Origin of the sequence: Streptomyces sp. P3 (genome assembly GCF_003032475.1) — a bacterium.
GTDB lineage: Bacteria > Actinomycetota > Actinomycetes > Streptomycetales > Streptomycetaceae > Streptomyces.
In genome coordinates this window covers 6,646,734-6,704,404 of the sequence record NZ_CP028369.1, presented here as the reverse complement: position 1 = coordinate 6,704,404, position 57,671 = coordinate 6,646,734, and the positions used below count along the sequence as shown (strand labels likewise).

42 protein-coding genes and 2 pseudogenes (2 of these 44 cut by a window edge) are annotated in these 57,671 nt (G+C 69.4%); 12 read left to right on the top strand and 32 right to left on the bottom strand.

Annotated elements, in window-relative coordinates:
• A protein-coding gene (locus C6376_RS29395) for an HRDC domain-containing protein (protein ID WP_107446174.1) crosses the window boundary here: on the top strand, positions 1 to 432 show its final stretch. The gene continues 855 nt to the left of window position 1, outside the view; only the last 432 of its 1,287 coding nucleotides appear in the window; the start codon falls outside the window, past its left edge; the stop codon is at positions 430 to 432.
• A gap of 85 nt (positions 433 to 517) precedes the next feature.
• Here the strand turns inward: C6376_RS29395 and C6376_RS29390 are convergent, their stop codons facing one another.
• From C6376_RS29390 to C6376_RS29380, 3 genes are read right to left on the bottom strand one after another with little or no spacing between them, the layout of a single operon-like run.
• Complete coding sequence (locus C6376_RS29390; protein WP_107446173.1) at positions 518 to 1,348, bottom strand: carbohydrate ABC transporter permease; 831 nt, start codon at positions 1,346 to 1,348, stop codon at positions 518 to 520.
• Positions 1,345 to 2,319: a carbohydrate ABC transporter permease gene (locus tag C6376_RS29385; RefSeq protein WP_107446172.1), complete on the bottom strand. Its 975-nt coding sequence runs from the start codon at positions 2,317 to 2,319 to the stop codon at positions 1,345 to 1,347. Before C6376_RS29385 ends, C6376_RS29390 begins: the two co-directional genes overlap by 4 nt.
• Entirely contained in the window at positions 2,316 to 3,638 is a 1,323-nt protein-coding gene (locus C6376_RS29380; protein WP_107449265.1) for an ABC transporter substrate-binding protein, read from the bottom strand. Before C6376_RS29380 ends, C6376_RS29385 begins: the two co-directional genes overlap by 4 nt.
• A gap of 169 nt (positions 3,639 to 3,807) precedes the next feature.
• Here C6376_RS29380 and C6376_RS29375 point away from each other — a divergent pair, with 169 nt between their 5' ends.
• The 4 genes from C6376_RS29375 to C6376_RS29360 all read left to right on the top strand — a co-directional run bounded on the left by C6376_RS29375 (position 3,808) and on the right by C6376_RS29360 (position 10,775).
• Positions 3,808 to 6,234, top strand: a complete 2,427-nt coding sequence (locus tag C6376_RS29375) for a glycoside hydrolase family 2 protein (protein ID WP_107446171.1) — start codon at positions 3,808 to 3,810, stop codon at positions 6,232 to 6,234.
• On the top strand, positions 6,231 to 7,268 hold the full coding sequence (locus C6376_RS29370; RefSeq protein WP_107446170.1) for a LacI family DNA-binding transcriptional regulator: 1,038 nt from the start codon (positions 6,231 to 6,233) through the stop codon (positions 7,266 to 7,268). The genes C6376_RS29375 and C6376_RS29370 overlap by 4 nt, the downstream gene beginning before the upstream one ends.
• Positions 7,269 to 7,425: 157 nt before the next feature.
• Positions 7,426 to 8,646, top strand: coding sequence for an acetyl-CoA C-acyltransferase (locus C6376_RS29365; RefSeq protein WP_107446169.1), 1,221 nt, complete (start codon positions 7,426 to 7,428; stop codon positions 8,644 to 8,646).
• Positions 8,643 to 10,775 carry a 3-hydroxyacyl-CoA dehydrogenase NAD-binding domain-containing protein gene (locus tag C6376_RS29360; RefSeq protein ID WP_107446168.1) on the top strand — a complete coding sequence of 711 codons (2,133 nt, stop codon included), beginning with the start codon at positions 8,643 to 8,645 and terminating at the stop codon, positions 10,773 to 10,775. The genes C6376_RS29365 and C6376_RS29360 overlap by 4 nt, the downstream gene beginning before the upstream one ends.
• Positions 10,776 to 11,087: 312 nt before the next feature.
• On the opposite strand, the pseudogene C6376_RS45585 reads toward C6376_RS29360, so the two are convergent.
• Positions 11,088 to 11,306 (bottom strand): annotated as a pseudogene (locus C6376_RS45585) (DUF3291 domain-containing protein); the annotation flags it as partial.
• Between the two features lie 268 nt (positions 11,307 to 11,574).
• A pseudogene (locus C6376_RS45580) lies at positions 11,575 to 11,883 on the bottom strand (hypothetical protein); the annotation flags it as partial.
• A 171-nt stretch (positions 11,884 to 12,054) separates the two neighbouring features.
• Here C6376_RS45580 and C6376_RS29345 point away from each other — a divergent pair.
• The gene (locus C6376_RS29345) at positions 12,055 to 12,471 is read left to right on the top strand and encodes an NTP pyrophosphohydrolase (protein WP_107446167.1); all 417 of its coding nucleotides are present in this window, start codon (positions 12,055 to 12,057) and stop codon (positions 12,469 to 12,471) included.
• A gap of 385 nt (positions 12,472 to 12,856) precedes the next feature.
• Here C6376_RS29345 and C6376_RS29340 read toward each other — a convergent pair whose 3' ends face one another.
• The 6 genes from C6376_RS29340 to C6376_RS29315 all read right to left on the bottom strand — a co-directional run bounded on the left by C6376_RS29340 (position 12,857) and on the right by C6376_RS29315 (position 21,546).
• The gene (locus tag C6376_RS29340; RefSeq protein ID WP_107446166.1) at positions 12,857 to 14,377 is read right to left on the bottom strand and encodes an amino acid permease; all 1,521 of its coding nucleotides are present in this window, start codon (positions 14,375 to 14,377) and stop codon (positions 12,857 to 12,859) included.
• A 157-nt stretch (positions 14,378 to 14,534) separates the two neighbouring features.
• Positions 14,535 to 16,454 (bottom strand): 1-deoxy-D-xylulose-5-phosphate synthase, encoded by a 1,920-nt coding sequence (gene dxs, locus C6376_RS29335; RefSeq protein ID WP_107446165.1) that lies wholly within the window; start codon positions 16,452 to 16,454, stop codon positions 14,535 to 14,537.
• A 194-nt stretch (positions 16,455 to 16,648) separates the two neighbouring features.
• Positions 16,649 to 18,022, bottom strand: coding sequence for a sugar ABC transporter permease (locus C6376_RS29330; protein ID WP_107446164.1), 1,374 nt, complete (start codon positions 18,020 to 18,022; stop codon positions 16,649 to 16,651).
• A complete protein-coding gene (locus C6376_RS29325; protein WP_107446163.1) occupies positions 18,019 to 18,810 on the bottom strand; it encodes an ATP-binding cassette domain-containing protein in 792 nt (263 codons plus the stop codon). Before C6376_RS29325 ends, C6376_RS29330 begins: the two co-directional genes overlap by 4 nt.
• 313 nt (positions 18,811 to 19,123) lie before the next feature.
• Positions 19,124 to 20,212, bottom strand: a complete 1,089-nt coding sequence (locus tag C6376_RS29320; protein WP_107446162.1) for a sugar ABC transporter substrate-binding protein — start codon at positions 20,210 to 20,212, stop codon at positions 19,124 to 19,126.
• A 134-nt stretch (positions 20,213 to 20,346) separates the two neighbouring features.
• Positions 20,347 to 21,546, bottom strand: a complete 1,200-nt coding sequence (locus C6376_RS29315; RefSeq protein ID WP_107446161.1) for an ROK family transcriptional regulator — start codon at positions 21,544 to 21,546, stop codon at positions 20,347 to 20,349.
• Positions 21,547 to 22,243: 697 nt separating this feature from the next.
• On the opposite strand from C6376_RS29315, the gene C6376_RS29310 reads away from it, so the two are divergent.
• Together C6376_RS29310 and C6376_RS29305 are read left to right on the top strand one after the other, a co-directional pair.
• On the top strand, positions 22,244 to 22,768 hold the full coding sequence (locus C6376_RS29310; RefSeq protein WP_107446160.1) for a hypothetical protein: 525 nt from the start codon (positions 22,244 to 22,246) through the stop codon (positions 22,766 to 22,768).
• 80 nt (positions 22,769 to 22,848) lie between these two features.
• Complete coding sequence (locus tag C6376_RS29305) at positions 22,849 to 24,909, top strand: alpha-glucuronidase (RefSeq protein ID WP_107446159.1); 2,061 nt, start codon at positions 22,849 to 22,851, stop codon at positions 24,907 to 24,909.
• Here C6376_RS29305 and C6376_RS29300 read toward each other — a convergent pair.
• The 6 genes from C6376_RS29300 to C6376_RS29270 are packed head-to-tail and all read right to left on the bottom strand — an operon-like array spanning position 24,903 to position 32,932.
• Positions 24,903 to 26,948: a beta-galactosidase gene (locus C6376_RS29300; protein ID WP_107446158.1), complete on the bottom strand. Its 2,046-nt coding sequence runs from the start codon at positions 26,946 to 26,948 to the stop codon at positions 24,903 to 24,905. The two genes, C6376_RS29305 and C6376_RS29300, sit on opposite strands and share 7 nt — an antisense overlap.
• Positions 26,945 to 27,700 (bottom strand): hypothetical protein, encoded by a 756-nt coding sequence (locus C6376_RS29295; RefSeq protein ID WP_254076118.1) that lies wholly within the window; start codon positions 27,698 to 27,700, stop codon positions 26,945 to 26,947. Before C6376_RS29295 ends, C6376_RS29300 begins: the two co-directional genes overlap by 4 nt.
• Positions 27,697 to 29,346, bottom strand: coding sequence for a xylan 1,4-beta-xylosidase (locus tag C6376_RS29285; RefSeq protein WP_254076117.1), 1,650 nt, complete (start codon positions 29,344 to 29,346; stop codon positions 27,697 to 27,699). Before C6376_RS29285 ends, C6376_RS29295 begins: the two co-directional genes overlap by 4 nt.
• Positions 29,343 to 30,998: an extracellular solute-binding protein gene (locus tag C6376_RS29280; protein ID WP_107446157.1), complete on the bottom strand. Its 1,656-nt coding sequence runs from the start codon at positions 30,996 to 30,998 to the stop codon at positions 29,343 to 29,345. Before C6376_RS29280 ends, C6376_RS29285 begins: the two co-directional genes overlap by 4 nt.
• Before the next feature lie 33 nt (positions 30,999 to 31,031).
• Positions 31,032 to 31,904, bottom strand: coding sequence for a carbohydrate ABC transporter permease (locus C6376_RS29275; protein WP_107449263.1), 873 nt, complete (start codon positions 31,902 to 31,904; stop codon positions 31,032 to 31,034).
• 38 nt (positions 31,905 to 31,942) lie between these two features.
• Entirely contained in the window at positions 31,943 to 32,932 is a 990-nt protein-coding gene (locus C6376_RS29270) for a sugar ABC transporter permease (RefSeq protein ID WP_107446156.1), read from the bottom strand.
• Positions 32,933 to 33,211: 279 nt separating this feature from the next.
• On the opposite strand from C6376_RS29270, the gene C6376_RS29265 reads away from it, so the two are divergent.
• On the top strand, positions 33,212 to 34,204 hold the full coding sequence (locus C6376_RS29265; protein WP_107446155.1) for an acetylxylan esterase: 993 nt from the start codon (positions 33,212 to 33,214) through the stop codon (positions 34,202 to 34,204).
• 827 nt (positions 34,205 to 35,031) lie between these two features.
• On the opposite strand, the gene C6376_RS29260 is transcribed toward C6376_RS29265, so the two are convergent.
• The 5 genes from C6376_RS29260 to C6376_RS43975 all read right to left on the bottom strand — a co-directional run bounded on the left by C6376_RS29260 (position 35,032) and on the right by C6376_RS43975 (position 41,734).
• On the bottom strand, positions 35,032 to 36,120 hold the full coding sequence (locus C6376_RS29260) for a lytic polysaccharide monooxygenase (protein WP_254076116.1): 1,089 nt from the start codon (positions 36,118 to 36,120) through the stop codon (positions 35,032 to 35,034).
• Between the two features lie 501 nt (positions 36,121 to 36,621).
• Complete coding sequence (locus tag C6376_RS29255; RefSeq protein WP_107446153.1) at positions 36,622 to 37,482, bottom strand: RNA polymerase sigma-70 factor; 861 nt, start codon at positions 37,480 to 37,482, stop codon at positions 36,622 to 36,624.
• Positions 37,479 to 38,057 carry a carboxymuconolactone decarboxylase family protein gene (locus C6376_RS29250; RefSeq protein WP_107446152.1) on the bottom strand — a complete coding sequence of 193 codons (579 nt, stop codon included), beginning with the start codon at positions 38,055 to 38,057 and terminating at the stop codon, positions 37,479 to 37,481. Before C6376_RS29250 ends, C6376_RS29255 begins: the two co-directional genes overlap by 4 nt.
• A 509-nt stretch (positions 38,058 to 38,566) precedes the next feature.
• Entirely contained in the window at positions 38,567 to 41,284 is a 2,718-nt protein-coding gene (gene acnA / locus C6376_RS29245; protein WP_107446151.1) for an aconitate hydratase AcnA, read from the bottom strand.
• Between the two features lie 171 nt (positions 41,285 to 41,455).
• Positions 41,456 to 41,734: a hypothetical protein gene (locus C6376_RS43975; protein ID WP_159083289.1), complete on the bottom strand. Its 279-nt coding sequence runs from the start codon at positions 41,732 to 41,734 to the stop codon at positions 41,456 to 41,458.
• A gap of 118 nt (positions 41,735 to 41,852) precedes the next feature.
• On the opposite strand from C6376_RS43975, the gene C6376_RS29240 reads away from it, so the two are divergent.
• Both C6376_RS29240 and C6376_RS29235 read left to right on the top strand, forming a co-directional pair.
• A complete protein-coding gene (locus C6376_RS29240; RefSeq protein ID WP_107446150.1) occupies positions 41,853 to 42,053 on the top strand; it encodes a DUF4236 domain-containing protein in 201 nt (66 codons plus the stop codon).
• Between the two features lie 64 nt (positions 42,054 to 42,117).
• Complete coding sequence (locus tag C6376_RS29235) at positions 42,118 to 43,647, top strand: UDP-N-acetylglucosamine 1-carboxyvinyltransferase (RefSeq protein ID WP_107446149.1); 1,530 nt, start codon at positions 42,118 to 42,120, stop codon at positions 43,645 to 43,647.
• 146 nt (positions 43,648 to 43,793) lie between these two features.
• Here C6376_RS29235 and C6376_RS29230 read toward each other — a convergent pair whose 3' ends face one another.
• The 3 genes from C6376_RS29230 to C6376_RS29220 all read right to left on the bottom strand — a co-directional run bounded on the left by C6376_RS29230 (position 43,794) and on the right by C6376_RS29220 (position 46,253).
• On the bottom strand, positions 43,794 to 45,014 hold the full coding sequence (locus tag C6376_RS29230) for a site-specific integrase (RefSeq protein WP_107446148.1): 1,221 nt from the start codon (positions 45,012 to 45,014) through the stop codon (positions 43,794 to 43,796).
• An 80-nt stretch (positions 45,015 to 45,094) separates the two neighbouring features.
• The gene (locus C6376_RS29225; RefSeq protein ID WP_254076115.1) at positions 45,095 to 45,331 is read right to left on the bottom strand and encodes an AlpA family transcriptional regulator; all 237 of its coding nucleotides are present in this window, start codon (positions 45,329 to 45,331) and stop codon (positions 45,095 to 45,097) included.
• Positions 45,332 to 45,626: 295 nt separating this feature from the next.
• Positions 45,627 to 46,253 carry a tyrosine-type recombinase/integrase gene (locus C6376_RS29220; protein ID WP_107446146.1) on the bottom strand — a complete coding sequence of 209 codons (627 nt, stop codon included), beginning with the start codon at positions 46,251 to 46,253 and terminating at the stop codon, positions 45,627 to 45,629.
• Positions 46,254 to 46,914: 661 nt separating this feature from the next.
• Here C6376_RS29220 and C6376_RS29215 point away from each other — a divergent pair.
• A complete protein-coding gene (locus tag C6376_RS29215) occupies positions 46,915 to 48,432 on the top strand; it encodes a hypothetical protein (protein WP_107446145.1) in 1,518 nt (505 codons plus the stop codon).
• A gap of 36 nt (positions 48,433 to 48,468) precedes the next feature.
• Here C6376_RS29215 and C6376_RS29210 read toward each other — a convergent pair whose 3' ends face one another.
• The 7 genes from C6376_RS29210 to C6376_RS29180 all read right to left on the bottom strand — a co-directional run.
• Positions 48,469 to 49,653 carry a hypothetical protein gene (locus C6376_RS29210; protein ID WP_254076114.1) on the bottom strand — a complete coding sequence of 395 codons (1,185 nt, stop codon included), beginning with the start codon at positions 49,651 to 49,653 and terminating at the stop codon, positions 48,469 to 48,471.
• A gap of 1,019 nt (positions 49,654 to 50,672) precedes the next feature.
• Positions 50,673 to 50,840: a hypothetical protein gene (locus C6376_RS44545; protein ID WP_173985755.1), complete on the bottom strand. Its 168-nt coding sequence runs from the start codon at positions 50,838 to 50,840 to the stop codon at positions 50,673 to 50,675.
• 3 nt (positions 50,841 to 50,843) lie between these two features.
• Complete coding sequence (locus C6376_RS29205; RefSeq protein ID WP_107446143.1) at positions 50,844 to 51,638, bottom strand: SDR family NAD(P)-dependent oxidoreductase; 795 nt, start codon at positions 51,636 to 51,638, stop codon at positions 50,844 to 50,846.
• Positions 51,639 to 51,769: 131 nt separating this feature from the next.
• Positions 51,770 to 51,958 carry a hypothetical protein gene (locus C6376_RS29200; protein WP_254076113.1) on the bottom strand — a complete coding sequence of 63 codons (189 nt, stop codon included), beginning with the start codon at positions 51,956 to 51,958 and terminating at the stop codon, positions 51,770 to 51,772.
• Positions 51,959 to 52,011: 53 nt separating this feature from the next.
• Positions 52,012 to 54,438: a glycoside hydrolase family 2 TIM barrel-domain containing protein gene (locus tag C6376_RS29195; RefSeq protein ID WP_107446141.1), complete on the bottom strand. Its 2,427-nt coding sequence runs from the start codon at positions 54,436 to 54,438 to the stop codon at positions 52,012 to 52,014.
• Positions 54,435 to 56,765, bottom strand: coding sequence for a glycoside hydrolase family 3 N-terminal domain-containing protein (locus C6376_RS29190; RefSeq protein WP_107446140.1), 2,331 nt, complete (start codon positions 56,763 to 56,765; stop codon positions 54,435 to 54,437). The genes C6376_RS29195 and C6376_RS29190 overlap by 4 nt, the downstream gene beginning before the upstream one ends.
• Before the next feature lie 279 nt (positions 56,766 to 57,044).
• Positions 57,045 to 57,671, bottom strand: partial view of a carboxylesterase/lipase family protein gene (locus C6376_RS29180; protein ID WP_240553805.1) — the 3' end only. Its footprint extends 945 nt past the window's final position; 627 of the gene's 1,572 nt are visible here — the last part of the coding sequence; its start codon lies beyond the right edge, outside the window; it ends in the stop codon at positions 57,045 to 57,047.

The following is a 57,671-nucleotide window of genomic DNA, read 5'->3' as shown; positions in this document are numbered from 1 at the left end:
GCGCTCGCCCTTCCGGCGAACGCCCACGCGCTGGCCGCGCTGACCGGTTTCGGGCACCGGATGGGGCGGCGGCAGCTCGAGCAGTGGCAGGCGGCGGTCGACCGGGCGAAGGCGCTGAGCGAGTCGCAGCTCCCCCAGCCGGGACAGCCGGTGACGGGGCCGCCGCCGCCGCGCGCCTGGGCCGACAAGGACCCCGCGGCCGCCGCGCGGCTCAGTGCGGCGAGGTCGGCGGTCTCGGCGCTGGCCGAGGAGCTGAACATGCCGCAGGAGAACCTCATCGCGCCGGACGCGGTGCGGCGGGTCTGCTGGGAGCCCCCGGCGGCCGACCCGGAGGCGGTGACTGCGGCGCTGGCCGGGTACGGGGCGCGCCCCTGGCAGGTGGAGCAGGTCGCGCCGGTGCTGGCCGCGGCACTGTCGGACAAGGGCGAGTAGCCGCGGCGGCGCCGTGGGCGGCACGGCGCTCGCGCGGCGGCCGGTACGGCCGTCCTGTCTGCCCGTCATGCCGCCGGTGGGCGGGTCACCTCGTCGCTCCTCTCGTGAAACCGTTGTAGATGTATTTCTGGAGGGCGAGGAAGACGATCAGGGTCGGCAGGATGACGAGCACCGCTCCTGCCGAAATCGTTTCCCAGTGGGCGGCGTAGGGGCCCTTGAAGCGGAACAACGACGTCGAGATCACGCCAAGATCTTGTGACGGCATGTAGAGGAAAGGGATGTAGAAGTCGTTGTAGACGGCGATTCCCTTCACGATCACGACCGTCGCGATCGCCGGTTTCAGCAACGGAAAGATGATCTTGCGGTAGATCGTGAACGCGTTCGCGCCGTCGAGGCGGGCCGCCTCGTCCAGGGAGATCGGGATCGATCGGACGAACTGCAGGAAAATGTAGATCGAAACGATGTCCGTGCCCATGTAGAGCGCGATCGGCGCCCAGCGGGTGTCGAACATGCCCAGGCTGTGGACGATCTGGAAAGTGGCCACCTGAGTGGTCACCCCGGGGACCAGAGCGGCGACCAGGAACAGAGCGATCACCAGTTTCCGGAAACGGAAGGTGAAACGGTCGATCGCATACGCCGTCATCGAACCGATGAGAACGGTTCCACCGACGGAGACCACAAGGATGAAGGCGGTGTTGCCGAACGCCGTGAGCATCCCGCCGTCCCGGAACGCCGTCACGTAGTTGTCGAAGTTGAGCGGGTCGTCCGGGAGGGTGAGCGCTCCGCTGCCGGCCGCCGTCTCGTTCTCGGTCTTCAGGGACGTCAGGAAGACGACGCCCAACGGGAGCAGCACCACCAGCGCCGCACCGATCAGCGACAGGTACACGAGGGTGCGGGCAACGGCTCGGCGCGTCATACGAGGTCCGCCCTGTCGTCGGGGACGAGGCGTCGCTGCACCCAGGTGACCAGCAGGATGATCAGCAACAGCACGACGGCCGCCGCCGAGGCGAGCCCCGTCTTGTTGAACTGGAAGGCCAGCTTCACGGTCTGGATCACGAAGGTCTCGGTGCCGGTCGCCCCGCCGGTCATGATGTACGGGATCTCGAAGGCCGACAGGGAGCCGGAGACGGAGAGGATCACCGTCAGGGTCAGCACCGGCTTGATGCCGGGCAGGATGACATAGCGGAACTGGTGCCACCGGCCCGCGCCGTCCAGCTCGGCCGCCTCGTACAGCTCCCCCGGGATGGACTGGATCGCGCCGAGGAACAGCACGAAGTTCATGCCGAGGTAGCGCCAGACCGAGACGCCGGCGAGCGAGACGTTCGCCGACGCGGGCGTGCCCAGCCAGGCGCGGTCGCTCTGGTGGCCGAAGAGGTTCAGCACCGTGTCGAGGGTCCCGCCGTCCTGGAAGAAGTAGAGGAAGACGAATCCGATGGCCACGCCGTTCACCAGGGACGGGAAGAAGAGCACGCCCTTGAAGAAGTTCCGGAAGCGGATGCTGAAACTCAGGACGGTGGCGAAGTACAGCGCGGCGACTGTCTGGATCACCGAGGCGGCCAGGTAGTAACCGCTCACCCAGAACACCTGGAAGAGGTCCTCGCGGGTGAAGATCTCCGCGTAGTTCTCCGCGCCCGTGTAGTGCAGTTCGGGACTCACGCCGTCCCAGTCGGTGAAGCTGTAGGCGACCATGTTGGCGATCGGCGCGTAGGTGAAGGTGATCAACAGGGTGAGCGGGGCGAGCAGGAACAGCCAGGGGGTCAGCAGCCGCCAGGTGCGCGTCCGGCGCGGCGCCGGCGGCGGGGCGGCGCGCCCCGAGGCCGGCGCCGCGGCCCCGGCGGCGGCCTTCCCGGTGTCCCGCGCCGGGGTGTGGGTGCCCGCGTGCGTCATCGGTCGCCCACGCTCGCCTGCGTCTCGGTCCACTTCCTGCCGAGCCCGGAGAGGAAGTCGTCCAGGCCGCCCTTCTTCGCGCCGCGCGCGAGGTCGACCAGGTCCTGACGGTACTCGGGCTTGAAGATGCCGACCTCGGACCGGTCGTCGATCAGCTTGACCCTCGCGCCCGCGGAGTCGTCCAGCTCGATGAGCTTGACGCCCGCCTCCTGGTAGGGCTTCAGCACCGTGGGCATGGCCGCGTCCTTGAGCGGGGAGATGGCCAGGTTGTCCTTGTCGTAGCCGGACTTGTCGGTGAACCAGTCGATCCAGGCGCGGGCCGCCTCCTTGTGCTTCGAGTGCACGTTGACAGCCTGGTTGTAGTCGGGGCCGACGGTCGCGCAGTACGCCCCGTCCGTCTGCGCGGGAAACGGCATGAAACCGATATCGTCCGGGTTCACTCCGGCCTTCTTCGCGGCGTCCTGGAACTGGACGATCGCCCAGGTGCCGAGCCACTGCGTGGCGATCTCGCCCTTGGCCGTGCGGGGCTTGGACGCCTCCCAGTTGCTGGTGGTCGGGTCCTTCTCGGCGAGGCCCTGCTTGACGATGTCGTACAGGAGTGTGTCGCCGACGCGCAGGTCGGAGCCCTGCGCCCAGGGGTCGCCCTCGGCCAGTTTCGTGGTCGCCTGCGGGTCGCAGTGCACTGCGCCGTCGACGTAGGTCCACATGGTGAGCGGCCACTGCGCGGCGAAGTTGGTGTAGTACGGCACCGCGTCGGTCTTCGCCTTGATCGCCTTGAGGGCGGTGAGGAACCCGGCCGGGGTGGTGGGCCAGGCGGTGACCCCGGCCTCTTTCCAGATGCGCTTGTTGTAGACGAATCCGGGCATCACGCCGACCGGGCTCTGGCCGTAGACCTTGCCGTCGACGGCGGTGAAACCGGTGAAACGGTATTTCTTGCTGCGCTCGGCGGCGGTGCCGAGCGAGGCGAAGAACTTCGGGTAGTCGTTCTTCTTGATGACCGCGGGGATCAGCAGGACGTCGCCGTAGTCGTCCGTGTTCATGCGGATCTTGATTTCGGCCTCGTAGTTGGTGAGGGCCTGGAACTCCACCTTGACCTTGGGATAGGTCTTGTTGAACTCGGCGGCGTACTTCGTCATCGTGCCGTCCTGCACGAGGTCGGTCCGCACGGTGAGAACCGTGATGGATCCGCGGACCTTGGACGGGTCGTCGGGCGCCTTGGCGTCCGCGCCCTTCGTGCTTCCCGAGGTGCCCGTGCACCCGGGGAGCAGCAGGGCGGCCGCGGCGGTCGTGGCGAGGACGTGGAGGGTGCGGCGGTTCATGTGCATCACTTCCGTTCGTGGGACGGATGAGCACGTGCGGGTGAGGCGAGACGGTCGGGTTGGCTGATTCGGCACTCTGGCAGCGCTTTCTCAACCGGTAAAGTCCGATTCCCGCCAACGACGACGAAACCGCGCTCAATGACGAGCTTGACCGGTTTAGGAGTGCGCCATGCTGGAGGCCTCACCACTCGACGACGGATGGCAGTTGCGGCATGAGGGCGGGAAACTGCCGGCCGTGGTGCCGGGCTGTGTGCACACCGATCTGCTGGCCGCCGGGGTGATCCCGGACCCGTTCCTGGGGCGGGCCGAGACCGAGGTCGCCTGGGTGGGGCGGCGGGAGTGGACGTACGAGACGCAGTTGCCGGCCGTGCCGTGCGGGCACGAGCAGACCGACCTGGTCTTCGAGGGGCTCGACACGGTCGCCGAGATCACCCTGAACGGTCAGCTCCTCGGCCGGGTGCGCAACATGCACCGTGCGTACCGCTTCGACGTGACGGGGCTCAGCGGTCCGCTGAGCGTCCGGTTCGTCTCCGCCTACGCCGAGGCGGAGGCCGTCCGCGGAAAGCTGGGCGAGCGGCCCGGAGCCTATCCGGAGCCGTACCAGTACGTGCGCAAGATGGCCTGCTCGTTCGGCTGGGACTGGGGGCCCACGCTGGTGACGGCCGGGATCTGGCGGCCGGTGCGACTGGAGCGCTGGTCGACGGCGCGGCTCGCCCGGGTGCGCCCGCTGGTGACGGTGGAGGGGGGCGTCGGCGTCGTCGAATTGCGGGTGGACGTGGAGCGGACCCGGGTGGAGGCGGGGCTCGTGCTGCAGGCGCGGGTGGGGGGTCTCAGGGCGCGCGCCGAGGTGACGGGCACGCACGGCGTGGTGCGGGTGGAGGTGCCGGACGCCGACCTGTGGTGGCCTCGCGGTTACGGCGAACAGGTCCTGTACGAGGTGGAGTTGACGCTGCATCACGGCAATGCGCCGCTCGACGTCTGGCGGCGGCGGGTCGGCTTTCGCAGCGTCGGCCTGGACACCTCCGCCGACGCGCACGGGAGCGGGTTCACCCTCGTGGTCAACGGGGAGCGGCTCTTCGCGCGAGGGGTGAACTGGATCCCGGACGACGTGTTTCCCTCCCGGGTGACCCGGGAGCGTTACCGGAAACGGTTGCGCCAGGCGGCCGACGCGGGGGTCGACCTGGTCCGGGTGTGGGGCGGCGGCATCTACGAGAGCGAGGACTTCTACGACGTCTGCGACGAGCTGGGCCTGCTGGTCTGGCAGGACTTCCCGTTCGCGTGCGCGGCCTACCCGGAGGAGCAGCCGTTGCGGGGCGAGGTGGAGGCGGAGGCCCGCGAGAACGTCGTACGGCTGATGCCGCATCCCTCGCTCGTGCTGTGGAACGGCAACAACGAGAACCTGTGGGGTTTCCGGGACTGGGGCTGGGAGGAGCGGCTCGCCGGGGACTCCTGGGGCGAGGGCTACTACCTGGGGGTGCTCCCGAGAGTCGTCGGCGAGCTGGATCCGACACGGCCGTACACGGCGGGGAGTCCGTGGTCGGGGTCGTGGGAGCGTCATCCGAACGATCCGGCGCACGGCACGCACCACTCGTGGGAGGTCTGGAACCGGCAGGACTATGCCGAGTACCGCAGTGAAGTGCCGCGGTTCGTGGCCGAGTTCGGCTGGCAGGCGCCGCCGGCCCACGCCACGCTGCGGCGGGCGCTGCCGGGCGAGGAACTGGCGGCGGACTCCCCCGGCATGCTGCATCACCAGAAGGCGGAGGACGGCAACGGCAAGCTGGCGCGCGGACTCGCCCGCCATTTCCCCTCCCCACAGGGCGACTTCGACCGCTGGCACTACCTCACGCAGGTCAACCAGGCGCGGGCGGTGGCGACCGGGATCGAGCACTGGCGGTCGCACTGGCCGGTGTGCGCGGGCACGATCGTCTGGCAGCTCAACGACTGCTGGCCGGTGACGTCCTGGGCCGCGATCGACGGGGACGGGCGGGAGAAGCCGCTCTACCACGAGCTTCGGCGGCTGTACGCGGACCGGTTGCTCTCGTTGCAGGTGCGCGACGGGCGGCTGGTGTCGGCCGCCGTCAACCAGTCGGCCGACCCGTGGACGGGAGCGCTGACGTTGCGGCGGCTGACCGTGGAGGGCGACGTGGTGGGCACGGCGACGCTGGAACTGGCCGTCGGCGCCCGGTCGGTGGGGATCGTGCCGGTGCCGGCGGAGCTGGAGCCGGCCGGGGCGAAGGAGTTCCTGGTGGCGGATGCGGATGGGCTCCCCGCGCCGGGCGCGTCCGGGGGCGCGGGAGTGGTCGCGGGCGGGGGCCGGCTGCGGGCCGTGCACTTCCCGGTGCCCGACCGTGACATCGCCCTGCCGCGGCCCGAGTTCGCGGTGGCCGTGACCGCGGGGGCGGTCACCGTCACGGCGCGCACCCTCGTGCGGGACCTGCTGCTCCAGGCCGACCGGCTGGACCCGGGTGCGCGGGCCGACCGGGGGCTGGTGACGTTGCTGCCCGGGGAGCAGGTGACGATCGGGGTCGCGGGCTGGGAGACTCCGGACGCCGCCGCCGCCCGGGCCGCGCTGTACTGCCAGGAGCCCGCTCGATGACGGCGTCCCCCGCCCCCCGCGTCACCATCAAGGACGTCGCCGCGCGCGCGGGGGTGTCCAAGGGCGCGGTGTCCCTCGCCTTCAACCGCAAGCCGGGGCTGTCGGAGGCGACACGGGACCGGATCTTCACCGCGGCGCGGGAGCTGGGCTGGGAGCCGAACCTGACGGCCCGGTCGCTGTCGAGCTCGCGGGTGGACGTGGTGGGGCTGGCGATCTGCCGGCCGGCCCGGATGCTGGGGCTCGAGCCGTTCTACATGGACTTCGTCTCCGGGGTGGAGAGCGTGCTGACCGAGCACTCCTGCTCACTGCTGCTGCGGCTGGTGCGCAGTGTCGAGGAGGAGGCGGGGCTCCAGGAGTCCTGGTGGCGGGGCCGGCAGATCGGCGGGTCGATCCTGGTGGACTTCCGGGCGGACGATCCGCGGGTGGCGGTGGTCGAGCGGCTCGGGATGCCGGCGGTCGCCGTCGGGCATCCGTCGCTGACCGGGGGGCTGACCTCGGTGTGGACCGACGACGCGACGGCCGTGACGGAGGCGGTGCGCTATCTCGCGGCGCTCGGGCACCGGCGGATCGCCCGGGTGGGGGGCGCGGCCTCGCTCGGGCACACGGTGATGAGGACGGCCGCGTTCGACGCGGCGGCGCGCCGTCTCGGGCTGGCCGGAGCCCGGCAGGTCGCCACGGACTACTCCGGGGAGGCGGGGGCGCGGGCGACCCGGTCGATGCTGACCGCCGCTCCGTCGGACCGCCCTACCGCAATCGTTTACGACAACGACATCATGGCGGTGGCGGGGCTGGCGGTGGCGGCCGAGATGGGGCTCGCCGTGCCGGGTGACGTCTCCCTGCTCGCCTGGGACGACTCACAGCTGTGCCGGCTCACCCATCCGACGCTCTCCGCGATGAGCCATGACGTCCACGGGTTCGGCGCGGAGGCCGCGCGGACGCTGTTCGGGGTGCTGACGGGGTCGGGTCCCAGGTCGCATCCGGTGCCGACTCCGGTGCTGACGCCGAGAGGGTCGACGGCCCCGCCGCGGGCCTGAAGCGGGGTGATCGCGCAGACTCGTCGGGTGTGACGTTCGCCGCTCCTCCCGGCAGGGGTGTGCAGCTACGTTACCCACAAGTAGCATGGGTTCTGAGCGCGTGCTCAGCGCTTGCGTGTCGCAGCAGTGCCATCCCGCACCCTGGAGGAGAGCCATCGTGCCTCGTACCGTCAGGGACGTCGTCTTCGTAGACGGCGTCCGTACCCCGTTCGGCAAGGCGGGCCCGAAGGGCATCTACCACGAGACCCGCGCCGACGACCTCGTCGTCAAGGCGATCCGGGAGCTGCTGCGCCGCAACCCCGGCCTGGACCCCGCGAAGATCGACGAGGTCGCCATCGCGGCGACCACGCAGATCGGCGACCAGGGCCTGACCATCGGCCGCACCGCGGGCATCCTGGCCGGTCTGCCGACCTCGGTCCCCGGTTACTCCATCGACCGCATGTGCGCGGGCGCCCTGACGGCCGTCACGTCGGTCGCCGGCTCGGTCGCCTTCGGCGCGTACGACGTCGCCGTCGCGGGCGGCGTCGAGCACATGGGCCGCCACCCGATGGGCGAGGGTGTGGACCCCAACCCGCGGTTCGTCAGCGAGAAGCTGGTCGACGAGTCCGCCCTCTTCATGGGCATGACCGCGGAGAACCTGCACGACCGCTACCCCCAGATCACCAAGCGGCGCGCCGACGAGTACGCGGTGCGCTCGCAGGAGAAGGCCGCCAAGGCGTACGCCAACGGCAAGATCCAGGCCGATCTGGTGCCGGTCTCGGTGCGCCGCACCAACCCGGAGGCCGGTGAGACGGGCTGGGGCCTGGTCACCGCCGACGAGCCGATGCGCCCGGGGACGACGCTGGAGAACCTTTCCGGTCTCAAGACCCCGTTCCGTGTGCACGGCCGGGTCACCGCCGGAAACGCGGCCGGTCTCAACGACGGCGCAACCGCTTCCCTGATCGCTTCCGAGGACTTCGCGCGCGAGAACGGCCTGCCGGTCAAGATGCGTCTGGTCGCGTACTCCTTCGCGGGCGTCGAGCCGGAGGTCATGGGCTACGGTCCGATCCCGGCCACCGAGAAGGCCCTCGCGCAGGCGGGGCTGTCCATCTCCGACATCGGTCTGTTCGAGATCAACGAGGCCTTCGCCGTCCAGGTGCTGGCCTTCCTCGACCACTACGGCATCGCCGACGACGACGAGCGCGTCAACCAGTACGGCGGCGCGATCGCCTTCGGTCACCCGCTGGCCTCCTCCGGCGTCCGTCTGATGACGCAGCTGGCCCGCCAGTTCGAGGAGCAGCCCGGCGTCCGCTACGGCCTGACCACCATGTGCGTCGGCTTCGGCATGGGCGCGACGGTCATCTGGGAGAACCCGCACTTCGACGGAGGCGCCAAGTGAGCACCACCACCGCTGAGCTTCTGAAGGGCGCGGCAGAGCTGTTCCCGGACGAGGTCGTCACCCAGGCGCACGTACGCCACCTGGACCTGCCGTTCGGCGCGGGGCGGTTCGCCCTGATCACGCTCGACAACGGTTTCGACCACACCAAGCCGACCACGTTCGGCCCGCAGTCGCTGGCCAACCTCGATCTGGCGATCGACCAGGTCGAGAAGGAGGCCGCGGCCGGGGAGATCGTCGGCGCCGGAGTCACCGGCAAGCCGTTCATCTTCGCCGTGGGCGCGGACCTCAAGGGCGTCGAGCTCCTGAAGGACCACACCGACGCGCTCGCCATCGGCAAGGGCGGCCACGAGGTCTTCAAGCGCCTCGCGGGTCTCGCCGTGCCGACGTTCGCCTACTACAACGGCGCGGCGATGGGCGGCGGCGTCGAGGTCGGCCTGCACTGCCGGTACCGCACCGTGTCCGCGGCCCTGCCGGCCTTCTCGCTGCCCGAGGTCTTCCTCGGCCTGGTCCCCGGCTGGGGAGGCTGCACGCTGCTGCCGAACCTGATCGGCGCGGACAAGGCCGTCTCGGTGATCATCGAGAACTCGCTCAACCAGAACAAGCAGCTCAAGGGCGTACAGGTCTACGAACTGGGTATCGCCGACGCCCTGTTCGAGGGCGCCGACTTCCTGGAGCAGTCGCTGATCTGGACGGCGTCCGTCCTCAAGGGCGAGATCGTCGTCGACCGCCCGGTGATCGACCGCGGCGAGGCCTGGGACCAGGCCGTCGCGCGCGGCCGGTTCGTCGCCGACAGCAAGGTGCACGGGGCCGCCCCGGCCGCCTACCGCGCGCTGGACATCATCGCCGCCGCCAAGAACGGCGACCTCCAGCAGGGCTACGACGCCGAGGACGTCGCGCTCGCCGACCTGATCATGGGCGGTGAACTGCGCTCCGGCATCTACGCGTTCAACCTGGTGCAAAAGCGCGGCAAGCGCCCGGCCGGCGCCCCGGACAAGTCCCTGGCCCGTCCGGTCACCAAGGTCGGCGTGGTGGGCGCGGGTCTGATGGCCTCGCAGCTCGCGCTGCTGTTCCTGCGTCGCCTCGAGGTGCCGGTCGTGCTGACCGACATCGACCAGGAGCGCGTCGACAAGGGCGTGGGCTATGTGCACGCCGAGATCGACAAGCTGCTCGGCAAGGGCCGCATCAACCAGGACAAGGCCAACCGCCTCAAGGCGCTGGTCTCCGGCGTCCTGGACAAGGCCGAGGGCTTCTCCGACGCGGACTTCGTCATCGAGGCCGTGTTCGAGGAGATCGGCGTCAAGCAGCAGGTGTTCGCGGAGGTCGAGGCGGTCGCCCCGGCGCACGCGATCTTCGCCACCAACACCTCCTCGCTGTCGGTCTCCGAGATGGCGTCGAAGCTGAAGCACCCCGAGCGGGTCGTGGGCTTCCACTTCTTCAACCCGGTCGCGATCCTGCCGCTGCTGGAGATCGTCCGTGGCGAGCAGACCGACGACGCGTCGCTGGCCACCGCCTTCGCCGTCGCCAAGAAGCTGAAGAAGACGGCGGTTCTGGTGAAGGACGCCCCGGCGTTCGTCGTGAACCGCATTCTGACCCGTTTCATGGGCGAGGTGCAGAACGTCATCGACGAGGGAACCCCCGTCGAGGTCGCGGAGAAGGCGGTGGAACCGCTCGGCCTGCCGATGTCCCCGCTGGTGCTGCTCGAACTGGTCGGCCCCGCGATCGGCCTGCACGTCTCGGAAACGCTGAACCGTGCGTTCCCGGACCGTTTCACGGTCTCGCCCAACCTCGCGGCCGTCGTCAAGGCGGGCAAGCGCGGCTTCTACGTCTACGACAGCGGCAGGCCGGAGCTGGACCCCGAGGTCTCGGCGCTCCTGCAGCAGGGCGACAGCGTCCTGACCGAGGAGCAGGTGCGGGCCCGCGTCCTGGACGCGGTGGCGCAGGAGATCGGGCTCATGCTCGACGAGGGCGTCGTCGCCGAGGCCCAGGACATCGACCTCTGCCTCATCACCGGTGCCGGCTGGCCCTTCCACCTGGGCGGCATCACACCGTACCTGGACCGCGAGGGCGTCTCCGAGCGGGTGAACGGCAAGAAGTTCCTGGCGCCGGGTGTCGCGTCGGTGCCGGCGTAACGGTTGCCGTAAGAGGTGCCGTAACGGTTGCTACGGCCGTAACACCCGTAACGGCTTTCGACCCGTCCCCGGTTTCCGGGGGCAGGGCGAAGTGAAGAGGGCCTCCGCTCATGGCGGAGGCCCTCTTTCGTCCGGCTTTCGTCCGGCTGTCGCCCTGGTCGGCCTGCGGCCCGGAAGCGATCTCCTGCCCGCCGCCGAGGCCGAGCGCGACGGCCGGCTCGGCGGGGTGGAAGGGCTCCGGCTCGGCCCCGCCGGCGCCTCGAGCCGGTGCACCAACCCGAGGCCGACGTGGGGGTGCCTCCCGTTCTCGCGCCAGGAAGGTACGGCGAACTCTCCCCATGCACCCCAGTCCGCCTCGAAGAGCGCGCCCCGGTCACCATCGGCCGCTTCAGCGTGCGCGAGGTATCCGGGGTGCTGACCGAGCTTCCGGTGGACGACCGCACCGATGTCGTAGAACTCGCGCGTGAGAGGTCCGGGATCGGCGAGAGGTGACTTGAGGACGCCGAATGTGTACAGCGCAAGACGGGCCATGCGTCTCTCCCTGGTCGAGGGTGCCCGGTGGACCCTTTCGGTGGCTTACGCATGGGGGCGAGGGTTCGTGGCGCGTGACCGGCTCGTCCCGTCGCGGTGGCTCAGCCTGGAAGAACCCCCCTGTACCACCGTGGGCGACCACCGAGGGCCAGGTGAAGGTAGCCGCCTCGGTGAGGCCCTGTCGAAGTTGCGTCCTCCCTGTCCGGGTGGCCTCTTGCAGGCCTGCATCCGGTGCCCGGTGCCCCTGCGCTCCGGATCGTCGGCCGGCAAAGACGTGCGCGCGTCCCTGGGCGTCCACGGCGACCGCAGGCGTTTTGGTGCGGTCGCCCTTCTCGTCGGGGTGACCGACGGGGGCCCAGTCGAGCGGGGCGAGCAGGGGCCGGAAGTGCGTCGAGTGCACCAGCGCCGCCGCCTCCCGCGCGATGGGCCGCCAGGACGTGAGGTGGGCGTAGCCGTTCGCGCCCTGACCGACGGCGAGGACCCGGTGGAGTCCCTGGTCGCCGCCGACCCCGCGCGGGGCCTCCCAGGGGCCGCCCGGGACATGCTCCGCCCGGCACAGGACGGCGTCGTCCGACATCAGATAGACAGCCAGCCGCCCGTCGCGGCCGCGTATGAGTCAGTCGCCGTTCACCCGATCACTTTATGCCGGGGCCCCGACGACGCCCGTTGGGGGTCTCGTCCGCGGATCACTTCTGCCGTCCCGTCCGCGGGTCCCGTCCACAGGGCCGTCCGTGCGACGCTGGTCCGCATGGACGACAACACCGCGCTGCTCGTGATCGTCGACGCCGCGAACGTCGTCGGGTCGGTCCCCGACGGATGGTGGCGGGACCGGCGGGGCGCGGCGGAGCGGTTGCGCGACCGGCTGGCCGCGGACGGCCTCTCGGGGCACTCCGGACCCGTGGACATCGTCCTCGTCGTGGAGGGCACGGCCCGCGGGGTGGAGCCGGCGCCCGGCGTGCGGGTGGAGGCGGCCCCCGGCAGCGGTGACGACCGCATCGTCGAACTGGTCGCCGAGGCCTCCGGCCGCCACCGTCTGGTCGTCACCGCCGACCGTGAGCTGCGCCGCCGTGTGACGGACCTCGGCGCGGACGTCACGGGCCCGCGGGCGGTACGTGGCGAGACGACGGCAGGCCGGGCGCCGGACGCCGCGCGACGCAGGGCCTGACGGCCTCGCGCGGCCTCAGCCTCTGACCACGGCCTGCTGACCCGCTGACCCGCTGACCGCGAGGGCCGGACGTCAGTCCGGCGTGCGCGTGCGGCGGATGCCCCCGCGGCGCACTCGCCGCACGGCCGGGCCTTCCCCCCCACTCCCCGGACCCGATGCCTCGCCGCCTGGAGCAGGGCCGCCGGCCGTGCGTCCGGCGACCGGGCGGGGCACGCCCATGTGCGGCACCCCTCTTGCGCGACACGCTCTGGCCGTGCGGTGGAACACCGCCGGGCGCCCCGCGCTCGCGCCGGGCCGTCGGCCTGCCCCCTGCGCGGAGGCGGGGGCACAGCCGAGAGCCCGGCCCCGGACGGTCGCCGTGGGGGGCCGGGCTCTCGGTCGCGCGTCACACGGGGCCGGCGCCGCCGGGGCCCGGGGTGGGAGCGGTGGACGCCTCACCTCGTCCGAGGCGGCTGTGGGAGCGGCCGTAGAGGAAGTAGACGACGCATCCGATGACCATCCAGATGCCGAACCGCAGCCAGGTCTCGGCGGGCAGGTTGAGCATCAGCCAGAGCGAGGCGAGCACCGACAGGATCGGGATGAACGGCACCCACGGGGTGCGGAAGGCCCGGTGCAGGTCGGGGCGGGACCTGCGCAGGAGGACAACGCCGATGGCGACGACCACGAAGGCGAACAGGGTGCCGATGTTGACCAGCTCGGCGAGTTCGCTCAGCGGGGTGAAGCCGGCGACGATCGCGATGATCACGCCGAGCAGGATGGTCGGCCGGTGCGGGGTCTTGTAGCGCGGGTGGACGTGGGAGAAGAAGCGGGGCAGCAGTCCGTCCCGGCTCATCGCGAAGAAGACGCGGGTCTGGCCCAGCAGCAGGATCATGCAGACGGTGGTGAGGCCGACGGCGGCGCCGAAGCTGATGAAGCCCGCGAACCAGGGGTGCCCGGTGGCCTTGAAGGCGTCGGCGAGCGGGGCGGTGATGGACAGCCTGGTGTAGTGCTCCATGCCCGTGACGACGATCGACACCAGTACGTACAGGGTGGTGCAGATGATGAGGGAGCCGATGATGCCGCGGGGCATGTCCCGCTGCGGGTGCTTGGTCTCCTCCGCGGCAGTGGCGACCACGTCGAAGCCGATGAAGGCGAAGAACACCACCGAGGCGGCGGTGAAGATGCCCATGACGCCGAAGTTGGAGGGGGCCCAGCCGAACATCAGCTGGATGAGCGGGGAGTTGAGGCCCCCGCCGGCCTCCACGGCCTGCGCCTTGGGAATGAACGGGTCGTAGTTGTCGCCCTTGATGAAGAAGGCGCCGGCGATGATCACGGTCAGCACGACCGTCACCTTGATGGCGACCACGATCGAGGTCACGCGCGCGGAGAGCTTGGTGCCGAGCACGAGGATGGCGGTGAGCACCAGGACGAGCGCGGCGGCGAGGATGTCGAAGCCGAAGCCGTCGGCCCCGTCCCGGCTGCCGAGCGCCGCCGGCAGGTGCCAGCCGGCGTTGTCCAGCAGTGAGGCGATGTAGCCGGACCAGCCGACGGCGACCACCGCGGTGCCGAGCGCGAACTCCAGGACCAGGTCCCAGCCGATGATCCAGGCGGGCAGTTCACCGAGGGAGGCGTAGGAGAAGGTGTACGCGGAGCCCGCCACGGGGACGGTGGAGGCGAACTCGGCGTAGCAGAGCGCGGCGAGCGCGCAGACGACCCCGGCCACCACGAAGGCCAGGGCCACGGCCGGGCCGGCGTTGTTCTTGGCGACCGTGCCGGTGAGGACGAAGATGCCGGTGCCGATGATGACGCCGACGCCGAAGACGGTCAGGTCCAGCGCGGACAAGGATTTCTTGAGCGCGTGTTCTGGCTCCTCGGTATCGAGGATGGACTGCTCGACCTTCTTCGTCCGGAAGAGGGTGCTGCTCACGGGGTACCTCCCACGCTGTGTCGTCCTCGACATGATCGAGAGGGGGCGTAGACCGTATGCCCCGGCGCGGGCCGGTTAACGCGAATGGACCGGTTCCACCACTCTTCACAGTGGTGGAACCGGTCCATTCGGTCGGCTCGGGTCGCCTGCGGCGGCGTCAGTCGCGGGCGGGCTCCACGGACTCGGCCGCCGCGCTGCCGTACCGTCCGTCGAGCTTGGAGACCAGGCCGGTGACCTGCCGCGCGATGTCGGGCGCGGTGAGGCCGATCTCGGCCATGACCTCGGCGCGGGAGGCGTGGTCGAGGAAGCGGGGCGGGATGCCGAAGTCACGCAGCGGGACGTCGACGCCCGCGTCGCGCAGGGACTGGGCGATCGCCGATCCGACGCCGCCGACGCGGGAGTTGTCCTCGACGGTGACGACCACGCGGTGCCGCTCGGCGAGCGGGGCCATGGCCTCGTCGACGGGCTTGACCCAGCGTGGGTCGACGACCGTGGTGGTGATGCCCTGCCGGTCGAGGAGGGTGGCGATCTCCAGGCACATCGGGGCGAGTGCGCCCACGGAGACCAGCAGCACGTCGGGGGTGTCGGTGCCGCTCTCGCGCAGCACGTCCATCCCGCCGACGCGGCCCACGGCGGGCACCGCGGGGCCGACGGCGCCCTTGGAGAAGCGGACGACGGTCGGGGCGTCGTCGACGGCGACGGCCTCGCGCAGCTGGGCGCGGACCTGGTCGGCGTCGCGTGGGGCGGCCAGCCGCAGGCCCGGGACGACCTGGAGGATCGACATGTCCCACATGCCGTTGTGGGAGGCGCCGTCGGTGCCGGTGACGCCCGCCCGGTCCAGTACGAATGTCACACCGCACTTGTGGAGGGCGACGTCCATGAGGACCTGGTCGAAGGCACGATTGAGGAATGTGGCGTACACCGCGAACACCGGATGCACCCCGCCGTGGGCCAGGCCCGCCGCGGACACCGCGCCGTGCTGCTCGGCGATGCCCACGTCGTAGACCCGGTCCGGGAAGGCCTTGGCGAACTTGTCGAGGCCGACCGGCTGGAGCATGGCCGCGGTGATCGCGACGACGTCCGCGCGCTCCTCGCCGAGCCTGACCATCTCGTCGCCGAAGACGGACGTCCAGTCGGCGCCGGAGGTGGCGATCGGCAGGCCGGTGTCGGGGTGGATCTTGCCGACGGCGTGGAAGCGGTCGGCCTCGTCCTGGAGGGCGGGCTGGTAGCCGCGGCCCTTCTCGGTGAGGCAGTGCACGATCACCGGGCCGCCGAAGCGCTTGGCGCGGGCCAGCGCGGATTCCAGCGCCTCGATGTCGTGGCCGTCGATCGGGCCGACGTACTTCAGGCCGAGGTCCTCGAACATGCCCTGCGGGGCGATGAAGTCCTTCAGGCCCTTCTTGGCGCCGTGCAGGGTCTCGTAGAGCGGCTTGCCGACGACGGGCGTGCGCTCGAGGAGGTCCTTCCCGCGGGCGAGGAAACGCTCGTAGCCGTCCGTCGTGCGCAGGGTGGCGAGGTGGTTGGCGAGGCCGCCGATGGTCGGCGCGTAGGACCGTTCGTTGTCGTTGACGACGATGACCAGCGGGCGGTCCCCGTCGGCGATGTTGTTCAGGGCCTCCCAGGCCATGCCTCCGGTGAGCGCGCCGTCTCCGATGACCGCCACGACGTGGCTGTCGCGTTCGAGGATCTGGTTGGCCTTGGCGATGCCGTCGGCCCAGCCGAGCACCGTGGAGGCGTGGCTGTTCTCGATGACGTCGTGCTCGGACTCGGCCTGCGAGGGGTAGCCGGACAGGCCGCCCTTCATCTTCAGCCGGGAGAAGTCCTGTCGGCCGGTGAGCAGCTTGTGCACGTAGGACTGGTGTCCGGTGTCCCACAGGACCTTGTCCTTGGGCGACTCGAAGACCCGGTGCAGGGCGAGGGTGAGCTCGACCACGCCGAGGTTGGGGCCGAGGTGGCCGCCGGTCTTGGAGACGGCGTCCACGAGGAAGGTGCGGATCTCCCCTGCCAGCTGGTCCAGCTCCTCCAGGCTGAGCCGGTCCAGATCGCGCGGTCCCCTGATGCGGGTCAGCAGCGGCACCCGTGCCTCCTTGCAGTAAAAGCTGATCGAGCTGTTGCCGGGCTTGTCGAGTCTAATGTTCCGCCGGGGCGGCCGGAGTCCGGCCCGTGCGTCATAGGTCACCCGAACGGCCGTACCCACGATCCACCGTTCCCATGACACGACCGTGCCCGGCATCTGAACGGATGCCGGGCACAGGGGGTCGTGCGGAAGGCCTAGCCTCGGCCGGCCGCCTTCTGGCTCTTGCGGGACACCGAGTCGATGACGACGGCGCCGAGCAGAACACCACCGGTGATCATGTACTGGATCGAGGTGTTCATGTTCAGCAGGTCGAGACCGGTCTGGATGGACTGGATGACCAGCATGCCCAGGAGGGCGGACCAGACGGTGCCGCGGCCGCCGAAGAGGCTGGTGCCGCCGATGACGGCCGCCGCGATGGCGAGCATCAGGGTGTTGCCGCCACCGGCGTTGAGCGTCGCGGACGCCGTCACGCCGGCGAAGAACATGCCGCCGACCGCCGCGAACCCGCCGGAGATGGCGAACACGGTGATCCGGACCATCGGCACGTTGATGCCCGCCCGGCGGGCGGCCTCGATGCCGCCGCCGACCGCGAACACCTTGCGGCCGTACGTGGTGCGGCGCAGCACGAAGTCCACGATCACCAGCGTGGCCAGGAAGATCACCAGTGCGTTGGAGACACCCTCGGCGTTGTTCAGCACGGCGGCGGTCACGAAGGACGCGACGGCCAGAGCGCCCACACGCAGCAGGATCTCGCTGGTGGCACGGTGCGGGACGCCCGCGGCCCGGCGCCGGCGCTGCTCACCGAAGTTGCCCACCAGGGACAGCACGACGGCGAGGCCTGCCAGCAGGTAGGCGCCGATGATGGCCTGGTCCATGAAGAAGGAGCTCTTGCCCAGCAGATGCACCGGACCGCTGTCCGACGGGATGTTGATGGTGCCGCTGGAGCCCAGCAGCCACAGCATCAGGCCGTTCCAGCCGAGGAAGCCGGCCAGGGTGACGACGAACGCCGGTACGCCGATCTTCGCGAAGAACCAGCCGTGCAGCGCTCCGATGGCGATGCCGGTCAGGATCGTCAGGACCAGCGAGAGCCAGGGGTTCATGCTGTGGTTCACCACGAACACCGCGAACACCGTGGACGCCAGGCCGCTGACGGAGCCGACGGACAGGTCGATCTCGCCGAGCAGCAGCACGAACACCAGGCCGATGGCGAGCATGCCCGTGGCCGACATGAAGTAGCTGATGTCGGAGAGGTTGCCGGCGCTCAGGAAGCGGTCGTTCTTCAGCTGGAAGATCGTCCAGATGACGATCAGGCCGAGGACGACCGGGATCTGGCCGAGTTCGCCGCCCTTGACCTTGCGCTTGAACTCGGTGACGTAGCCCTTGAGGCCCTCCTCGCGGATCAGCAGCCGCGGGTCGACGACGGAGACGGGCGCGGCCGTCGGGTCGTCGGCGGGCGCGACGGTCGTCTGGTCCTCGACGACGCCCCGGGTCTTGTCGAGCTCGGTGCCCGTCTCGGCGTTGCCGGGCTCTGTGGAGTCGCTCTTCACGGTCTTCGACGTGTCGCTCACTTGGCCGCCTCCGCGGTGCGACGCCCCGCACGACGGGTCACGGCGTTGTCCGTGGCACCGGTGATCGCGGCGATGATCTCTTCGTGGCTGGTGTCCTTCACGGGGAAGGAGCCGTTGTTCTTGCCCAGACGCAGGACGGCGACGGTGTCCGCGACCGCCTTGACGTCGGCCATGTTGTGGCTGATGAGGATGACGCCGAGGTTGCGCTCGCGAAGTCGCTCGACCAGGTCGAGGACCTGCGCCGTCTGCTCGACGCCGAGCGCCGCGGTGGGCTCGTCGAGGATGACGACCTTCGGGTCGCCGATCAGCGCACGGGCGATCGCGACGACCTGCCGCTGACCGCCCGAGAGGCTCGCGATCGGGATGCGCACGCTCGGGATGCGGATGGAGAGCGTGGAGAGCAGCTCGCGGGCGTTCTTCTCCATCGACACCTCGTCGATGACGCCGCGGCGCAGCAGCTCCCGTCCGAGGTACAGGTTGCCGACCACGTCGAGGTTGTCGCACAGCGCGAGGTCCTGGTAGACCGTCGCGACGCCGAGTCCCTGGGCGTCGTGCGGCTTGTCGATGCTGACCGGCCGGCCCTCCCACTCGATGACGCCGTCATCGATGGGGTGGACACCCGCGATCGTCTTGACCAGGGTCGACTTCCCTGCGCCGTTGTCGCCCACCAGGGCGACCACTTCTCCGGCGTGGACCTCCAGCTCGACGTCGGTGAGTGCCTGCACCGCACCGAACCGCTTGGAGATTCCGCGCAACGCCAGCACGGGCGTAGCGGACACGTGAACCATCTCCTTCGCCGCCTGACCGGCGGGGATGCCGCGCGCAAAGACAGGCGCGGAGGGATGTGGCCGACGCCGCGGGGCGACGTCGACGCACGAGGTTTACAAGATGAACATGCGTGAATCCGCTGCGCTTGGCAACGGTCCTCTCGCTGGGGCAACGGTTCCGTCCGACACCCGCCCCGGCAGCGGGGTGTGAAGAGGGGCGGGCGTCGGACAGGTCTCACGGGACCGCGGGGCGGTCGGCGGTCCCGAGGGCCGGTTTCGGGGAGCGGCGCGGTGTGCGGCGCGGTCCGGGCGGGGCCCTCGGGGCCGGGAGCCGTTACTGGAGGCCGGCGGCCTTGCAGGCGGCGGCGTACTCGGCGGTGCAGATGTCGGCGACGGTGTAGAGACCGTCCTTGACGACCGTGTCCTTGATGTTGGCCTTGGTGACCGACACCGGGGTCAGCAGCTGCGAGGGAACCTTGTCGCCGGAGCCGCTGGTGAGCGTCTCGGAGGCGGCGCCCTTGATGTCCTTGCCGTTGAGCAGGTCGACCGCGAGCTGGGCGGCGGCCTCGGCCTCCGGCTTGAAGGCCTTGTAGACGGTGGAGGACTGGGTGCCGGCGACGATGCGCTGGATGCCCGCGAGCTCCGCGTCCTGGCCGGTCAGCGGGATGCCGCTGATCTTCGCGCCCTTGAGGGTGTTGGCGATGCCACCGGCCATGCCGTCGTTGGCGGCGTAGACGCCCGCGATGTTCTTGGCGCCCAGCTGGGTGATGGCGGCGGACATCTTCTGGGCGGCGACGGTGTCCTTCCAGAGGCCGGACTGCTCGTAGGCGATGTCGACCTTGCCGTCGAGGACCTTGTGCGCACCCTGCTTGAACTGGCCGGCGTTCGGGTCGGCGTCGTCACCGTTGATCATGACGATCTTGGAGGTGGGGGTCGCCTTCGCGCCGAGGGCGTCGAGGAGGGCCTGGCCCTGCAGCTCGCCGACCTTGACGTTGTCGAAGGAGACGTAGGCGCTGACCGGGCCCTGGGCGAGACGGTCGTACGCGACGACCTTGACGCCCTTGTCGACCGCGGACTGGATCGAGGACTTGATCGCGGCGGAGTCCTGGGCGGAGATCACGATGACCTTCACGCCCTTGGTGACCATGCTGCTGACCTGCTGCGCCTGCTTGGCCGGGTCGGCCGCGGCGTTGGCGTACTCGAGCTTGCAGTCGGAGCAGAGCGCCTTGACCTTGGCGTCGAAGTACGGCTTGTCGAACTTCTCGTACCGCGCGGTGACGCTGTCGGGAAGCAGCAGGCCGATGGACTTGTCGCCCGAGCTGCTGCTGCCGGAGTCGCTGTCCTTGTCGTCGCCGGCCTTGCCGCACGCGGCAATCGACAGCGCCATGGACACGGCGGTGGCGCCGATCACGACTCTACGCATCGTTGCGTTCATTGGGGTGTGCCTCCCTGACAGGGCCGCAGCGCTGCGGCCGAGGTGGCTCGAAGTCAACTCGGCCGCAAGTTCGGCGTCAAGAAGTAAATACTTAACGAGATGGCAACGGCGTTATTCGTTCTCTAAGTGAAGGCAGGCGTGGCTACAGTCAGCGTGCCGTCCAAAAGGGTCGAATCGCCCATCTCGCTCAGTGCGAGAGCAAGCGCTCCGAGCACCTCGGCACGGCCCCCAAGTGCCCCGGGGAGAACGGAGAGTTGACGCGCCGCACTCGGGATCGCGTAGCGGCCGACGGACTCCCTTATCGGACCGAGCACCAGCTCTCCCGCCTCGGCGAGATCACCGCCCAGGACCACCCGGCTCGGGTTCAGCAGATTGCAGAGATTGGCCACTCCACTGCCGACGTGTCGGCCGACGTCGGCGATCACCCGACGGCAGCCCGGATCTCCGTCCCTGGCCAGCCGCACGACGCCTTCCATCGTCAGATCCGTGCCGTGACTGGACTGCAGGAGCGGGAGCACGTAGCGCGCGGCCGCGAAGGTCTCCAGGCAGCCCCGGTTTCCGCAGCGGCAGACCGGGCCGGACTCGTCAAGTGTAATATGCCCGATTTCTCCTGCGGTCCCGCCGGGTCCGCGGTAGATCTTCCCCTCGATCACCAGACCGGCTCCGACACCGCTGGCGACCTTGATGTAGGCAAGGTCGCGCACGCCCCGGCCGCTGCCCCAGACCATCTCGCCGAGGGCCCCGAGGTTGGCGTCGTTGTCCACGTGCACGGGCACGCCGAGCCGGCCTCTCATCTCCTGTGCGGGCCGGGTGCCGATCCAGCCGGGCAGTATGGCGGACGAACCGAGCGTGCCGGACTCCAGATCGATCGGCCCGGGCACCCCCAGACCGACTCCCGCGATCTTCGCACGGTCCACCCCGGTGGCCTCGATCAACCGGCTGACCAGCTGTTCCGCCCGGTCGAAGCCCTGCGTCGACGAGGCGTCCACGTCCAGCGGCTCGGACTCCTCCGCGAGGACCTGATGGGCCAGGTTGCCCACGGCCACCCGGAGGTGCGTGTGCCCGAAATCGACCCCTATGACGATGCCGGCGTCGCCGCTCAGACTGACGCTGCGGGCCCTTCGTCCACCGGCCGAGGTGGGCGTCACCTCCACCGTGCCGCCGTCCTTCAACTCGCGCACGATGTTGGAGACGGTCGCGGCGGACAGGCCGGTCGCCCGGGCGATCTCCGCCTGTGTGAGGGATCCGGCCAGACGCACGGCGCGTACGACCCGCTCCAGGTTGGCTCGGTGCAGCGACGACTGCGACCCCGGAGTCTCCACGACGACCTCCTGCGCACGGGGCCGCATCATGAAACCCCGTCTATGTCCAACTAGTGAACTCTAAGCTGAGCCGTTCGCGTTGCCTCCCGTCAAGAGGTTGAACAGTATCCGCCCGGTTGCACAGAGACACGGAGTGTGGCGAAACGATCGGTAACGGACGGTACGGACGCGGGCGCGGGGGGTTGCGCACGGGGTCGCGCGAGGGGCGCGCGGAAGTACCAGGGCCAGGGCAGGGGGGCGGGGACCGGCGACCTCCCGGGCGCGGGCGGCCACCGGGTGGGACGGTCCGCCGGTGGCCTCGCGTCCGAACCGGGCGGGCGTGCCGGGCGCGACGGGTGCTTGACGCAGGCCGCGGGGGAACCTTCCGCAGGGCGGCGGGCCCCGGCCGCGTCGGCGCTCGGCGTGGCGGACCGGGCCGCACGCCGACACCCGGCGGGGACGGACTCCGCCCGCGCCCCCGGGCGAAGGCCCGCGAGGTGCTCGCGTGGGCCTCGATCACCCGCGAGGCCCACGCGCCGGCGCGCGCACCGGGGAAGGGGCGGCTCGATGAGTCAAGTGCGCGTTGCCGAGGCGGAGTTGCTGTCATGATGTGGTGACCGACAGCGATCGCCCACCGTGCCGGGCGTCACCCGTGTTCCACGGTGGACGGGCCGTTTCGCGGGAGGCGGGCGGTCCTTCATGAAGGGGGCAGGCGGCGATGGACTTCATCAAGCGGTGCACGGGACTGCTGGCGGGAGCGGCGCTGGGGACGGGAGCCCTGTTCGCGACGGCGACTCCGGCACAGGCATACAGCCCGAACCCGACGTTTCGCGCGTACTACTACGACACCGACGCCTGCCCCTGCAGCGGCGGCAACCTCACGGACCCGTTCGACAACACGTACTTCGCGAACGACGCGGGCGGCTACGCGGTGAAGATGGAGCTCACCGCCTCCGGTTCGTTCGTCGGCAAGGTGGAGTTCCACCCGAACGACGAGAAGCTGTGGGTGTACGACACCGCCAACGACGGGGACACGTACTACGTCCGCGTCAGCTACACCTCCGGCGGCTCGACGCACACCCTGGGCACGTTCAGCCCGCCCGGGACCTCCGCGGTACTCGACTACGAGGTGGAGGACTTCGACCTGCCCGAAGGCGCTTACGTCGACATTTCGGTGTACGACGACGCCGGGCTCACCGACCTCATCGGCGCTGCCCGCGGCGCCGGCGCAGCCATCGCGTAGGACCCGTTCGGGAACCGTGCAAGCGCCTTCGGAACAGTTCCAGGGCAGACCCCGGGCGTGCCGCGCAGGATGGAGGAACCATGCCGACCACCGTGCCCGTTCTGCCGGCGGGGGTCGACCCCGCCTGGCTGCCGCGGGAGGTGTGGCGCCCGCTGGGAACCCGTCGAACGCTGGTGGACGGCTCGGGCCCGCTGGTGGAGACGGTCCATGGTGAGGTGGCCCGGGGATGCGCCCTCTTCGGCGGGGCGGTCGTCCGCGGCACCCGGGGTGCTCGGGATGTTCGGGATGTTCGGGATGTTTCGGACGGATCGTATGATCTCGTGCTGCGTGTGGCGCACGACGGGAGCGCCGGCCGGCACACGGACCCCGCGCTCCTCGCGAACCTGGGCGAGGAGGGATTCGTCCACGGGCGGGCCGACGGTACGACCACGGTCACGGCGACCGGTCGACGGGGCCTGCTGTACGGCCTGTTCCACGTCGTGCGGCTCGGCGAGGACGCCTTCCGGGGCGACCGCACACCCGAGGCGCACCGACCCGCGACGGAACTGCGGATGCTGGACCACTGGGACAACGTGGCCGTGCACCCGGTCATGGGCCAGGTGGAGCGCGGTTACGCGGGCGGCTCGCTGTTCTGGCGGGACGGGTCGGCCGTTGCGGACCTGGAGCGCGTCCGGGGGTACGGCAGGCTGCTGGCCGCCTGCGGGATCAACGCCGTCTCGGTCAACAACGTCAACGTGCACGAGGCCGAGGCGCACCTGCTCACCGACCGTGTCGGCGACGTCGCGCGCATCGCCGACGCGTTGCGCCCCTACGGCGTCCGGACCCATCTGTCGGTGAACTTCGCCTCGCCGGTCCTGCTCGGGGGGCAGGCCTGCGCCGACCCGCTGGACACCGCGGTGCGCGAGTGGTGGGCGCAGGCGGCGCACGGGGTGTACGCGGCCGTCCCGGACTTCGGGGGGTTCGTGGTCAAGGCCGACTCCGAGGGGCAGCCGGGCCCGTTCACCTACGGCCGCTCCCACGCGGACGGGGCGAACATGCTGGCCGCGGCGCTCGCGCCGCACGGGGGCACCGTCCACTGGCGGGCGTTCGTGTACGACCACCGGCAGGACTGGCGGGACCGCTCCTCGGACCGTGCGCGTGCGGCGTACGACCACTTCGCTCCGCTCGACGGGGAGTTCGCGGACAACGCCGTGCTCCAGGTGAAACACGGGCCGATGGACTTCCAGGTGCGCGAGCCGGTCTCGCCGGTGCTCGGCGCGCTGCCTCGCACACGGGTCGCCGTCGAGGTGCAGGCCACGCAGGAGTACACCGGGCAGCAGCGGCACGTGTGCTGGCTCGGGCCGATGTGGAGCGAGGTGCTGCGGTTCCGGCCCGAGGGCGAACACGGTCCGGCAGTGGGCGAGTCGGCTCGGGGCGGCATGGTGGCCGTGTCCAACGTGGGGGACGACCCGTTCTGGACCGGGCATCCGCTGGCGCAGGCGAACCTCTACACCTTCGGGCGGCTGGCCTGGCAGCCGGACGCCGAGCCCCGTCGGATCCTGGACGAGTGGATCGCGCTGACCTTCCCGTCCGCCGCCGAACGCCTGGCGGACGGGCTGCGCACGGTGCTGCACGGCTCGTGGCGGACCTACGAGAAGTACACCGCGCCGCTGGGCGTGGGCTTCATGGTGCAGCCGGGGCATCATTACGGACCCGGCGTCGACGGCTACGAGTACAGCCCCTGGGGGACGTACCACTTCGCGGACCGGGACGGCATCGGTGTCGACCGCAGCGCCGCCACCGGCACCGGGTACGCGGCGCAGTACGCCGAGCCGTGGGCCGAGCTGTACGAGTCGCCCGGCTCCTGTCCGGACGAGTTGCTGCTGTTCTTCCACCACGTGCCGTACGGGCATGTGCTGAACAGCGGGAAGACGGTTGTGCAACACATCTACGACACGCACTTCGAGGGTGTGGCGGAGGCCGAGGAGGCCCGCCGGGTGTGGGCGGGCCTCGCGGACCTGGTCGAACCGGCCCGCCATGCGCGGGTGGCGGAGCGGTACGAGGAGCAGGTGCGCTGCGCACGGGAGTGGCGCGACCAGGTGAACAGTTACTTCCTGCGGAAGTCCGGCGTCGCCGACGAGCGGGGCCGCACGATCTACTGAAGTCGCAGGACGGCCACGCCCCGCGGGTCCAGCACCAGCGCCGCGCCCTGGTCGTGCCGCTTGCCGGTGAGGAGGTCGACGGCCGCAGCGTGCGCGGTGAGGCGGGCCGGTTCGGCGCCGTGGTTGAGCAGGAAGAGAAGGCGGGTGCCGTCCGGGGTGACACGGGTGGCGGTCTCCACCCCGCGGTGGCCGGCATGCGGGCCGATCAGGCCGTGGCGGGCGAGGACGCTGCGGACGACGTGGTCGACGCCGGGCTGGTCGAGTGCCGTCGCCACGTACCAGGCCTGACCGGCACCGTGGACGTTGCGGGTCACGGCCGGGGTGCCGGCGTAGAAGTCCGCCCCGTAGCGGGCCACCGCTTCGGCGCCCCGCAGCCGGACGATCTCGAAGACCAGGCGGGCCCGGGCGGTGAACGCGGTGAACCGCACCGGGTTCTCGACGTCCTCGGGCCGTGCGTCCCATTCGTCGACGCGGATGCCCAGGAGCGGCGCCAGCGGACCGGGGACGTCGGTGAGGAAGGCCCGGTCGTGAACGTCGGAGCGGGCGGTGAGGAAGGTGGCGAGGACGGTTCCGCCGCGCCGGGCCACCTCCTCGAGGCGGGAGGCGAGGTCCGCCTCGACGAGGTGCAGCACCGGGGCGAGGACCACGTCGTACGGCGTGAGGTCGGCGGTCACGGGTACGACGTCCACGTCGGCGCCGGCCTCGCGAGCCGCCTGGTAGTAAGCGTGTACGACGTCCGTGTAGCGGACCAGCCGGGAGGGTCCGTCGGAGATCTCCAGGGCCCACCAGCTGTCCCAGTCGAACAGGAGGGCGGTGCGGGCGGGGGTCCGGCCGCCGAGCGTGGCGGGACCCAGTGTGCGCAGCTCCTCGCCGAGTGAGGCCACCTCACGGAACACCCGGGTGTCGTCGCGGCCCGCGTGGCCGATGACCGCGCCGTGGTACTTCTCGCACGCTCCGCGTGCGGCGCGCAGCTGGAAGTAGAGGGCGGCGTCCGCGCCGTGGGCGACGGCCTGCCACGTGGCGAGCCGGAGTTCGCCGGGGCGGCGCAGGGGGTTGACGTCGCGGCATGCCGTGGTCGACGGGGTCTGTTCCATCAGCCAGAAGGGCGCGCCGCCCTTGAGACCGCGCATCAGGTCGTGGCCCAGTGCCGCCCTGGTGGGCGGGGCGTCCAGGGGCGGGTAGTTGTCCCAGGAGGCGAAGTCCAGGTGGGGCGCCCAGCGGTGGTAGTCGAGGGGACGGTAGGCGCCCATGAGGTTGGTGGTGACCGGTGTGTCCGGGTCGTGGGCGCGGATGGCCTCCTTCTCCGCGGTGAAGCAGCCGAGCAGGGCGTCGGTCATGAAGCGCCGGTAGTCGAGGGTGATGCCCTGGAAGGCCGTGTGGTCGGGGCCGCGCCAGTGCTCGGTGAGCGCGCTCGGGGGCTCGATCTCGTCCCAGTCGGTGAAGCGGTGCGACCAGAACGCGGTCGACCAGGCGTCGTTGAGGGCGTCGAGCGTGTCGTGCCGGGCACGCAGCCAGTCACGGAACGCCTCGGCGCAGCGCTCGCAGTAACAAGCACCTCCGTACTCGTTGTTGACGTGCCAGGCGAGCAAGGCCGGGTGTGCGGCGTACCGTTCGGCGAGGCGGCCGGCCAGTGCCGTGGACAGCCTTCGGTACGCGGTCGAGCTGGGGCAGAAGTTGTGCCGCTGGCCGTAGCGGTGCCTGCGGCCTTCGAAGTCGGTGCGGTTGGCCTCCGGATACCTCTTCGCCAGCCAGGGCGGGAGCGCGGCCGTCCCGGTGGCAAGGCAGACCCGGCGGCCCTCGGTGGCGGCGCGGTCGAGGACCCGGTCCAGCATCGTGAAGTCGTAATCCGTTTCGGTGGTTTGGGTCAGCGACCAGCTGAACACCCCGACGGTGAGGGTGTCGATGCCGGCGAGCGTGAACAGGCGGTGGTCCTCGTCCTGGATCTCCGTCGGCCACTGCTCGGGGTTGTAGTCCCCGCCGTACAAGATTCTGGCGGTGTGCGGGAGTCGGCCGTCCTCTCCGGTGCGGGGCGTGGTCATGCGGTGAAGTCCTCCTGGGTCTCGACGATCATCGGTCGGCTGGACCGCAGCAGGGAGAGCAGCAGCGGAGCGGCCAGCAGCGCGGGCAGGGCCTCCGTGAACAGCGCGGTCATGCCGCCCGTCAGGACGAGCAGGGAGGCCGCGGCCGCGGTGACGCTGCCTCGCCGCAGCAGGAAGTACGCGGCGAGGCGCGCGGTGTCGCGGGCGCGGAACGTGAACAACGAGGTGAGGACGAGCGCGTGAGCCCCCCAGAGGAGCGATGCCACGCCGACCGCCCCGAGCAGTACCGCCCACCAGCCGGGCAGTCCGGTGGCGGCGAAATGCGTGAGCGTGAAGACGATCGCCGTCAGCCAGGCCAGCAGGGGCGCCTCGATGCGCAGCGCGGGCAGCGCGTTGAGACGCCACCCCCGCAGGTAGAGGCGGGCCGGGTGGAGGTCGGTGAGGTCGCTGCTGCGGTGGCGCAGGGCGTAGAGCGCCGCCGAGCAGGCGGGGCCGAGGGGCACCAGGCAGACCGCGGCGAGAGGCAGGTTGGCCGGGTCGGGGCCCAGGAGCAGCAGACCGACGAAGCCGGGGGCGGCCGCCGCGAGGAACAGGGCTTCGACGACGAGGAGGGTGTGCAGCAGGGCGGCGGCGCGGGAGAGGGGGCCGGCGCCGAAGCCGGCGGTACTCACCGGTCCCGTGGGGTTCACCGGTCCCGTGGGGCTGACCGTGCTGGCGGAGCCGACCGTGCCTGCGTGGCTTGTGGGGCTCATGGTGCCGCCCGGCCGAGCAGGCGGTGTTCGTCCCACCACGGCGGCGTCTCGTCGACGACGGGCACGAGTTCGACGAGGGTGATCTCGTGGCGGCCCAGCACGAGGTCCAGCTCGACCCGGCCCTCACGCACGGGAAGCCTGCGGTGACTGCGGGCGGGCTCCGCAGCCTGGTGCAGGACGTCCAGTTGTGCGGGTTTCGGTGAGCGCGGGCTGCCCATGTGCCGCCAGGTTGTGTAAGCGTTTCCGCGCTCCTCGTCGACGCTGGAACGGCGGACGAAGACCTCCTGAGCGTCTCCGGTCGGATGGCCCCCGTCGGCGTCGAGGAACTTTCGCACACCGTTCCTTCTGGTTTCCAGGTCTTGGCGGGCCGCTTCGGATTCGTCGGCTCCACCGGCCCGGACGGTCCCCGGCGCTCCAGCGGACCTTCGGGCCGTGACGGGGAGGGACAGACGCAGCTCGTGGCGGTCGGGGCCCGCGGTTTCGCCGCTCGGGTCGACGGGCGCCCAGGCCAGGACCGTGACCCGGCCGTCGGGGTGCCGGGTGACCAGGTGGTCGTCACCGCGGGCGAGCAGGTCGGAACCCGTCCGGGCCATGAAGGCGTACAGGTGGTACGTGGGTTTCCTGACCTGCCGGTGGGTGAGCAGCCCGAAGCCGCCGTGGAACAGGCCTGTGGGGACGCCGGTCTCCTCGAACATGTCGCTGAACGTCCAGTACGAGAAGGAGTCCGCCAGGTCACCGCCGTGCGCGAGGACCGGGGCCAGGTAGGCGGCGTGGAACGCGGTGTCGTGGACGGGGTTGTCCGGGCGGTACGAGGAGTTGAACTCGGTGATGTGCACCGGCAGGCCGGCCAGCCGGGTGCCCTTGAGGCGCTCGCGCGGCGTGGCGAACTGATCGAGCAGGTGCGCCGCGGGAGCCAGCGTCTGGTGGACGCCGAACGGGACGTGCTGCGCGGGCCCTGAGCTGTAGGCGTGCTTCGACACGAAGTCGACGGGGACCTCGCGGTGTTCCGCGAACTCCGCAAAGCGTTCCAGCCAGTCGTCGGCCCCCGGGGAGATCGCCGGACCACCGACCTGCAGACCGGAGTCCACGTCCTTCACCGTGTGCGCGGTCACCTCGTAGAGGCGGTGGTAGGCCTTCTCGTCGGCGCCCTGCCAGAAGTCGGGCAGGTTGGGCTCGTTCCACACCTCGATCGGCCAGGTGCGGACCTCCTCGACGCCATAGCACTCCACGAGGTGAACGACGACCGCACGCACCAGGTCCGCCCACTCGCGGTACGAGCGGGGCGGGGTGACGTTGCCGCGCCACCAGAAGACCGTCTGGGGCCCGGAGGCCAGGTCCTGCGGCATGAAACCGAGTTCGACGAAAGGACGCAGACCGGCTTCGAGATAGGCGTCGACGACCTGATCGACGTAGGTGAAGGCGTGATGGACACGTCGAGCGCCCGCGTGCTCGTACGGCCGGTACACGCCCATCCCGTCACTGAGCAGGCCGTGGCCGCGGATGTACCGGAACCCGATCTCGCGCTGTATCAGGGCGAGGGAGTCCTGGTAGTCGCGGCGCAGGGCGAGTTCGATGCGGCCGGTGCCGACACAGTGACGCCAGGCATCGGTGTGCCGGCCCACGGGCTCCTCGGGTACCCGGATCATGACCTCTCCCTCGCGAACCGCTCACGCGCCTTGTTGTGAAGCCCGACGAGGCGGCCCATGTTCTTGCCCTTGAGCTCGCTCACGTAGTCGTCCCATTCGGACAGCGGACGCTTGCCGAGGGCGAACTTGAGGGTGTTCTGGGTGACGTGGTCCCTCAGCGGCGTGTCCCAGAGGGAGGCCTGCTCCTGCTCCACGGACTGCAGCGGGTGAGCCGGCCCGACGGGCAGTTGCTCGCGTTGTGACATCGCGTCCTGGAACGTTTTCTCGTCCGGGCCGAAGGAGGACGAGACGAGCGCCCAGCTGCCGCCGTAGGTGAACACGCCGTTGAAGAAGCCGTAGTCCTTCTGCAGGTCCTTCGGGGCGTTCGGGTCCGAGCCCATGAGACTGATCCCGGGCCCGGGCCTGTACTGCCCGTCGGCGTAGGTGTAGGTGGAGCCCTGCACACCCCATTTGGCGAAGCGCTGCCCCTCGTCCGAGTACCACAGCCAGTCGACGAACTGCATCATCGCGACGAAGGTGTCGCTCTTGAGGGCCTTGGTGGAGATCATGAGCCCGTTCTCCAGCCGGGCCCCGCCCAGCACCACCGGTCCGGCCGGACCGAGCGGCACCGGGATCATCTCGATCTTCGCTCCCTTGACCTGCTTCGCCAGGTTGTAGCGGTAGCTCTGGACCAGCTCCTGCGGGTTGGCACTGATCGCGAAGGACTTCTGGCCCAGTAGTTTCTGCAACGCGTCGTCGTCGGTCTGGGTGAAGCTCTCCGGGTCCATCAGTTTCTCGGCGACCAGTTTCCTCAGGTACTCGACCATCTGGCGGTAGCCGTCCGTCGCGCCGGTGAAGACGAATGCGTCCTTCTTGGCGTCGAAACTGATGTTGTCGTAGGTCCAGCCAGCCCGCACGCCGAAGGACTGGCCGAGGTAGCTGCACAGCGCGGCCGCGGGAAACGGCGTGTTGGTGCTCCATCGGTCGGAGAAGGGGTACCGGTCCGGGTACTCGGACCTGATCGCCTTGAAGACGTCGTACACCTCGTCCCAGGTGGTGGGCAGGGTCAGTCCGAGCTTGCCCAGGACGTCGGTACGGAGCGACAGTGAGTAACCGGACTTGACCTTTTCGTGCAGGCCGGGCAGGAGGTAGTACTTGCCGTCGGACTGCCGGATCGAGTCGAGCTCCGGCTCCAGCTTCCATTTTCTGACCTTGTCGCGGAAGTTGGGCATGAGATGCGTGTACTCGCTGACCGGGAGAATCGCGCCCGACGAGACGAAGGCGACCTCCGAGGGGTGATACGTCTTGGGAATCAGGAACGGTGCGTCGCCTGCACCGATGAGGACGCTGCGTTTCTTCTCGTAGTCGCTCAACGGGACGGCGATCGGCTTCAGGGTGACACCGGTGCGCCGGGTCAGTTCGTTCCAGAACAGCCAGCCGTCCTTCATCGGATAGACCGGGTTGTTGTTGTGCAGAAGAGAGAACGACAGCGGTTTCGACGCTTTGAACTGCTCGCCGGCGCGGTACTCCTTCATCGCACCGTTCTGCTTCTTGGCAAGGTCCTTGCCGTCCTCGCCCTCGTCGCCGCTCCCGCAGCCGGTGAGCGAAGCGAGGCCGACGAGGCCCGCGGCCGCGAGGACTTGACGTCGGGACAACTGACCGGCGTTCTTCACGGGTGCTCCTTTGTTCCGTAGGAGGTACGGATCTCAGCCCTTGACCGCGCCGAGCATCACGCCCGAGACGAAGAAGCGCTGGACGAACGGGTATACGCAGAGGATCGGCAGCGAGGTCAGCACGATCGTGACCGCCTGGATGTTCGCCCCGACCTGGCTCAGCTGTTCCGTGGCGGCACCGGCGTTTCCCCCTGTGGTGGCCCCCGCGATGAGGTTGCGCAGATAGACGGTGACCGGCATGAGCTCGGTGCGGTCCATGTAGAGGTAGGCCGAGAACCAGGAGTTCCAGAAGGACACCGAGTAGAAGAGGACCATCGTCGCGATGACGGCCTTGGAGAGCGGTAACACGATCCTGAGCAGGATTCCGTACGTGCTCAGCCCGTCGATCTCGGCTGCTTCCTCGAGTTCGGCCGGAAGACTCTCGAAGAAGGCTTTCATCACCAGCAGGTTGAAGACGCTGATCGCGTTCGGCAGGGCGATGGCCCACACGGAGTTCTTCAGTCCGAGACTGGTGACCAGGACGTAGTTGGGGATGAGGCCGCCCGTGAAGAACATGGTGAACACCGACACGCCGACGAGCAACCCGCGCCCCTTGAGATTTCGCTTCGACAGGACGTAGGCGTAACACGTGGTCAGAACCATGGCGATCACCGTGGAGACCACCGTGTAGAAGACGGTGTTGCCGTAGTTTCGCCAGAACATCGTGTCCTGGAAAACGATTCTGTAGGTGGTGAGGTTGAACCCTTTGGGCCACAGGGCCACTTCGCCGGCCCGGATGTGCTCTTCACCGCTGAAGGACCGGGCGATGATGTTGACGAAGGGGTACAGGGTCACCAGGACGACAAGGGTGAGAATCACTCCGTTGACGCCTTGGAACACGCGGTAACCGCGCGTCGGCTGGCTCACGGAGGTGCGCGGACGCCGTGTACGAGGCGTCAGAAGGTTCACCACAGGCTCGTCCCGACGGTGCGGCGCGACAGCTGGTTCGCACTCGTGATCAGGACAAGGCCGATGACCGCTTCGAACAGGCCGATCGCGGCGGCGTAGCTGAAGCTGTTGGACTCGACGCCAGCGCGGTAGAGGTAGGTGGAGACCACGTCGGCCGTCGGATAGGTCAGGGGGTTGTAGAGCAGCAGGACCTTCTCGAATCCGACCGCCATGAACGTGCCGATGTTGAGGATCAGCAGCGTGATCATGGTGGGGCGGATTCCGGGCAGTGTGACATGCCAGATCTGCCGCCAGCGGCTCGCGCCGTCGATGCGGGCGGCCTCGTAGAGGTCCTCGTCGATCGTGGTGAGCGCGGCGAGGTAGAGGATCGTGCCCCAGCCGGCGGTCTGCCAGATCTCCGACCCGACGTAGACGGTCCGGAACCAGCCCGGCTCCTGGATGAACCGCACCGGCTCGTGGCCGAGCAGACCCACGGCATGGTTCACCGGACCGTCGGTGGCCAGCATCTGCAGGGTGATGCCCGCGACTATCACGATCGACAGGAAGTGCGGAAGGTACGAAACCGATTGCACGAACCGCCGCAGGGAACGCCGGCGCACCTCGTTGAGCAGCAAGGCCAGGACGAGCGGCAGCGGGAAACAGAACAGCAGCGTCAGCCCGCCGAGCCACAGGGTGTTGCGGAAGACCTGCCAGAAGGTGGGATCGGTCAGGAACATCCGCACATACCGCAGCCCGACCCACTGCTCCCCCAGGATCGAACCGCCCGGCTCGAAGCGGCGGAAGGCGATCACGTTGCCGACCATCGGCAGGTAACGGAAGACCAGGAAGAACAGCAGGGGCAGGACGGCCAGCGAGTACAGCTGCCAGTCGCGGCGCCACGCCCTCCGCCAGCCGCGGCGCGTGGCGGGACGCGGGGAGCCGCGCAGGGTCGTCGCAGAAGGGTCCTGGGTGTCGGGGGGTGGGGCCGATGTGGTGGAGGTGCTCATGCTCGGGCCTCCCGGGGCGTTCTCGAAACACTCGGATCTCAATGCGTGATCTCGAAACTTTCGTGCCCTTACCGGTAACTCTGCGGAAACGTACGGGGTGCCGGAAAGCGCTGTCAATGGGTGCTGCACGGCGGACCGATGGGATGTCCTGTGGCGTTGAATCCCCTGCGGGTCGGGGTAGGTCCGGTGGGAGCGCAGTGCACTGAGTGCTACCGTTCTTCGCAAATTTCTGGATGACCAGCGCAACAATCGTTGGCCCACCCCCTGTGAGGTGCCCTCGTGCCTGCGTTCGACCTGCCGTTACCGGATCTGGAGCGCCATCGCCCCGAACCCGACGAGCCCGCCGACTTCGACGCGTACTGGGCTGTCACCCTGAAGGAAGCCGCGCAGCGGGACCCGCTGGTGTCGGTACGACCAGTCGAAACCGGTCTCCGACTGACGCGGACCTGGGACGTGACGTTCCGGGGTTACGCGGGCGACCCGATCCGGGCCTGGTTCAGCCTCCCGGCCGACGCACGGAAACCGTTGCCGGCAGTCGTCGAGTATGTCGGCTACGGACGCGGACGCGGCCTCCCTCACGAGCGGCTGACCTGGGTGAACGCGGGCCACGCACACCTGTTGATGGACAACCGCGGCCAGGGCGACCAGTACGGCAGCGGAGGCGACACCCCCGACCCGCACACCGTCCTGTCCGGCGGTCCCGGGCCGGCCGTCCGCGGCCTTCTGTCCCCGCCGGACTACCACTACCGTCGCCTGATCACCGACGCGGTGCGCGCAGTGGCGGCAGTGCGTTCGCTGCCCGGCGTCGACCCGGTGCGCACCGCCGCCGTCGGCAACAGTCAGGGCGGCGGGCTGGCTCTGGCGGTCGCGGGCCTGGTTCATGACCTGGCCGCCGTCCTCGTCACGGCTCCGTTCCTGTGCGGGATCCGGCGGTCGCTGGAGCTCACGGACGCAGGGCCGTACGGCGAGATCGCCGCCTACCTCTCCGTCCGCCGCGGCAGCGAGGAAACCGCCTACCGAACCCTTTCCTATGTGGAGGGCGTGTCCTTCGCGCGGCGTGCGCAGGCCCCCGCCCACTTCGGCACGGGCCTGCGGGACACGGTCTGCCCGCCGAGCGGGGTGTACGCGGCGTTCAACCGGTACGGCGAACTGAGCGGCGGCGTGCATCCCCACAAGGAGATCCACGCCTATCCGTTCAATGGACACGAAGGGGGTGAGGCGGAGCAGGTGCGACGACAACTGGTCTGGCTGGATTCTCAGTTGGCCGGCTGATCGCCGTCCGACCGCGGTGCCCCGCCGGTCACCTCCGCAGCGTTCGGCTCCCGCCGGGAGCGGCGGTGCCGGTCACCCGGGACCGTCGGATGCGGGCGCGGTTCGCCGGTGTCGGCATGGTCGGCGCGCGCCGCCTCCGACTCCTCGACCCGGGTGAACCGGAGAGGGCCGGTGGGCTCGTCGAGCAGTAACCGAGCCCCGGCTCTCTCACCGGACGGACGAGCTCGATCCGCCGCCGCTGCCCGTACGACAACTCGGTTTCGTGTGCGTCGGGTCGGCTCGGATCCAACAGCCCCGGGCAGCAGCCGGTCGGACTGTTCACCGCGGTCGCCAGGACGTCCGTCGGCGAAGGCGGCAAGCACCGTGAATGCCGGCTGCCACGCCGGAGTCCTCCCGTCACAGTCGGGCGGCGACGGCCCGCCCCACCCTGCGGGGCACGCCCGCTCCGCCTGCCGGCAGGCTCACCGTGCCGTGTTCGGACGCAGCTCGCCCGGCCCTGGACGCACAGCAAGGTGCTTTCGCCCGCCCCGCAAGACCCGGCACCGAGCAGCCGTTCCTCGGAGCCGAAACCCGAGCCGAGCCCACCCGAGCCGAGCCCACCCGACCCGACCCGAGCTGCAACTCCACTACGTCCGGTCGACGCCCCGCGTCCACCTCGCCGAACTGCGCGAACACGCCCGTGGGCGCTCCGGCGCACGGGCGGTCGCGCAGGCGGTCGGGCAGGCGGTCGGGCCCGTACGCGGTCAGGCCCGCGGTGTCGGAGCCGGTGGGCGCGGCTCACCCGCCCGCCGGCTCCGATCGGAGCGGCCTGCTGGAGCGGCTCCGGGTCAACCGACTCTGCAGGGGAGGCTCGTGGCGCTGTCACCTCCCGCCCCAGAGACCACGTATCCGAATGTCGCGCTCTGGCCCGGATTCAACGAGCCGTTCCAGTCGGCGTTGTGGACCATCGCCGACTGCCCGTTGTAGGTCGCGTTGCCGCTCCAGAGGCTCACCACCGACTGACCTGCGGGCAGCGTCCAGTCGACCATCCAGCCGAGCATCGGGACGTCACCCGAGTTGGTGACGGTCACCTCCGACTGGTAGCCGCCGTTCCAGCTGTTGGTGGTTCTGCGGGACGCCGTGCAGGTGCCGGGAACCGGCTCGCCGGGGTTGCCGGGTTCGTGGATGCCGGTCACCTCACCGTTCCCGCCGTCGAAGACGACGTCGGAGCAGGAGTAGAAGGTCTCGGCACTGTCGGAACGCTGCCAGACCATGTAGATGATGTGGCGGCCGGACTTGTTGGCCGGAAGCTGACCGGTCCAGGAGTAGTTGGCCTCGACCGTGCCGGGGCTTCCGTGGAGGGGCGGGTGGTCGACGGAGAGGAAGGGCTGGTCCTCGATGTCGTTCCAGCCGAGCGTCCGGGTCGGGTCGAAGCCGTCCTTGGTGACGTAGGCGTAGAACCAACCCGGATGCGCCGCCCAGGCGTTGTAGGCGAAGTCGACGGTCGCACCCGAGGTGAGGTGGGTGAGCGGCCAGTCGTTGCGGGCCGCGTTGAAACCGGTGAAGTTGGTGTTGCCGCCGCTGCACAACTGACCGTCCGGCACGAAGCCGCGGGTGCGGCCCGCTCCGTCGGAACGCAGCACCGAGAACCAGTTGTAGAACGGTGTGGTACCGCTTACCTGTTGCGCGTTCTTGCAGGCCGGATTGATGGGCTTGATCTCACCGGTGTTGGTCAGCGCGTCCTGCCAGCACAGGAAAGTGCGGCTGGCGGGTTTCATGGGTGTCCCATGGGCCTGGGCCTCACCGCCGGCGGTCACGATCAGACCGAGTGCGGGGACCGTGGCCACCAGGGCCAGGAGGACGAGGAGAAGGGCTCGGGTGCGTACACGCGACTTCGCGCACGCCTCCGATAATGACGTGATCATGACAGTCTTCATGCTCGATGAGTCCGCCTTCCGTGTACGGACCGTGCATACATGGGTGCACGGCGGATGCGGGGACGGGTGACGCGGTTCGACAGGGGCCCCAGGACGTTGCGCGCCGGACGCAGCGCCGCCCTGGCATGCCGGCTGCGCGAAGCGGGAGCGTCCCGGCTCGACCCGACAGGTTCCGGTCCGCCGGAGCGAACAATATGGGAGCGCTCCCACTCCACCTGTGGCGGAAGATAGCGCTGCGCGGACCACTTGTAAACGGTGTCGCACAGCGTTTCCGTATACGTAGAGCCATTTCAGGCGAGTTGAACCGCTGGGTGTCGGAGAAGTCGGCGGTCCAGGCCGCCGTCCGGAGTCAGAAGACCGACCCTTGTACCAGCGCCTGCCCGGCCCGGCCAGGCCCGGCCAGGCCGGCCCGGGCCTCCGGACCGTGCCGCCCGCCCAGCCCCGGTGGTGCCCCGTCGGGAGCGCTCCGGCGGTGACCCTGCCGGAACACCCGCGCTGTAGCTACCTCGTGAGATCGGCTGCTTCGTCGAGTCGCGTCAGCTTGTGCGGGTTGGATGTCGCGTAGATGCGGGTGATGCGGCCGCTCTCGATCACGAGGCTGACCGTGGCCTCTGCGGTGTCGGATGCCATCCTGATCGCGGGGGCTCCGTTGAGACATACCGTCGTGGTGTCGAAGGCGGCCCGGTCGGTGGCGGCGAGCATCGCCGCCACGAGTTCGGCCCCGCGGACGGGGGCCTCAGCGGCGGCCGTGATCCCCCCTCCGTCGGCGATGAGGACCACCTCCGGTGCCATGATCTGCAAGAGGTCGTGGATGCGCCCGGTGTGCAGCGCGGCGGCGAAACGGTCCACGACGGCCCTGTGCTCCGACCGGCTCACCTTGACGCGTGGCTGCCGGGCGGCCACGTGGTCCCGGGCCCGCCGGGCAACCTGCCGGACCGCGGCGGGGGTCCTGCCCACGGCTTCGGCGACCTCGTCGTACGGCATGTCGAAGACCTCGCGGAGCACGAACACCGCGCGTTCCACCGGTCCTAGCGTCTCCAGGACGGTCAGCATCGCGATGGAGACGTTTTCCGCGAGTTCGACGTCGTCGGCCACGTCGGGGTGGGTCAGCAGTGGCTCGGGCAACCACTCGCCCACATAGTCCTCGCGGCGGCGTGCGAGGGTGCGCATGCGGTTGAGTGCCTGACGGGTGACGGCTCGGACGAGGTACGCCCGCGGGGCGCGGATCTGCGACCGTTCGACGTCGGCCCACCGCAGCCAGGTCTCCTGCAGCACGTCCTCCGCGTCGGCCGCGGAGCCGAGCATCTCGTAGGCGACGGTGAAGAGCAGGCTGCGGTGGGCGACGAACGGGTCCGCCGTCATGCCGTGGACTCTGCGCGGGACGTCGCCGGGCGCTTGGCCAACGGGATCACGCAGGCGTCGGAGAAGCCCTGCGAGCTGACCCCGTTCGCCACATTCGCCCTTGTCGCCAGGTTGACGTAGGCGATGAACGCGGTGAGTTCCACCATCGCCCCGGTCCCGAGCCGCTCGAGGAGGGCGGCGTACTGTTCGTCGGTGACGGTCGGCGGCGTGTTGGTCATCGCCTCGGCATACCCCATGACGTCGCGCTCCAGCGTCGTGAACACATCAGCCTCCCGCCAGCGCGGCACCTGGCTCGCCCTGGCCGGATCCAGGTTCTCGTTCTGCGCCTGGAAATAGCCGACGTCCAGACACCAGCTGCAGCCGACCTGCGACGCGACAGCCATGTGCGCAAACGATTTCAGGCCCGCCTCGACGGCCTCCCACGCCCCCACCCTGGCACCGAGCTCCAGGTTGTCCTGTGCCACCCGGGGACTGTGCCACAGCACTTCGACGTTCTCGGGCACGGCGCCCAGCTGCTTGATCATGTTCTCCTTGAGCTCGGCGGGCAGCTCGGCCTTCGGCAGGCGCAGTGTCATGGTCTCTCTCCTCGTCACACGTCCCTACGGAATGTCCGGCATGAAGACACCGGCCGGCCCACGGGTGTGACACCGGCCGCCGTCCCGGCGAGCCCCGGCGGCCGTCCGCGTGGTGTGTCTCGGCGTGGGCCCGTCTGCTCGTTTCCGCAACGGCCGTGGACAGCGCGCCGGTGAGCACTGGCTCGTCGACGACGAGGACGCGGACGCCGCCGTTTCGGAAGCCGGGGCGCCGGTCGGGTCCGGATTCCGTTCCGCCCCGGACGGCTGAGGAAACCCCGTGTCCCCCAGGAATCCGGGTGTCCCACCAGGGAGTCGCTCATGGTCCGGGACGGACAAGGTGAACGAAGGCGCCTCGGTCACCGGGGACACGGCGAAGGGCCGCACCCCCGTCACCGGGGATGCGGCCCTCGAGCACCATGTCGCACGCGTTCCGTCGGCTGTTTCTTTTGCCGTCCGCTCGCTGTGCTTGTTGCCGACGGATCGGATGACCGAAACGCCTGCCGTGCGGGTTACTTGCGGATCAGGCTGCGCAGCACGTACTGCATGATGCCGCCGTTGCGGTAGTAGTCGGCCTCACCGGGGGTGTCGATGCGGACGACCGCGTCGAACTCGACGCCCGTGTCGGTGGTGACCTTGACCGTGCGCGGCGTGGTGCCGTTGTTGAGCTCCTCGACGCCGGTGAAGGAGAAGGTCTCCTCGCCGGTCAGACCGAGGGACTCGGCAGAGGCGCCCTCCGGGTACTGCAGCGGGAGCACGCCCATGCCGATGAGGTTCGAGCGGTGGATGCGCTCGTACGACTCGGCGATGACGGCCTTGACGCCGAGCAGCGCGGTGCCCTTGGCGGCCCAGTCGCGGGACGAGCCCGAGCCGTACTCCTTGCCGGCCAGGATGGCCAGCGGGACGCCCTGCTCGATGTAGTTGCGGGAGGCGTCGTAGATGAACGACACCGGACCGCCGTCCTGGGTGAAGTCGCGGGTGTAACCGCCTTCCGTCCCCGGCGCGATCTGGTTGCGCAGGCGGATGTTGGCGAACGTGCCGCGGATCATGACCTCGTGGTTGCCTCGGCGCGAGCCGTAGGAGTTGAAGTCACGACGCTCCACACCGTGCTCGGTGAGGTACTTGCCGGCCGGGGTGTCGGCCTTGATGGCGCCTGCCGGGGAGATGTGGTCGGTGGTGACCGAGTCGCCCAGCTTGGCCAGCACGCGGGCGCCGGTGATGTCGGAGACCGGGGTGGTCTCCATCGTCATGCCCTCGAAGTACGGGGGCTTGCGGACGTAGGTCGACTCGGCGTCCCACTCGAAGGTGTTGCCGGTCGGGATCGGCAGCGCCTGCCACTGGGCGTCGCCCGCGAAGACGTCCTGGTAGGACTTGTTGAACATGTCCTCGCCGATGGCGTTGGCCACGACGTCGTTGACCTCGGCCTCGGAGGGCCAGATGTCCTTGAGGAAGACGGGGTTGCCGTCCTGGTCGATGCCCAGGGCGTCCTTGGTGATGTCCACCTTCATGGAGCCCGCGAGGGCGTACGCGACGACCAGCGGCGGGGAGGCTAGGTAGTTCATCTTGACGTCGGGGTTGATACGGCCCTCGAAGTTCCGGTTGCCGGAGAGGACCGAGGTGACCGCGAGGTCGTGGTCGTTGACGGCCTTGGAGACCTCCTCCGGCAGCGGGCCGGAGTTGCCGATGCAGGTGGTGCAGCCGTAGCCGACGAGGTTGAAGCCGACCTTGTCGAGGTAGGGGGTCAGGCCCGCCTTGTCGAAGTAGTCGGTGACGACCTTCGAGCCCGGGGCGAGGGTGGTCTTGACCCACGGCTTGCGGGTCAGGCCCTTCTCCACGGCCTTCTTCGCGACGAGCGCGGCGGCGACCATGACGTACGGGTTGGAGGTGTTGGTGCAGGAGGTGATGGCCGCGACCGTCACCGCGCCGTGGTCGATCTCGTACGTCGAGCCGTCGGGGGCGGTCACGGTGACCGGGTTGGACGGCGCGCCGTTCGGGGCGACGGCCGGGGCGTCGGAGGCCGGGAAGGACTCCTGGCCCGCCTCGTCCACGCTGTCGACGTAGTTGCGCACGTCGACCTTGAACTGCTCGGCGGCGTTCGCGAGGACGATGCGGTCCTGCGGGCGCTTCGGGCCGGCGATCGAGGGGACGACCGTCGAGAGGTCGAGCTCCAGCTTCTCGGAGAAGTCGGGCTCGGCCTTCGGGTCCAGCCAGAGGCCCTGCTGCTTGGCGTACGCCTCGACGAGCGCGACCTGCTGCTCGGAGCGGCCGGTGAGCTTGAGGTACTTCAGGGTCTCGTCGTCGATCGGGAAGATCGCGGCGGTGGAGCCGAACTCCGGCGACATGTTGCCGATGGTGGCGCGGTTCGCGAGGGAGGTGGCGGCGACGCCCTCACCGTAGAACTCGACGAACTTGCCGACGACGCCGTGCTTGCGCAGCATCTCGGTGATCGTGAGGACGAGGTCCGTGGCGGTGGTGCCGGTGGGCAGCTCGCCGGTGAGCTTGAAGCCGACGACGCGCGGGATGAGCATGGAGACCGGCTGGCCGAGCATCGCGGCCTCGGCCTCGATGCCGCCGACGCCCCAGCCGAGGACGCCGAGACCGTTGACCATGGTGGTGTGCGAGTCGGTGCCGACCAGGGTGTCGGGGTACGCCTGGCCGCCTCGGACCATGACCGTGCGGGCGAGGTGCTCGATGTTCACCTGGTGGACGATGCCGGTGCCCGGCGGGACGACCTTGAAGTCGTCGAAGGCGGTCTGGCCCCAGCGCAGGAACTGGTAGCGCTCCTTGTTGCGGCCGTACTCCAGCTCGACGTTCTGGGCGAAGGCGTCGTTGGTGCCGAACTTGTCGGCGATGACGGAGTGGTCGATGACCAGTTCGGCCGGGGAGAGCGGGTTGACCTTCGCCGGGTCGCCGCCGAGTTCCTTGACGGCCTCACGCATGGTGGCGAGGTCGACGACACAGGGGACGCCGGTGAAGTCCTGCATGATCACGCGGGCCGGCGTGAACTGGATCTCCTGCGACGGCTGGGCCTGCGAGTCCCAGTCGCCGAGGGCACGGATGTGGTCGGCGGTGATGTTCGCGCCGTCCTCGGTACGGAGCAGGTTCTCCAGCAGCACCTTCAGGCTGTACGGAAGGCGAGCCGAGCCTTCCACCTTGTCCAGCCGGAAGATCTCGTACGACTCGTCGCCCACCTGCAGCGTGCTGCGGGCGTCGAAGCTGTTCGCCGACACGACAGTCTCCTTCATTGATGTGCGCGTACCACCGCATCCTGCCGCCACGCGGGCTTGGCCGATCAGCTGAGGTCAGGCTAAGTTAGGCAAGCCTTACTGGCGTGGCGGCTGCGGTGCGCCTCGGCAGATATCTCGATGTCGAGATAACTCTAGTACATGGGCGCGGAATGGTCATGCCCGGGCTCGCCGCCCCTGCCGGGAAATGCGGCACACCGCACCCGGCCGGCCATGGCGGCAGCCGCCGGCAGAGGCGGCAACGAGTCCGACGCCGTCTGCACGCACGCCGCCCGTGATCTCCGCCACGCACCGCACGAAAGGCGTGAAAACCGGCGATTCCCCGCCGCCGGCACGCCGCGCCTCGCCGTGATGCGCCCCCTCGGCCGACCATGGACGCGCGGCGATCAGCCCCTGCACGGCATGGCGGCCGTCGAGGGCGACATGGATCTCCACGGCATCTCGGATACGCGGCAGGCGTGTTGGACGCACGCCGCCCGGCCGCCCCCGGCCATGGGTCCGCCGAGCCGGGGTAGACGTCGACCGACGGACACTTCACGACGAAGGAGGCTCGATGCCCCTCACCTTCCGCAAGAGTTTCCGCATCCTTCCCGGCGTGCGGCTGAACATCAACCGGCACTCCTGGTCGATCACGACCGGCGGCGGCCGGCACGGGCCGCGTCACACGCACAGCAGCACCGGACGCCGTACGACATCGATGGATTTGCCCGGACCTTTCGGATGGCGTCGTACGCGTCGCGCCGGGCGAGGTTGACGGCACGTCACCCGAACGGCCCCCTCAGGAGGCGCCATCTCATATCTGAGATAACCTCAGCCTCATGGCAGACGACTACCTCGTACGCATCGGCAAGCTCATCCGTGACGCCCGGCAGCACCGGGGCTGGACACAGGCACAGCTGGCCGAGGCGCTCGGAACCAGCCAGAGTGCCGTCAACCGCATCGAGCGGGGCAACCAGAACATCAGCCTTGAGATGATCGCTCGAATCGGTGAGGCCCTGGACAGCGAGATCGTCTCTCTGGGCTACGCGGGGCCGATGCATCTGCGGGTCGTGGGCGGCCGCCAGCTGTCCGGCGCGATCGACGTGAAGACCAGCAAGAACGCGTGCGTGGCCCTGCTGTGCGCCTCGCTGCTCAACCAGGGGCGCACGGTGCTGCGTCGGGTCGCCCGCATCGAGGAGGTCTACCGGCTGCTCGAGGTCCTCGGCTCCATCGGTGTACGCACGCGCTGGATCAACGGCGGCGTCGACCTGGAGATCGTGCCGCCGGCCGAGCTGGACATGGCGGCGATCGACGCCGAGGCAGCCGTGCGCACGCGCTCCATCATCATGTTCCTCGGTCCGCTGCTGCACCGGATGACCCACTTCAAGCTGCCCTACGCGGGCGGTTGCGACCTCGGCACCCGGACCATCGAGCCGCACATGATCGCCCTGCGCCGGTTCGGGCTGGACGTCGCGGCGACGGAAGGGCAGTACCACGCCGTCGTCGACCGCGCCGTCCGCCCGGACCGGCCGATCGTGCTGACCGAGCGCGGAGACACGGTTACCGAAAACGCGCTGCTGGCGGCCGCCCGGTACGACGGGGTGACCGTCATCCGTAACGCTTCCTCGAACTACATGGTCCAGGACCTGTGTTTCTTCCTGGAGGCGCTCGGCGTCCGGGTCGAGGGCATCGGCAGCACGACGCTCACCGTGCACGGTGTGCCGGACATCGACGTGGACGTGGACTACTCACCCTCCGAGGACCCGGTCGAGGCGATGAGTCTGCTGGCCGCCGCCGTCGTCACGGAGTCGGAGCTGACGGTGCGGCGGGTGCCCATCGAGTTCCTGGAGATCGAGCTGGCGGTCCTGGAGGAGATGGGGCTGGACCACGACCGTACCCCGGAGTACCCGGCCGACAACGGCCGCACCCGGCTGGTGGATCTCACCGTACGGCCCTCCAAACTGGAGGCGCCGATCGACAAGATCCACCCGATGCCGTTCCCCGGCCTGAACATCGACAACGTTCCGTTCTTCGCGGCCATCGCGGCCGTCGCCCAGGGCAAGACCCTTATCCACGACTGGGTGTACGACAACCGGGCCATCTATCTGACGGACCTCAACCGGCTCGGAGGACGTCTGCAACTCCTCGACCCGCACCGGGTGTTGGTGGAGGGCCCGACGCGCTGGCGTGCCGCCGAGATGATGTGCCCGCCGGCCCTGCGCCCCGCCGTGGTCGTCCTGCTGGCGATGATGGCGGCGGAGGGCACGTCGGTGCTGCGCAACGTGTACGTCATCAACCGCGGTTACGAGGAACTGGCCGAGCGGCTGAACTCGATCGGCGCGCAGATCGAGATCTTCCGGGACATTTGATACGGCGATGCCGCCGCACCCCGTCTGACCTGCGGTGAAGCGGGTCAGGAAGGGGTGCGGCGGCATCTGTGGGACTTCTCTGGGACTTTGCGCCTGGGGCGGGCTCCTACGGGCCGCGTTCCAGTCGGGCTGCCGTCCGGCTGCGGCTACGCGAAGATCGCGTCGATGGCCGCGGTGCCCCGTGCACCAGCGCGGGGCAGGAAGTGGGAGTACTTCCGCAGCGTGAACCCGGGGTCGGAGTGCCCCAGCCAGCGTGCCAGGGAGACGACCGATTCGCCAGCCTCCAGTTCCTCGGAGGCATAGAAGTGGCGCAGGGCGTGGAAGCCGTGCTCCCGGGACGGCTCCCACACGCGAGCACCGTCGGTGCTGCCCTCGTCCAGCGGTGCGATCACGCCCGCCGTGGCCAGAGCGGGCTTCCACACGTAGGAGTTGAGGTAGTTCCGGTTGATGGCCTTCCGCTCGCGTCCCGTCACCAGGAGGTTGTAGGTCCTCGGCCGCCGGTGTTTGGCTTCCACCGGCGTCTTGGCCAGAGTCGGGTCGTCCCACGGCAGCGTGACCGGTACCGGCGCGAACTGCACCATGTGCTGCCGGATGGCCCGGGCGACGCTGGCCGGCAGCGGCACGTCGCGGACCTTGCGGCCCTTGGGAAGCGCGAAGCACAGCTTCGCCCGCACCATCTTGACCTGCCGCCGGACGTGCACGACTTCCTTCTCGAAGTCGATGTCGTCCGTCGAGAGACCGAGCGCCTCCCCTTGGCGGAGCCCGAGACCTGCTCCGATCACGAGGAGGAGTCGGTAGCGATCCGGCAGGGCCTCCCGTACCGCCAGGACCCGTTCGGGCGGCCATGCTTCGACCCTGCCGGGTGCGGCGGCCGGAGGGCCGACCGTGCTGGACCGGCATGGGTTACGTCCGAGGCGGCGATCCTCGACGGCAGCCTGGAGGATGCTGGAGAGCGTCGCCCAGACCAGACGGATGGAGGTCGGACCGAGGTCTTTCTCCATCCGCTTCTTCCAGTGACGCAGGACTTCCGCGCCGATGGCGTTGAGCGGCTGAGCCCCCAGGTGGGGAACGATGTGCCGGCGTACCCTCTGCTCGATCCGTTCGATCGTGGACGGGTCACCGCTCTGGGTGGGCCACCAGTGGGTGGCGATGTAGTCCTTGAGGGAGATGGCTCCATCGCGTGGATCGACGAACTCGCCTCGGCGTGCGTCGGTCTGGGCCTGGGCGAGCCAGGTCTTGGCGTCCTGGAGGGCGTCGAAGGAACGGTCCTTGACGCCGGGGATGCCCTTGACTCGGTAGCGGGTGCACTTGCCGTACATCGCGGTGCGGTCGCGCTTGCCGGTTTTCGGATTCGGGCGCTTCTTCAACCATCGGTCTTCTATGTAGCCGGCCAGGTGGAACTCCTTGTTGGTGGGGCACGGGGCCGCGTTCTACGGCTGGTGGCGCTTCAGGTGCTGAGGAAGCGACTGGAGTGCTCCTGCGGAGGCGGGTTGAGCGGGTTGAGGGCAGGGTTGGAGCGGGAGTCGGCCTGCTCCTGTTCGCGGACCCAGGCGTCGAGTACTTCGAGCCGGTACATGACGCGGCCACGGGGGCCCATGCGGAAGCTCGGCGGCCCCTGCCGCCGGTGGCGCCAGACGTAGAGGGTGTGGGGAGAAAGGCCGAGATACTCGGCGGCGTCCTTCACGGTCAGGAACGCCGTATGTGCGGTGACTGGGGAGGCAGGCTTCGAGGATGCGGCAAGCAACGGGTGCGCGGGCATAGGAGGTTTCTGTGAGGCGCGGGAAGGGGGTGTGTCAGCGCAGGCGGAGAGACGGTCCTCCAGGGGCAGCATGCTCTCTCAGGATGGGTACCTCTCCTCGCACTGGAACTACGCAGAGACAGCTCGCCGTGTGACGGCGTCGTCGCGATACTCGGTGCAGGAGAGGGAGAAAGCCCGTAGCTGGCCACGCTCCGCGGATCGGCCAGAGCGCGGGTCGGCTCTATTGCTTGATCTCCGGAAGGGCCGTGGCCTCGGCCAGGCGGTCCCAGTCGATCTCGACGCCATCCCCACGGAAGCAGTACGGGTAGCGAAGCGCCAACCAATACGGGGTCACGCCAGTCATCTCGGCAACCTCGAAGGACGAGAGGCCCATCCTCAGCCACTCGGCCATGCGGGACTCGCGGAGGATGGATATGGGCTCCCCCAGGCGCCACGAGTACAGCTCGTCCCGGGGCAGGACAGCTGCTTGGGCCTGCTCCCACAGCCGCTGCCAGGCGGAAGCCGAAAGCCGCCCACCACGCCTCCCGGGAAACAGCAAGTCATTCTCCCCCAGACCAGCCCCTTCGATCCACGCACGCAGAAACTCGACGTAATGGGGCTGGAGGGGAATTTCCCTCACGACCCCGCGGTGACGAGCCGTCAACTTACCCCCTCCACCCTCCGGGAACGCCACGTCTCGGACTCGCAGAGCACGAGCCTCGCCCGGACGCAGCGCCTGTTCAGCCACGGTGGCCATGAAGGGGTACACCGAGTGATCGGCACCCACGTGCCCTTGCATCCACTCAAGCAGCGATCGGACCTGCTCCGCGGACAGCAACCATTCTTCGTCCATGACTTCATCGGACATATCTCTGAACTCCTTGGAAGAAACGACTCAATGCGCCATGCGGGGTTCGCGCGGCAGATTCAATGGTCTTCGGATTCGCCGGTTTGGCCAACCGGCGATCGTCGGCTATGTTTCGCCTTGCAGGCGGCGCCTGAGAACCGGAAACACGCCACCGTGCCTCCCCTGGACTGTCCTAGGTTTACTTGCTTCGCCCTGCTATTCCAGTCCGTTGGGGCCCCAAGCTGTCTGCCGTTGGCGAATCAGCGCAGCACCCCGAAGCCGGAGGCGCACCCAACAGCTCGGCTCTCGCTGGGTGGTCGACTGATACAACAGAGCAGGCGCCTTCTAAGCACCTGCTCTATTCGGCATGTCACGTTCATCATCAAGACAGCGAGTTTCTTGGTGGCGAATAGGTCTGATGGCAACTCCTGGAGACGCGCCCTGTAACGGGATAGCGCAACGGTTCTCTGAACTCCGTTCCCGACCCAAATGGTTCGGTCGGTGAAGAGTCCTGACCCGCTTGCCGCGGAAGCTACGACGCCCAGGCCAGTAGGTCTCGAGCACTACCGGTAACCAGCGGTGTATCGCGGGCCCAAGTGACAGACAGCTTGAAACCGGCCAGCTCTCAGCGGCTCAGGACAAATGCTTCGCACACTCTTGCCATGGCGAGGATCATGGCGGAATGGCTGCGTACATGTATGACCGGCTGGTGACGGAGGACGAGTACCGCCAGCGCGTCCGGCGGCACCGCCCCAGCTCTCTGCTGCCTCTGATCGCTGCTGCAGCGGCCCGCTACGGCTCGCCGCAGCGGCCGCAGTCGTGGTTGGAAAGCCCCTCTCTGAAGTACACGCCGTGGGCGCTCGCCGATGCGGCCCGCGTCTGCCTGGCGTACGGCACCGAGCACCTGCGCTCCGAAGCCACCGAGCGCGACCTGCTGGCGATCCTGGCGGCGTACTCCAGCCTGAAGGAACCCACACTGCACGGCGCGGACGAGGACGCAGTCCGCCTACGCGACTTCATGATGCGCCTGGGCGGCGAGCAGATGGCCTGGCAGGCGCCGGAGTTCGTCAGTCTCGCCCGTACCGCGGCGCTGTACCTGCACACCCCGTTCCCCGCTCGTCGACAGCCCCGCTGCCTGGTCCCAGGATGGGATACCGAGGTATTTGGCTGCCCGCTGCCTGACTACGTCGGCACGGCGCAACTGCTTTGGGGGAGCGCACTTTTGAACGCGGGACGTTTCGATGCCGCCATCTTCGACAGTCCGGACGGGGAGAAGTTCGAACGTGTCGTAAGCCGGGAGACGGTTCTGCGGGTTGTCGAACGGCACTTTGCCACGGACGTGGCCTCCATCAGAGCAACTGAGAAACAGACCATGGAAAACCTGGCGAAGGTGGCCGGCGGCAAAGCGGCCCAGCTGCGGCGCTTCACGTACAACCCGCTGCTCGGCCGGCCGGCGGTCACGGGCTTCGGTGCCGGCCTGCTGTGCCCCTCCCCGCAGCTGGTCTGGCGCAAAGCGACTCCGCCCGGCATTTACCACACGGGGCTTGAACACTTCGGCAGTGCCTTCCTGGAGGAGACCGGCTATCTCTTCGAGGAATACGTGGGCCGCCAACTTCGCCTGATGCCGGACGTCGACGTCGTCGGAGAGATCACCTACCGGGTCAAGCGCAACGAGCTGCAGAGCGTCGACTGGTTTGTCATCTTCGACGACCTCGTGCTTCTCGTGGAGGTCAAGTCCATGATGCCGACCGAGAATGCCCGACTCGGCCTGGAACGCGGAGTCGCTGAGCGAGACGGCAAACTGACCCGCGCCTACCGTCAGGTCAATGCCACCTCGGCCCAGATCGAACAGCGCCATCCGGCGTTCGCCAGCATCCCGGCCGACCGACCGCGCCAGGCGCTGATCGTCACCCTTGAACCGTTCCCCGTCGCCAACGCCAACCTGCCCCACGTCGACTTGCCGACCACCGACATCCCGACCGCAGTCGTCGCAGCCCAGGAAGTCGAACGCCTGGTTACCTTGACCGGCACCACGCCCAACTCCCTTCTTTTGGGACGGGCAGCCGACCCTCAACGCTCCACCTGGGCGCTCAACGAATGCCTCACCGGACACGAAGGTGCCCGCAACCCGATACTCGACCAGGGGTGGGCGTCCTACCCCTGGTCAACCGGGCGACTGTCGGCCGCGGGTGCGGCGTAGTCCTGTGCTGGACGCCGTCCGCTTGGCGAGCACGTGTCATCGACCTGCCCGCCGTTCGGGCCCCTCGGGACTCCATCCCTTCAGATACGGCCTCAGCTCATCCGCTGTCGGGTCGCGGGGAATCGGCATCCCATGAGGCTGGCCCAGGGGATCGATCGCCCGCCTGTAACCACGTGCCCACTCCAGCCAGCGCCGGACTGACTCCAGGGCTCGCTCGTCCGCGCCGCCATCCAACTCCGTGAGACGACGCTCCAGGGCATCGCAGTACTCACCGATCACGACAGCCTCTCGCCAGCGCCCGGCCTCCTCACGCAGCACCTCGGCGAACTGCTCCCGGACGGCAAGCTCCTTCGCTTCCTCCATGGCTTCCCGCCAGCGCACTGCACGCTCTTTTCTCGCGCGCTCCTCGCTCTCCCTACGCCGGGTATCCTCCACCGCTCGCGCCTCGATCTCCCCGAGAACCAACCCCAGAGACTGTTCAAGGGTCCAGCTCTTGCGGTCCCGCCAGCGGCCGGGCCTGTCGGTCAATCCGTGGGCGACCTCCACGACGAGACGCGAGGACCGCTCCGGATCCGTGGACTCGGGAAACTCCTGCCTGATGGTGACCGGATACGCGAAGCCGTCGACAACGACGTCCATCCCACCTTCGCGCGGGCTGTAGAACGACCCGACCTTCCGCACCTCGTGCCCTCGCCGCGCCGCTTCAGCAGCCATCCCTTGGAGCATCAGCAGCGATCTGCGGCGCAGCTCAGGCGGCATCACCAGCCGCCTCGCGTCATCCTTGAGCGCAGCTACAACTGGGTGAAGGGACGACAGCCGCGTGGGCACCCTGACCGCCGACGCACCCGTCTTCGGTCGCTGACTCCGGGCATTTGGATGCGGGCCCTCCGCGAGGAAGAACTCCAGCCCGCCCAGACCGTACGGCACCTTCTCGATGCGCTTGCCTTTCGGCTCCATGCCATGCCGCTTCGCGTAATTGACGACCCGTCGCCATTCCGCGATCTCCTCATCATCGGCATGGGCGAAGCGGACGTGTCCTTCAGCGAGGAGCCGTTCGACCAACTCGCGAGCTTTCGCCCGCCGTGCGCGGGCGACGGGACGCTCGCCGTACGACGCCGAAGACTCGACGGGCACCGACGACCCACCATGGTCGGCAGGCACCGCGTCGTCGGGATAGCGGCCATGACGAAGGTAGAACCGGCCTGCCTCCGTGATCTCCACACGGGCAGCACCGCCGCCCTTGTCCACTGTCAGAAGCCCACGGTCACGCAGGGCATACGCCGAGCACCAATCGCCCGGCGCCCATGCTCCGGGTTCCTCACCGGCCGCGAGCCGCTCAAGAAGCGCACGCTGCCGTTCATTCGGAGTAGGCCGTCGTTCCACGGCCGCCAGCCCACACCGCGCAAGCACGCCCTGTATAGACCCGAAAGAGCGGCTCCCTGCCGTGGGAGTCCCCCTCGGACTGCTCTGGGACTTCCGGCTGCATCGCCGAGAGCGTCACCAGCCCTCAACACCCCATCTGCAGTCGCCCCATCGACAGGGCCTGACGTGCCCAAAAGCCGCCTGACACCCCATCAGAACGAGCGTCAAATGAGCGTCACGAGCGTCATTTCAGCGTCAAGATATCGCCCGTAACGCCCACACTGCACATAATGCGCACCGGCGAAACCGCAGGTCAGGAGCCCTTAGCCGCCGGTTCAAGGATCGCCACGCACTCCATGTGATGCGCCATCGGGAACATGTCCGGATGCCACCGATAAAGAAATGTTCGGGTCAGAGGCCCTTTTCCGGCTGCCGGGAGGGCTTACCCAGGGTTGGAACGTCACGACCTCACCCTCATCTGCACCATCTTTCGACCGGGTTCCCGCCGCCTCAGCCGTCGTCTGGCGTTCGACGCCCTCCGGTGGAGTAGCGACGGTGGGCAAGGGAACGTCCAGGCTCTCCCCGGCTTCCAGGACAGCCTCTACTACGCGGGCACGGGACACTGCCGGGAACGCTCGTGTTCGAACGGAAGTTATGGACACGGTTTACAGCTGTCCGTTGTCCAAAGGGCCAGGGCCTCTCCGGTCAGCGGGGAGTGACACCGGAGAGGCCCTGGCGAATCGGGAGGGGGCATTACCCCCCGGAGGGAGCTGTCAGATTTGGAGCCAGATCGCGTGATCCGGTTCCAGCAGTCGATCCGTAAACGGGACGCCGGCCAGCAGGGTCGGGGTATGTTCGGGCAGCCGGTACGGCTCGTCCTAGAGGTTGACCACGCACAGGAAACCGGGGTCGCGGCGGAAGGGGAGGACACCGACGGGGGCGTCGACCACGCGAGGGACAGCGCTATAGGCGACAACCACCAGGTCCGGCTCCAGCTCGAACTGATGGTCCGGGGCCTCCAGTTTGGTCCGCCGCTGACACCCCATCGTTTACATATGGGTGCCGCCGTCTATGCGGATCTCCGTGCCGGTGATGAACGCGCCGTCCACCGAGCCGAGCATGGCGACGACGCCCGCGACCGTCTCCGGACCGGCGAAGCCCTCGCCGATGGCCGGGAGCAGCTTCATCATGATTTCGTAGTTCGCGTCGTCGGGCAGGCCCGGGCCGACGTTCTCCTTGCTGGTGCCGCTCGCGTCGGTCATCCCGGAGGAGATCGAGCCCGGCGCGACGGCGGTGAAGCGGATTCCCTGCTTGCTGTACTCGGCGGCGAGCGCGTGGGTCATGGCCTGGATGCCGCCCTTGCTGGCGGCGTAGGCGGCCATGTAGGGGTGCGCGAAGCTCGCCGAGGTGGAGCTGAAGTTGACCACGGCCGGGTTCTCGCCCTGGAGCAGCGCCGGGATCGTCTCGCGGATCATCAGGAAGGTGCCGGTCAGGTTGACCGCGATGACCTGGTTGAACTGGTCCAGGCTGGTCTCGTGGGTGTGCGAGGACCGCAGGATGCCGGCCGCGTTGACCAGCACGTCCAGGCCGCCGCCGAGGGCGGCGAGGGCCGCCGCGACGGCCTCGCGGACAGAAGTCTCGTCGGCGATGTTCACCTGGACGGTGTGCAGACGGGCCTGGGTACCGGTGTCGGCGGCGAGCTTGCGGGTGGCGGTCAGGCCGGCCGTATCGATGTCGGCGGCGACGACGCGGCCGCCCTCGGCGAGTATGCGCAGGACGGTGGCCTGGCCGATGCCGGAGCCTGCTCCGGTGATCAGGACACGGCGGTCGTTGTAGCGATTCATGGGAGTGCTCCAGTTTGTGGCGAGTGAGTCTGGTGGTCGGTCGGCTGGTGGGGGTATGGCGTGGCCTTGGGTCGGCTGCCTGCGCGGACGCGTTCGGCGTGCTGCCGGGTGGGCCGCGGCGTCGTGGAACGTCAGGAGCCGTGGATCCAGGAGCCGACGATGTCGTCGGCAGGTTCCGTCACGAAGGTGACGGCACCGCCGATGAGCCGAGTGCTCTCAGGCTGAGCGGAGTCGAAGGCGGGCCGGCCAGGCTCGTCCGACTCCAGGAACCGGCCCCAGGCGGTGGCGAGTTCCTCGCAGGTCGCCTGATCGCGAGTCACGTCTGCTTCTCTTGCGACGGAGACGGAGCCCACGCGGGCGAAACCGTGATCGTTCAGCGTGCTTCGAGGGTGAGGTGCGAGACTCCGTGCAGGCGCGATGTCGCGGTGACGTGGACGCTCCCGGTTTGACCCGTGGATCGCAGGACGGCGAGAGCACGACCGCGGTACGCGCGCTGAGTGGGATCGGCGAACGGACGGGTGGGGTCAGGTCTGGCGCTGCCGTACCCCACGAGCTCGGCCGGGCCCTCGACCCTGAGCTCGATGTCGTCGTCCGCGAGCATCTCCACCGTGCCCGCGCCGTCGACGATCTCGACCTCGACGAACGCGAGGTCGTCTCCGTCGGCCCGCAGGTGAGCCCTGTCCGCGGTCAGACGGACCGCGAGGTCGTCCCCCGCCGAGCGGAGCACCGTCCGGGACGCCTCCTGCCCTCCTCGGTATCCGACCGCAACGAGTTCGCCGGCGGCGTAGGTGGTGGTGAACCGAGCGGTGTAGCGACGTCGTTGCCCGGCCCTGCGACGGCCGGCGGAACGCCCGTTGACGAACAGCTCCACCTCGTCGTCCGCGGAGTAGACCTCGATCTCGGCCTTGCGGCCCACACACCCGCGCCAGGCCCAGCTCTCGACAGCGTCGGTGCTGCGCCACGCGACCCGTGCGACCGGCTGTCCCGCCTGGTCGAGGGGCCGCACACCGATCGCCGGCCCGGGGTGCGTTCCCCATGCCACCTGTCCGAGGCGCAGCGAGAAGTCCGGCTGCCCGGTCAGGTCGATGACCCCGGGCCCGGCTATGAGGTAGGGATACGGTTTGACCAGCCCGGTCCTGCGGCCGGGCGCCCACACCCCGACCCCCGACTCTCCCAGGTATTCCCAGCCGACCCAGATGAAGTCGCCGATGACGGACGGGTACGCCGTGACGAGGTCCCACGCACGGGCGATGTCTCCTGGCAGGGTCTCGCTGCCGACGATCACGCGGTCGGGGTACGCCTTCACGTCGTGCTTGTAGCGCGCCAGCCCGTAGTTGTAGCCGGCGATGTCCACCTCGGCGAATGCGTCGCGTGTCGCACGGTCGGCGATGGGGAGCCGCGAGGCAACGTCCATCATGCGCCCGATCTGGTTGACCAGGCGATTGGCTTCCGTGCTGCCGGGCCCCGGTTTGTTGGGCTGAGCCCCTTCCGGCGTGTCGGAAGTACCTGCATACGGGGACCTGTTCATCGATGACAGGACGTTGAGGAAGATGTTGAGGGCCACCGTGACCGGGCGGTCCGGGTCTGCCGCCTTGACGTACGCGGTGATCTCACGGGTGAGCGCGACGCCGTCGGGGTGCGCGGTCTCGGGTATCTCGTTGCCGATCGAGTAGATGACGACGGAGGGCCGGTTTCGATCTTTCTCGATCATGCGGTCGGCATCCTCGCGCCAGGTGTCCAGGAACCTGTGCGAGAAGTCGTGCGTGGACTTGGACTGGATCCAGTAGTCGGCGAGCTCGTCCATCACGTACATGCCCAGCTCGTCACACGCGTCGAGCAGGTGACGTGACATCGGGTGGTGCGCCGACCGGACGGCGTTGAAGCCGTTCTCCTTGAGGATCCGGATGCGCCGGAACTCCGCGGCCCGGTGGGTGGCGGCGCCCAGGATGCCGTTGTCGTGGTGGATGCAAGCGCCGCGCAGGTTGACCTGCTGCTTGTTGATCCGCAGGCCGTGGCGGGCGTCGACGTGCACCGTGCGTAGCCCCACGAGCTCACGACGGGTGTCGACGACGGCACCGCCGTGCTCGACCGTCGTGACGAGTTCGTAGCGGAACGGGTCCTCGGCGGACCACAGGCGAACCGCGCGCACATGCAGTTGCGCGATCCCGTCGTCGCCCGCCACGGCCTGCGCCACGGCCCCTGCCTCGGAGTGCAATACGGTGCGGACGCGCACGGGCCCGTCGCTGTCGTTCACGACCGCGGTCCGGACCTCGACAACCGCGTCGGCGCCGTGGAGCGTCGTACGCACGCCGACACCGTCATCCTCCAGGCGCACACGACTGCGGATCCGCAGGGACACCGACCGGTACAGGCCGGAGCCTGGATACCAGCGGCCTGCGGGCTGTGCGCTGTTGTCGACGTCGACAGCGATCTCGTTCTCGTCGTCCCAGTTCAGGACATCGTCGATCCGGAAGCCGAACTCGGTGTACCCGCTGCGTACGGTCCCGACCCGGTGGCCGTTCACGGTCACGACCGACTCGCCCTGAATGCCTTCGAAGCGGAGCTGGACGTCTCGACCGCGGTGCGCGGGGTCCGCGTACCAGTGCGTGCGATAGGTGTACCGGCCCCCCGGGAACCATCCGGTGTCGGACCTGCCGGAGGCGTCGGACGACCGGGGCTCGGTGATCATCGCGTCGTGCGGGAGGCGTACGGCGGCCTCTTCGGCACTGTCCGGGCGGCGCATGGTCCAGTCACGAAGCTCGACGCGGTCTGCGTCGGCCTGCACGTCGGTCCCGGTCATCGGGTCACCTCCAGGGTGGTCGTGAGCTCGGCGGTGGAGCTGCCGCCGACCCAGAGGTCGAGGACGGTGGCGTCGAGCTGGTACGTGCGGGTCGCGGCGCTCCAGTACCGGAGCTGGTCGGGGCCGAGCTCGAAGCTCACGGTGGTGGTGGTGCCCGCGGGGATGGGGACTCGCTCGAAGCCCTTGAGCTCCCGCACGGGCCGCGACGACGACCCGTAGCGCTGGTGGACGTAGAGCTGCACGACCTCGTCGGCGTCGCGCTCAGAGGTATTGGTGACGTCGACCGACACGGTTGCGGTGTCGCGGCCGCCGGTCATGGACGTCCGGTCGGTCCGGAGGTTCGTGTACGTGAACGTGGCGTAGGACAGGCCGTGGCCGAACGGGTACAGGGGTGCCCCGTCGTCCTCGTAGTACCGGGCGTGCTGTTCCTGCGGCAGGAAGGTCCGGTAGTGCGAATACACGAGCGGCACCTGGCCGACGTGGCGGGGCCACGTGAAGGGCAGCCGGCCGGCGGGCGAGACGTCACCCGCCAGCATGGAGGCGACCGCTTCGCCCCCACGTGTTCCCGGGTACCACGCCTGCACGATGGCGGGGACGTGCTCGTGCGCCCACCGCAGGTCCAGCGGACGGCCCGACAGCACGACCAGGACCACGGGCGTGCCGGTCGCGGCGACGCGCTGCAGCTGCTCGAGCTGACGGCCGGGGAGGTCGAGCGTGGAGGTCGATGCCTTCTCGCCGATCTGGTTCTGCGGCTGCCCGACGACCACGATCGCGACGTCGGCGTCCCGGGCGGCGGCGACGGCGCGCTCGATCTCGGCGTCCTCGTCCAGGTCGGGCGGGGTCGGGACGACCGTCGGGTCCAGGACGTCGAACGGTGACGGGTGCAGCCGCTCGGGGGCACCGGTCCCGGCCGCATACTCGACGCGGATGCCGTCCCCGAGCCGGGCCCGCAGCCCGTCAAGGATCGTGACCGTCTCGGAGGTGTCGTGGTCGAGCACCCACGGTCCGAGCGTGTCGCGCCGGGAGTCGGCGAGCCGGCCGATGACGGCGAGGCTCGTGAACTGCTCGGGCCGCAGGGGCAGCGTGGCCGCGTCGTTCTTGAGGAGGACGAGGGTGCGCTCGGCCGCGTCCCGGGCGGCGTCACGGTGCGCCGCGGCGTTCAGGACCGCGGGTGCCGCGTCCTCGTCGGTGTAGGGGCTCTCGAACAGGCCGAGCCGGAACTTCACCGCGAGCACCCGTGACACGGCGGTGTCCAGCGCCTGCTCGGTGACCAGCCCGTCGCGTACCGCCTGCGGGAGGTGGTCGAACGCTGGGGTGAAGGTGCACATCTCCATGTCGAGCCCCGCGTTCAGCGCCCGAGCGGCGGCGTCCTGCTGGTCCTTCGCGAAGTGCTGTATCTCCAGCGACTGCACGGCGTTGGCGTCCGAGACGACCCAGCCGTCGAAGTGCAGTTCGTCGCGCAGCAGGTCGCTCAGCAGCCACCGGTTCGCGGAGGCCGGCACGCCGTTGAGGTCCATGTAGGCGCTCATGACGTTGGCGGCGCCCGCTTCGATCGCGGCTTGGAAGGGCGGCAGGTACACGTTGCGCAGTTCGGCGTCGGAGATGTCGGCGTCGTCGTAGTCGCGCCCGCCGCGGGCGGCACCGTAGCCCAGGAAGTGCTTCGCTCCGGCAAGGACGCTCTCGGCCCCGAGATCGCCCTGGAACCCGCGGACCTGCGCCGCGGCCATGGCCGCGGCGAGCACCGGGTCCTCCCCGGCCCCCTCGACGATGCGGCCCCAGCGAGGGTCGCGGGCGATGTCGATCATGGGCGCGAACGTCCAGCGGATCCCCGCCGCGCGCGCCTCGCGGGCCGCGACGACCTGCGCCGCCTCGGCGGCGTCCGGGTCCCAGCTCGCGGCCATCGCGATCGGCACGGGAAAGACCGTGCGCAGCCCGTGGATCACGTCGTTGCCGAACAGCAGCGGGATGCCCAGCCGGGTGTCCTCGACGGCGCGGCGCTGCAGTCGGTTGCCCAGGGCGGGGTCCTTGACGAACAACAGCGACCCGGCGCCGCCGCGGGAGACCGCGGCCTCGACGTCGTGGGGCTGTGAGACGAAGGCGCGGTGCTCGGGCGGCAGGGACTCGACGTCGAAGTCGTCGGGAATCGGCTCGCCGGTGCCCATGTAGAAGAACTGGGTGAGCTGGCCGGCCTTCTCCTCCAGAGTCATGCGGGCCAGCAGATCGCTCACCCGGTCCTCGACGGAGAGGCCGACGTCGCGGTAGCGCGTCTCGTCCTGCGTCGTCCGGGTGCCGGCGTCGTTCGGGATCGTGTCGGGGGTGGTTGTCATGGGGGGGGTTCTCCTTCGTTGTTCTACGCGCGGCGTCCGCAAGGAGCGGCCGCAAGGTCTGGGCCCAGGCGCGGTAGCCGGGTCCGTTCAGGTGAGGTCGTCGTGGGTGTACTGGCTGCGCAGGCCGCCGTGGTGGTCGGCGAGGGCCTGCCACAGGACGACGTACCGGGCGTCGGCCTGGTCGGTGATCCGGCGCATTGCGGCGTCGAGCTCGCGCCTCCTTCGCAGCCTTGCGCGGGCGACGGGCGGCGAGCGGGGGGCAAGCGGCGTGGTGGGGCGTCAGGAGTCATGGATCCAGTAGCCGGCGATGTCGTGGGCAGGTTCGGTCACGAAGGTGACGGCACCGCCGATGAGCCGGGTGCTCTCGGGCTGGGCGGAGTCGAAGGCGGGCCAGCCGGGCTCGCCCGTTGCCAGGAACTGGCTCCAGGCGGTGGTGAGTTCCTCGCGGATCGCTTGATTGCCCGGGGTGTCGATGTCCAGTGCTGTCAGTTTGTCGCCCAGGTAGATCAGTTCCGCCCCGTGGAAGGCGCTGCTGCCCGGACCGAACGGCTCGGCGGAGATCAGGTATGTGTGGACGCGACCGCCCGCCGCGGTCTGGGCCCGTGCCAGACGGGCCGACGGCACGCGGTAGATCGCGTCGCCGAGGAAACGGGTGCGCAGCTCCAGGAGATCGTCCGTGGGCCCGCCGAGTTGGTCGGTGGCCGGTAGACCGCGCGCACGGTAGGCGTCCAGCAGTCCGTGGGGGTCGGCGAGTTCTGCCCGGCGCATCTCGGCGATGAGGGCTGCCTCGTCGGTGGGGCGGAACGAGTCGGCGCCGAAGGAGGCGTACATGCGTGCCTCGTCGTCGTTGGCGCCGATGAGCAGCGGAATGTGCTTCGCCGCCCCTGCCCGGACTGCCTGGTGTGG

Coding starts and splice junctions, on each gene's coding strand:
- C6376_RS29195 (WP_107446141.1), bottom strand. CDS start 54,438: ATGACCGGGACCGACGTGCAGGCCGACGCAGACCGCGTCGAGCTTCGT.
- C6376_RS29385 (WP_107446172.1), bottom strand. CDS start 2,319: ATGACGCACGCGGGCACCCACACCCCGGCGCGGGACACCGGGAAGGCC.
- C6376_RS29320 (WP_107446162.1), bottom strand. CDS start 20,212: ATGCGTAGAGTCGTGATCGGCGCCACCGCCGTGTCCATGGCGCTGTCG.
- C6376_RS29380 (WP_107449265.1), bottom strand. CDS start 3,638: ATGAACCGCCGCACCCTCCACGTCCTCGCCACGACCGCCGCGGCCGCC.
- C6376_RS29235 (WP_107446149.1), top strand. CDS start 42,118: ATGGCAGACGACTACCTCGTACGCATCGGCAAGCTCATCCGTGACGCC.
- C6376_RS29270 (WP_107446156.1), bottom strand. CDS start 32,932: ATGAGCACCTCCACCACATCGGCCCCACCCCCCGACACCCAGGACCCT.
- C6376_RS29375 (WP_107446171.1), top strand. CDS start 3,808: ATGCTGGAGGCCTCACCACTCGACGACGGATGGCAGTTGCGGCATGAG.
- C6376_RS29305 (WP_107446159.1), top strand. CDS start 22,849: ATGCCGACCACCGTGCCCGTTCTGCCGGCGGGGGTCGACCCCGCCTGG.
- C6376_RS29215 (WP_107446145.1), top strand. CDS start 46,915: ATGGCTGCGTACATGTATGACCGGCTGGTGACGGAGGACGAGTACCGC.
- C6376_RS29190 (WP_107446140.1), bottom strand. CDS start 56,765: ATGACAACCACCCCCGACACGATCCCGAACGACGCCGGCACCCGGACG.
- C6376_RS29295 (WP_254076118.1), bottom strand. CDS start 27,700: ATGAGCCCCACAAGCCACGCAGGCACGGTCGGCTCCGCCAGCACGGTC.
- C6376_RS29325 (WP_107446163.1), bottom strand. CDS start 18,810: ATGGTTCACGTGTCCGCTACGCCCGTGCTGGCGTTGCGCGGAATCTCC.
- C6376_RS29255 (WP_107446153.1), bottom strand. CDS start 37,482: ATGACGGCGGACCCGTTCGTCGCCCACCGCAGCCTGCTCTTCACCGTC.
- C6376_RS29345 (WP_107446167.1), top strand. CDS start 12,055: ATGGACGACAACACCGCGCTGCTCGTGATCGTCGACGCCGCGAACGTC.
- C6376_RS29390 (WP_107446173.1), bottom strand. CDS start 1,348: ATGACGCGCCGAGCCGTTGCCCGCACCCTCGTGTACCTGTCGCTGATC.
- C6376_RS29240 (WP_107446150.1), top strand. CDS start 41,853: ATGCCCCTCACCTTCCGCAAGAGTTTCCGCATCCTTCCCGGCGTGCGG.
- C6376_RS29205 (WP_107446143.1), bottom strand. CDS start 51,638: ATGAATCGCTACAACGACCGCCGTGTCCTGATCACCGGAGCAGGCTCC.
- C6376_RS29220 (WP_107446146.1), bottom strand. CDS start 46,253: ATGTCCGATGAAGTCATGGACGAAGAATGGTTGCTGTCCGCGGAGCAG.
- C6376_RS44545 (WP_173985755.1), bottom strand. CDS start 50,840: ATGGGGTGTCAGCGGCGGACCAAACTGGAGGCCCCGGACCATCAGTTC.
- C6376_RS29260 (WP_254076116.1), bottom strand. CDS start 36,120: ATGAAGACTGTCATGATCACGTCATTATCGGAGGCGTGCGCGAAGTCG.
- C6376_RS29300 (WP_107446158.1), bottom strand. CDS start 26,948: ATGACCACGCCCCGCACCGGAGAGGACGGCCGACTCCCGCACACCGCC.
- C6376_RS29285 (WP_254076117.1), bottom strand. CDS start 29,346: ATGATCCGGGTACCCGAGGAGCCCGTGGGCCGGCACACCGATGCCTGG.
- C6376_RS29310 (WP_107446160.1), top strand. CDS start 22,244: ATGGACTTCATCAAGCGGTGCACGGGACTGCTGGCGGGAGCGGCGCTG.
- C6376_RS29370 (WP_107446170.1), top strand. CDS start 6,231: ATGACGGCGTCCCCCGCCCCCCGCGTCACCATCAAGGACGTCGCCGCG.
- C6376_RS29250 (WP_107446152.1), bottom strand. CDS start 38,057: ATGACACTGCGCCTGCCGAAGGCCGAGCTGCCCGCCGAGCTCAAGGAG.